Source organism: Bizionia myxarmorum, from assembly GCF_008086205.1.
Classification (GTDB): domain Bacteria; phylum Bacteroidota; class Bacteroidia; order Flavobacteriales; family Flavobacteriaceae; genus Algorimicrobium; species Algorimicrobium myxarmorum.
In genome coordinates this window covers 749,729-807,399 of the sequence record NZ_VSKK01000001.1, presented here as the reverse complement: position 1 = coordinate 807,399, position 57,671 = coordinate 749,729, and the positions used below count along the sequence as shown (strand labels likewise).

Genomic DNA, 57,671 nt, shown 5'->3' with positions numbered 1-57,671 from the left:
TTCGTGAGCACCAAGGCTAATAAAGCGCTAAAAACCATTAAAACAACGGTGGCAATTCTACCAACAGCTACTAATTGTTTTTCTGAAGCATCTTTATTGATTTGCTGTTTGTAATAATCGTTTACTATATAGGATGCTCCCCAATTTAAATGCGTAGAAATAGTACTCATATAAGCCGCTACAAGAGACGCTAGAACCAAACCTAACAAACCGCTTGGCAATTTGGTTAGCATGGCAGAATAGGCCAAATCATGCCCCAATTTATCCTCGGCGACTAATGGGAAGGCTTCATGAATACTCGCTATATCTGGAAACACCACTAAAGAAGCCAATGCCACAATAATCCATGGCCAAGGACGTAAAGCATAATGCATAATATTAAAGAAGAATGTTGCGCCAATAGCATGATTTTCATTTTTTGCGGCTAACATACGTTGGGCAATATAACCGCCACCTCCAGGTTCAGCGCCTGGATACCAAGAACTCCACCATTGCACAGCCAAGGGAATAATTAATAAGGTTATCACCGCCTCCGAATCTGTAAAATCGGGTAAAATATTTAATTTATCGGCTACATTTTCGTGAGCTAATAAAGCTTCCAATCCGCCAACTTCTGGCAAGCCCACTAAATAATAGGCCGCACCTAAAGCACCAGCCATTGCCGTGAAGAATAATATAAAATCGGTGTAAACAACACCTTTGAATCCGCCAACGGCACTAAAAATAACGGTTATAGTTCCGGCATAGATTACGGTTTCCCAAGGTTGCAAACCCAACATAATAGCACCAATTTTAATGGCGGCTAATGTAACGGCCGACATGGCTAGAATATTGAATATAATTCCTAAATAGATAGCGCGAAACCCTCTTAAAAAACGAGCTGCTTTGCCACCGTAGCGTAGTTCATAAAACTCGATATCGGTAGTAACTTCTGATTTTCGCCATAATTTAGCATATACAAAAACGGTGAGTAATCCGGTAAGTAAAAAAGCCCACCAAACCCAGTTTCCAGAAACGCCATTGGTTCTTACAATATCAGTTACTAAATTCGGCGTGTCTGTAGAAAAGGTAGTTGCCACCATTGAAACGCCCAACAACCACCAAGGCATATTTCGACCTGATAAAAAATACTCGGAAGCACTTTTACCTGATTGTTTGGAAACATAAATTCCTATAAAAAGCGTGATTACAAAAAAGACAATAATTAATGAGACATCTAATACGGATAATTCTACCATAAATACTTGTAGTTTTACTTTGGAATAGTTGGTCTAAATTATACTTTTTTAATCACATTGGTAACAATGCCCCAAATAATAAATTGATTATCAGAAGTGATTCGTATAGGCTGATATAATGCATTTTCAGGCTGTAACCAAACACCATCTTTTTCAACACGCAATCGTTTAACCGTGAATTCACCATCTAAAAAGCAAACCGCAATTTTATTATTTATAGGTTCTAGACTTCTATCAATCACTAGCAAGTCATTATCATCCAATCCAGCATCAATCATGCTTTGTCCAGAAACACGTGCGTAAAATGTGGTTTTTTTATTCTTAACCAACATGGAATCCAAAGACAAGCGTTCCTCATGAAAATCTTCAACTGGCGCTGGAAATCCCGCGGAAATACCTGTGTCTAAATAAACAGCTCCAGCATCAGTAGTTAAATCTGGTGTGTAAAACGTTAAACTCTTTGTGGTATTAAGTATCATATTGGGGATGGTATTAAACTTTTGTAATAATTACTATTTATTAAGTAAACGGTTTGAATTTTAAAAGTAATTGATGAACCTTAAACCCGCTCAATTTTATCTGACTAATGTCACTCAATTAATTTATGGGTTTTCTTTATTTTTAATAAAGTTTTAAATAATAGAACCGTATTAATAACAGCAATAAAGCCCATTAGGCCGCATTCCACAAATGCGCCCTTGGAATACGCATTAAACCCACCAATATATCCAAAGGTCATCCAGACTAAGTAAATTACTATTTCTAAATTAATCCTTTTTTTCATTTTTAAAATGGGCATGAATTATTTTGTGAGCTGTAATTTATGAAATTAATCAAATACCAAAACATAGATTCGCTAAAGATAACCGAAATTGTTTTTTACGGCGCGTTTTCCGCGAAAGTAATTCACAAAATTAATCGGGAACATATTCCAAAATATCAGCCGGCTGGCAATCCAAAACTTTACAGATAGCTTCCAACGTAGAAAACCGAATAGCGCGTGCTTTTCCCGTTTTTAATATTGACAGATTAGCTGTAGTAATTCCTATTTGTTCAGCCAGTTCATAGCTTTTCATATCGCGCTTGGCCAATTGAATATCTAAATTTATAAGTATGGCCATAATTATATTGTTAGTTCACTATCGTTTTTGGCGTGTTTGGCAATTTTGAAGGATTCACTTAATACCATAAAAAACAAACCGAGACTCAAAAGTAATAAATACGGACTCACGCCTAAATCTATTACCAATTTGCTATTAAAAACTAATTGCATCATAAACATGAATACCATACTAAACAGACTTAAGCCAATTAAAATCTTGCCGATTGTATTATAGCTTTCTATCACATAGGAATCAAAAGGCTTTTTCCTACGAAAATAGCACAGCGTTTTTCGAAATAGAAAGACAGCAAAGATTAAACCACATGCAATGCCATAGAAAATTACAGTTGCAAACTGTTTTATCCAAATAGGTGCATTGGAATCGAAACCATTTGTTTGCCAAATTTCTAAAATTTCAGGATTGAAAAACATATAAATAATGAATCCAAATCCTAATATCAGAATAGGAATGCAGCTTAAAATCCATATAAAATCAATTATAGTATTTAAAATAATTAGTTTTCTCATGATATAAATTATTGTTTAACAATAACAAATATATAAAAATTATCGAATAACAATAATTTATTTTTAAATTTTGATAATAGCAGCTTCTATTAAATAGTTCATTATTTTTGTTGTTATGGTCGATACATTTAAAACGATTGCGGTATTTCAATATTCTTCGGAAGCAGAAATAATAAAAGGACGTTTGGAAGCGGATGGTATTTCAGTTTTTCTATTAGACAATAATACCATTAATACCAACCCTATTGTAAGCAACGCTATTGGTGGCGTTAAGTTGAAAGTTTATAGCGCGCAAGAAAAGGAAGCCATGGAAATTTTAAACTCCATTTCTAGTTATTCATTAGATAACGAAGGCAAAGCTATTGCATGTCCAAATTGCCATAAAACTCAAGTAGAATTATTTTCAACTATTAAAGATTTGAAATCCTTTTTGGCGTTTTTAGGTGGATTCATCTTTGGAACCTTGCCTTTCCATACCCGATATAATTACCGTTGTGAAGCTTGTAAAACGGAATTTCCTATAGAAAAATAGTAAGAAATATTTTCGAAATTTTCAGAATCTCTACGCTTTTCTGATAACAGCATTATATGCTGATTTTAATTTTTCTATTACAATCTCCATATCGGCTTCATTTAAATGCCCAAACCCCAACCGAATGGCGCAGATATTTTTATTTTGATACAGGATTGTTTTGGGTAAAAATAAATCGAGTTCTTTAGCTTTCTTCGCAAATTCAACTAGTGAAATTCTAGGTTCAAAGCGCAACCAAATCGCTAAACCTCCAGCTGGAATTTCCCATTGAGCCAATTCTTTAAAATGCATGCTTAACAATTGGCATAAATAATCACGTCTCTGTTTATAAACCGTAATATTCTTTTTAATTAAACGATGAATCTCTCCTTCACTAATAAGCTCTGTTAGCATTTGCTTCTGAATTAAATCACCTTGCTTATCCAGTATTTGTAAATAGTTTTTTGCTTCGTTTATGAAATTTTCTGGTGCTACCACAAATCCCACTTGAAAACTTGGAAAAAACGACTGTCCTAATTTCCCCAAATAAATCACCACGCCATGTGCATCGGAACTGGCCATGGCCAACATGGCAGATCCATCAAATTGAAAATCGTAATCGAAATCATCTTCAATGATGGCGAATTCATAATGTTTGGCCAGTTGTAATAATTTCAACCGTCTTTCAGCATTTAGTGTCGCCGTTGTTGGATAATCACGATGAGCACAAACATAAACACAGCGAATACTACGCTTCGTAAAATGCGTACGAATATAATCCACATCAATCCCGTGTTCATCCACAGGAATGGTTATAATATTGGCACCCGCTTGCTGAAATATCATATTGGATTTGTAGTGACTTAAATTTCCCACAATAACCACATCGCCTTGCTTTACCAAAAGTTGCGACACAATATATAAACTCATTTCGGTACTTCGGGTACTCATAATATTATGAGACTTAATATGGAAACCGCGAGTTGCATTTAAGTAATTACTCAAGTGCAAGTTGAAGGTTGTAGCTGATTGCTCATTAGTTTGATTCCATTTTGATATTAAAGTAGCACGTTTCATGGACGCACTATACCAGCGAGAAAACTGATGTGTAGGATGTAAGCGTAAGTCAGGCTGACCATCATTAATCACATATTTACTGATAGAATGCTCTCCTGTGGATGCCAAATTAAAGGATGATTGGAACGGAAAACCTGTTGTATTTGGGTAATCTCTTAACTTTTCTAAACCTTGGGTAGTGGCTTTTATTATTGCCGTTTTTTGTTCAGGTTTTAATACAAAGGTGCCTTTGTTTGGTAATATTTCTACCCAACCTTGAGACGCTAATTCCTCATAAACAGCAACAACCGTATTTCTATTAATAGAAAGCAATTCACCCAATTTCCGACTTCCGGGCAATGCAGTTCCTTCCGTTAAATAGCTTCTCTGAATAGCATTAATAATTTGCTGGGAAATTTGAATATAAATGGCTGTAGCATTTCCTTTTTCAAAATGAATTAATTGCTTTAATAAAATATCAACCGGACTATGCATTGTTTTAAAAGCGGACTAGTTTAGTAATCCGGAAAGTTACGACTTTTGCCATCTTTTAAAACAAGAATTCAATCTATTATGAAATTTAACCCATTTTTTCTTTTACTTACTATTTTTTCATTTTTCGGCCATGCGCAAGAAATACCTCAACAACAAAATTTAGATTCGGTTGTTATCACCTCGAGTCGTATTGATTTACCTTTTAAAGAAAATTCCCGAACTATTACCATTATTACGAGCGCCGACATTAAACAAAGCGCCACAACTAATGTTGCCGATTTATTACAACAAGTTGCTGGTGTTGATGTTCGACGTCGTGGCGCTGATGGCACCCAAGCCGATTTGTACATTCGTGGCGGTAGTTTTGATCAAACCTTGTTGCTTATTGATGGGATGAAATTGGAAGATGCCCAAACGGGCCACCACAGTTTAAATATGGCATTACCTTTAGACGTTATTGAGCGTATTGAAGTGATAAAAGGTCCTGCAGCTCGTGTGTTTGGGCAAAATGCCTTTACTGGTGCTATTAATATTGTGACTAAAAAACAAATTGATAATTCGGTGCAAATGGGCGTTCAAGGCGGATCATTCGGACAAAAAAATGCAGCTGTTACCGTTGGAAGCAATTTCGAAAATTCGTCACATATCATTCATGTGTCTCGGAATTTATCTGATGGGTACCGTTACAATACCGATTATGATAATCAGAGTTATTTTATAAAAAGTATTTTCAATAAAAACAACTTGCCAATTTCATTTATAGCGAATTACCAAGAGCGAAAATTTGGAGCGAATGGCTTTTATGCATCACCATCTGCTAAAGATCAATATGAAGAAACACAAACCAGTTTAGTTGGATTTTCAACGGAAATAACAAAAGAGAAACTCACTTTAAAACCGCGTATTTATTGGAGACGAAACCAAGATATGTATCTGTTTAATCGTGATAATCCAACCGGTTATAGAAATTTACATATTACCAATAAAATTGGTGCGGAAATAAATGCGTCCTACACGTCTACATTAGGAATTACGGGTTTTGGTGTGGATTTATCTCAAACCTATATTTCCAGTAATAATCTAGGAAATCATAATCGTTTTACGACCAATTTATTTTTAGAACACCGTTTTTCTTTATTGAATGATGCGCTTTCAATAACGCCTGGTGTGGCTGTTAGTTATTTCTCGGATTTCAAATTTCATGCCTTTCCAGGTGTAGATGTTGGTTATAAAATTTCTAATGATTTTCAACTTTATGGAAATATTGGTTATACCTATCGGGTACCAACTTACACGGATTTATACTATACAAGTCCCACGGAATTGGGTAACGAAAACCTAGATCCTGAAGAAGCTATTTCAGAAGAATTAGGCCTAAAATTTAGTCGAAATGGCTTAAGAGTTTCCGCTGCATTTTTCAACAGAGATTCTAGAAAATTGATAGATTATGTGAAAGATGTTGAAACTGATCCATGGCAAGCCACTAATATTTCAGAAATGAATACCAGAGGATTTGAAGTTAATACAGATTACGGTTTTTTTGCAGCAAATTTCACTCAAAATATGGGTTTAAGCTATACGTATTTAGATGAAGATTTAAAAGATGTTTCCAGCAACTTTTCACGCTATTCGGTGAATTCCTTAAAGCATCAATTTGTGGCGACTTTTAGAAGTCAATTCTTCAAAAATTTATCACAATCTATCGTATATCGCTATGCTGAGCGTACGCTTGGCGAAAGTTATAACGTATATGACGCCAGCATTAATTATGAATTTAAAGCTTTTGAATTTTCGGTAACGGCGAATAACATTTTTAATGCAGATTATACGGAAACCAATTTAGTTCCGGCACCTAAAGGCTTGGCTCTATTCGGATTAAAATACAGTTTTAAATAAGGCTTCTTAATATACAATTACTTAACTTTGACGTTCTTAAAAGTTTTGAGTATTGACATGGAACCTACAGACAATTCCGCGCGTTAAAACGATAACAAAAGCGGATTTTATAAAGCATTATTTCAAACCACAAAAACCTGTGGTTATTGAACAATTTATAGAAGATTGGCCGGCTTATACCAAATGGAATTTAGACTACATTAAATCTGTGGCAGGTGGTATAACGGTACCGCTTTATGATGATAGACCTGTAGATTTTAAGGATGGTTTTAACCAGCCTCATGCCGAAATGAAAATGAGCGAATACATTGATTTGCTTAAAAAAGAACCGACTAAATACCGTATTTTTCTTTGGAATATTTTAAAAGAAATTCCCCAGCTTCAAAATGATTTCACCTATCCTGATTTTGGGTTAAAACTCATGAAAGGTTTGCCTATGCTATTTTTTGGCGGTCAGGATTCCTATACTTTTATGCATTACGATATAGATTTGGCCAATATTTTTCACTTTCATTTTCAGGGTGAAAAGGAAATTATTTTATTTGACCAGAAACAAAATGAACATCTATATAAAGTGCCGCACGCTTTAATAACAAGAGAGGATATCGATTTTTCAAACCCAGATTTTGAAAAATGGCCTGCTTTAAAAAATGCTGAAGGTTGGAAAACCAAATTGCATCATGGCGAAATTTTATATATGCCTGAAGGTTATTGGCATTATATGAAGTATTTAACGCCAGGTTTTTCCATGAGTTTACGTGCTATTGCTCGAAATCCTAAAAATTTAGGCAAGGCAATTTATAATATTACCATTATGCGTAATTTTGATAATCTGATGCGAAAAATTAAAGGTCAGAAGTGGATTGATTGGAAAAATGAACAAGCGCGAATTCGGATAGAAAAAAAATGAGTTCGCCTAAATAAAACGTTATTCCCTATTCACTTTAATTTATTTAGTACAGCTTTTGAAAATACCCTAAAAACTTCTTGTATTCAGCTACTATAATTCATGGATCAAAATAAAAAGTTATGGATTTTTAATATTAAACAAAGACTGCTATTTACATGGTTTTAAATCTTGATAGATATACGCCCGATAAAATTTCTTTTTTTGTACTTCCTAACACTAAAATCGTCACTCAAACTACGCTCGGACTACCCTCGGAGTTAGGTCGGAGTTAGGTCGGAGTTATACCGAACCCAAAATCGGATTTTTTTGCGAGCTTTTTGTATTAGAATATGGTTGTTTTTTTGAATCAAACATCTATTATTTTAAAAGAGCCACAACTTTTTATTTTGAGCCAAAATCATTTCAAAAAAAAACAACACTATTAGTAATACCTTAATTTTAAGCTTTTCAAAGCAATTCATTGGTAAATTTATTAATATCTTTGCATCCTAAATTTTAAATATTTATACAATGAAAAAATTATTAGTTGTAGTAGCTATATTAACGGTTTCATTTGCAAATGCACAAGCATTTTCTGGTAGTGGTGACCAAAAATTTCAAGTAGGTGCTAACTTTCAGTCTCACGCTACAGGTTTAAACTTAAGCTATGATTATGGTTTAGGTGAAAATATTTCGGTAGGTGTCAGCTCAAGCTATGCTTTAGGAATTTCTAGCGAACTTCAAGATGGTGTAAAAGATCCTTTTGGAAATACGCTTATTGAAAAAGCAGGTTTTGACGACCGTTTCGACTTAAAAGCACGTTTTAATGCGAATATTGGAAACGTTTTAAAAATTGACGAAAATTTTGATTTGTATCCTGGATTAAGTTTCAGTTTAAAGAATTTTGGTGGCCATATTGGTGCGCGTTATTTCTTTACATCTGGATTTGGTATTTATACAGAAGCACAGTTTCCTATTGCCAAATACAATAGTGACGATTTAACACCTGCGGAAGAATTAAACAATCAATTCTCTATGAATTTAGGAGCTACTTTTAATTTATAGATTATAGTTACATAAAATCTCAAAAGCCTTTTATAGTTTATAGAAGGCTTTTTTATGGAATTAATTCTGCCACTTTATCATAAACCAGATGGCTTTCCCAACCGCGATAGAGTAAATAATCGGCTAGTTTTTTGCGCTTTTTCCATTTGTCGGTTTCAGAAATCAGTCTTAATTTCTTTTCGGAAAGGACTTGGAAGGTTTCGTAATAATCTGCTTCTGAAATTTCTTTCATGGCTAAATCGATATTGAATTTACTAATATCACGCTTTTTCAATTCCAATTTCAAGCGCTGACGACCCCATTTTTTGATATTGAATTTCCCTCTTGCATAAGCTTGCGCAAAGCGGGTTTCGTTTAGAAAATTATGTTCAATTAGATGACCAATTACCACATCCGTGGCTTCCGGAATCATGCGCATTTTATACAATTTTTCGGTCACTTCTTTATGGCAACGCTCTTGGTAGGCGCAAAAATTCTCTAAAGTACGTTTGGCTTCTTCAAGCGTATAGGTTTTTACTGTATTCATTGGAAGCAAGATAATAACAATTTGTTAATAATTTAGAAACTGTAACCCCTTGTTTTATAATGGCTTTAATGTATATTTGACTCCCCCATTTCTTCACTTTTAGTAAAAAACGTTTATGAAACAAAATTACATATTGATATGTTTGGGGTTACTATGCTCTTTAATGGGGTTTGGGCAGGCAAATGAAAACTTCACCAACGTTCCAACTAGTTCATCTGGAAGTTATCAGTCTAGAACTTGGACAGGAACAGACGCTGTAACTTGGAATGCCACTTTCGCTAGAACAGACCAAACCTTAACAAATAAAGCAGTTTGTACAAATGGTTCAGGAACTGTAACTTCTCCAATATATACTGGAGGAATGGGTACTTTAACATTTAACTACGTTAGAGCATTTACGGGTGGAGACGCGAGATCTTTAACTGTATGGGTTAACGGAACACAAATAGGAGGAACAACAACAGTAAGTTCGACTTTAAATACAACACAAAATTATTCAGCTACAATAAATGTTGGTGGTTCTGTAAGTTTAGAAATAAGAACTGCAGGAGCTCAAATAAAAATTGATGATATTTCATGGACAGCTTATTCAGCATGTGCACCACCAGCTAATCCAGTGGGTACAATAACAGGAACAACACCTGCTTGCGCTAGCACCACATTAACATATACAGGAACCACAATTCCTGGCACCATAGATTACTGGCAAACTACTGCAACAGGAACCTCAACCGCTAACAATGCAACAGGAACTTTTAATGCAACTGCTACAGGAACATATTATGTAAGAACATTTTTAACAGCTACATCATGTTGGGCGAATGGAACTGCAAGTTATGCTGTTGTTATAAATTCTGCACCAACAATTTCTTCACAGCCTACTAATGCTTCACGAGTGATTCCTGCAACTGCAACTTTCTCTGTAACTGCATCTGGAACGCCAAATCCAACTTACCAATGGCAAGTCTCTACAAATGGGGGTGGTACTTGGGCAAATGTTTCAGGAGGAACTGGAGCAACATCAAACTCATATACAACTGGAGCAACATCTGCTCCAATGAATAATAATCAGTATCGTTGTGTGGTTACAAATACTTGTGGTTCCATAAATTCTAATGCTGGAATATTGAGCTTATCTAATAGTTCACCTAATAATGCTTTGCAATTAAAGGCTTGTATTGCAAATACTCAATCTTCTTTAAGTTGGAATGCGTCTTCTACAGCAGGCGTAACTGGTTATATTGTTTTTGCACAACCCAACACGACTATCCCACAAATGGCAGCTGCTTCGGCAGGAAATGCCTCTGCTTACATTGCAAATGCAGATTATAGTGCAGCAACAACTTACACCACTTTAGGAAAAGCGATATATAAAGGTGCTGGAACTACAGCTACTGTAATTGGTTTAACAAATGCTTCGCAATACACTTTTAAAGTAGTTGCTTACACTGGTGAAACAGGAACAGGCTGGGCTTCTGCTATTAATAATACAAATACTACTTCTACTTATACACAAACCTATACGATTGATGTTCCAGAAGTTAGCAATTTAGCAGCGAGTATTGATCCTACAACATCTACCGTTCAATGGAATGTGGTACCAGATTCTGCTGGTTGTTACGAATATATGGTAGTTGCCAATGCAGGCCCTGTTACTTTAACACCAACTGGAAACGGTTCAACTTATACGGCAAATTCAGTACTTACAGGTGCTAACCAAGTAGTTTATAAGGGAACAGGAAGCAGTATTATTGTTACAGGTTTAACAGATGCCGTTGAATATTGTTACACCGTTTTTGTAAGAGAGGTAAATAGTGGTACACAATGGAGTGATGGTATTTCGGTTTGTCAGACTACAGGTACCGATTACTGTGCAGCTTCGGGAGGAACAAATAACTCGAGGATTAATAATGTTACTTTCAACACCATTAATCAATCTTCTACTTCTACTGCTGGTTATACAGATTATACAGGAGTTACAACAAATGTTAATATTGGAGAAGTTCATAATTTAAGTGTAACAGTAGACTCCAATGGTAATTACACGTCTTATATAATAGCATGGATAGATTGGAATAGAGATGGTGATTTTAGTGATAGTGGTGAAGCATATGAATTAGGTACGGTTACAAATAATGCTAATGGAACCTCATCAGCATCACCGTTTTCAATTACGGTTCCAACTGGTGCTGCCATAGGAAATGTAATAATGCGAGTTTCTGCTAACTCTGAAAATAGTATTATTGGGTATTCAACACCTTGTCAATCATTTACTTATGGTGAAGTGGAAGATTACACGATTATTATAACACAACCTGCTAATGCAGAAATTAATGTAAAAGGAGGAACTATATCTATTGCTAATGGTTTTGATGCACCTTACGGATTAAATAATACCTTGTTTGCAACCACACCGTTAAATACAGATTCTGCGGAAAAAGAATTTACCATAGAAAACATTGGTATTGCAAATTTACTGTTAACAGGTTCGCCAATTATTAAATTAGAAGGTGCAAACCCAACAGATTTTATTGTAACTCAACAAGCAACAACACCAGTTGTAAATGGTACAAACGCAACGTTTAGAATTAAATTTCGACCAACGGTTGCAGGCTTAAGAACTGCAAATGTAAGAATTGAAAGTAATGATTCTGATGAAAATCCTTATATTTTTGCCATTGAAGGTAATGGTAATTGTACCATTTCTCCAGTTGTCACTACTTTTCCAACATCTGGTCCTGCAAATACATTGGTAACTTTTACATCTTCAACAAGCAATCTTACAGGAGCAACTATTACGTTTAATAATATAGCAGTTCCAACTGTTTCTAATACATCAGACACCATAGAAGTATTGATTCCTGCTAATGCTAATGATGGTAATTTTATTATTCAATTAGCAACAGGTTGTAGTGCAACGCAATTTTTTGATGTAATTGATACTGACCTTACTGCTTGTGAAACAGCAGTTGGGGGTGGAAATGCTACCGGTTTAATTATCTATGAATTGTATGATGAAAATGGTGGATCTGGTGGTGTTATTACTATTTATAACAATACAGGAGCTTCTGTAAATTTAAGTACTTATTCAATTCAAAGAGCTGGAGATTATGGAGTTAATTATTCAACTTATGCAAATCTAAGCGGCACTCTTGCTCTAAACGCAGTAGCAATTATTTCTGTATCTAGTTCATCTTGTGGCTACACTTCTACAGGAAATGGAAGTTTTGGTGCTACAGGTTTTAATGCAAATGATGGTTTTAGGTTAATGAATGGATCTACGCTTATTGATGATGTACAAGCACCAAATTATGTAGGATATTATTTAAAAAGAAGAAATACTAATTTTTATCCAAATACAACTTTTACTGCATCCGAATGGACAGCTCAAAGTTTAGCAAAAGATGAGTGCTTAGCTGGTGTTGGTTCTGTGCCTCTTGTTAAAGTACCACCGACGGTTTCCGTATTAAACCCACCAATTTTTGCGTGTACAACAACTATTCAATTATCTGTTACAGGTGCTGAAGGTGTACCTAGCGGTTTTGGACTTACATACCAATGGTATTATCTAGCGCCAAATGCAACCACGTTTGTAGTTGTGCCTAGTACTGCAGATTTTAATAACAATTCTACAAGTGCAACTTTAGATATAAATAACCCAATAGCATATTTAGATTATCAATTTTACTGTCAGGTTAGAGAAAACACTGCAACCTGTTATACTACAAGTAACGCTGTAAAACTAGATGTAATAGCTGCTGTTTGGGATGGCACTGCTTGGTCATCACCTCCTACTTCTAGTAAAATTGCTTATATAAATGCAGATTACAATACGAGCATAAATGTTAATGGAGAAACCAGTTTTGAGGCTTGTCAACTAATTGTTACCTCAGGAAGCTTATTGACTATTTCTGAAGATCATTATGTAGATGTCATTAACAATGTTATAGTGAATGGTGATGGTACATCAGATGGCATTTTAATTGAAGATAAAGGCAGTTTTGTTCAACGTGGCAATGGCATTAATGCAGGAACTTATACTCATAATATAAATGCAAAAACACAAGTTAATAAGCGAACCGCTTTCTTAAATAATTGGTATGAATATACGTATTGGAGCTCACCAGTTGCCAATGAAACTATAGGTAATGGTTTAGCAGAAGCACATCCTACCCGTCGTTATTGGTATAATGGACAAAACTATTTAGATGCCTTCGCTGAAATTAACAATAATAACGGAGCATTTGCTGGCCAAGACGATGTTGATGATAATGGTAACGATTGGCAAAACACAAATAATTCAGATATTATGATTCCTGGTGTTGGTTATGCTGCTATGCATAATCCTGTTGGGTTTATAACTCCTGGTATAAAATATCAATATGAATTTAACGGCTCCTTAAATACTGGTGATTATACAGTTCCTATTTATAGAAATGATGCAGAAATGGATGATAATAACTGGAATTTTATTGGTAATCCGTATGCATCCGCCATAGATGCCGACGAGTTTTTTGATAAAAATGTTTATGATTTTTTAAATCAAGCTGGAACATTGGATGGTGCCATATTTTTATGGTCTCAAAGTACGCCACCTTCTAATACCAGTAATGGTAATGAAAACTTAAATTTCGCCCAAAGTGATTACGCTATTATTAATGGAACTGGCGAAACTGCAGGTGGTGATAATAATAATGACGGTACTGTAGATATTTCAGATAAACCTAAACGATTTATCCCATCTGGACAGGGGTTTTTCGTTTCTTTATCAGATGATGCTGTCACCACTACTGTTTCAGGAACCACTAAATTAGCCAATGTTATTTTTCAAAATAGCATGCGTGTGACAGGCGACAATGACCAGTTTTTTAGACCAGATGGTAGAAATCCCTTCAATAAACTGTGGATTAATATGTGGAGTGATAATGGTGTTCGCAATCAAATTTTAGTGGGTTATGTTGATGGTGCAACCAATGAATTAGATGGTATGTATTACGATGCACCCAAAAATCTTTCCACAGGTGAAAATGCTATGATATATACTGTAGCTGACAATTCAGACAAGAAACTTGCCATACAAGGAAAATCAACCAACAGCTTAAATGAAGACGAAGTTATTTCGTTAGGGTTTTATTCTATCATTTCAGAAGCGACGTTATACTCCATTTCTATTTCATCTGAGGGATCGTTTTTTGAGGAAAATACCGTTTTTCTAAAAGATTACCTTATGAATATTAGTCATAATCTATCTGCTTCAAATTATACCTTTACATCTAATGTTGGTGTTTTCAACAACCGCTTCGAAATCGTTTTTAAAGACAATGCCTTATCCATTAACGAAAACGCACTAAACAATAACAGCCTAACCATTATTGAACTACAGAATGATGATGTGAAATTCAGTATTGGTTCGGGAAATACAACCATAAAATCGGTAGAAATAATTGATTTATTAGGTCGCACGCTTTATAAATTTAAAGGGAACTCACATACAGAAACCTTTAACCTTTCCAACTTAAGTACAGCAACTTATATGGCAAAAGTAACCTTGTCTAATAATCAAGTATTAATTAAGAAAGCCGTTAAAAAATAAGGATTTATTACACCTGTAACGAAATAACTAGTTCTTTAGATATTTTGTTACATGGGTATTATTTTTACTAAACTTGGAATAAATTATAGAAACAGCCTTTTCAACCTGAATAGCTTTTATAAAAAGCTCGAATTATTTTTATTTAAAAACTTCATTAAATATTTGCAAGGATTTAGGCTTTTTAAAATAACCCAAGTGTAATTCAAAATACTGCATCAGCATATTTAAAAAAGCTTGGCGCTGATCAGCATTCAATTTCACCCTATTTAAGGCATCAAAATTGATATCTAAAAGCTGTTTTAAAATAAGGTTGTTTCCCAAAGAAACGGCGTAAATATGTTTCGAATTAGCTTCAAAATATCCAGATTGTAAATTAAAAACACCAACTTCTGTTTGCGTCATATCTGGATAGAATCCTAAATGCTTGGTTAATTTCAAAAGAAATAATAAGTGGAAATTGGCATAACTAGTTTCGGAATCCAACCATTGTAAAGCCGTTTCTAAATAATCAAATAACAAAATATTTTGCTCCTCTTCTTTTAAAACATTGGCCAATACTTCCGCCAAAAACAAGACAATACTACTTTTTATAACGTTAGTATGAAGCGTTTTATAAACGAAACTCGATTTCACTTCTTTGATATAATGCAGAGATTGATTAGGCTTGTAGGTTTCTACTATTTCCAATTGCGAGAGCAGTTGGTAGTAAGCAATAGTGCCAGGACGTCTGCTTTTAAAAGCACCTCGAATTAAATAGCTAGATAAACCTCTGTGTTGGGTGTAACAACTAATTATTAAATCGTTATCACGAAACTTAATCTTTGAGAGCACAATGGCTTTAACGGAAGTAGACATTAGCGCACTACCATTACTTTGAGAACCTTCGTTTCAAAAGTATCCAAATCAGAAAGCATTACAAGATAAACACCTGATTTAACAACTTTATTAGACATGTTATAACCATTCCAATACGCAATACCTCCGTCTATTTCTAAATTATAACCTCCGTAACGCATATTAGTTCTAGACTGCGCTTCAGCTACTAAATTACCTTCAATGTCTGTGATTTTAATATTTACGTTTTCCGAAATATCCTTAATTTTCACTTTCTCTTCGGTGATATTAAATGTAGGACGCACTGGATTAGGATAAACGTAAGCGTTGGCCAAAGTTTGCTGCGTTTCTGAACTACCGGAACCAAAGGAAACCATGCCATTTCGAGTGGCAAAATAGACATTACCGCTAATTTCATCAATGGAAATATCTACCACATCGTTACTTGGCAACGGCGAATTATCTTTGGTGAAATGACGAATAGTTTTTTGACCATCTGATGACAAGTAAAAAACACCCGATCCAATAGCTGAAATCCATTTGTTATTAGCGCCATCTACTTCAATATCTGATATAAATTGCTGGTATAGTAATTCCTTCGCAACACCATCATCTAGTATAATAATGGGTTGAACCTGTGGACTCGTTTCTGTAAAAAAGTTGGACGGATTATAAAGAACACGTAAACCATCACTAGTTCCTATCCACATTTGATTATTTTTATCCATTGCAACAGACGTTACATAAGGCGTTGGCATATTCTGACTTTCATTAACAATGTTCTTAAATTCAGCATTTCCACTTAAATTTAAACCAACAATTCCTGCACTGTAGGAACCGAAAAATACATTTCCAGACCTATCAAAAACAATATCCGAAAACCCTAAATTACTGTATGCCGAACTTATAACTCCCGTAATATTGTATGAATTCCACTGCCCATCTTTAAATCGATTTAATGGTGTATCCACGCGGCCATTCATTAACCATAACGTTCCTTGATCATCATATTTCGGCATTAAGGTTAAACAGAGGTCTGCTGCAAAAGGGAGAATGGTACTATTATTTTCATCGTAAATATCTATTACCTCATCATTTTGAACATCAATTAATCCAGAATAATAGGAACCCACATAGACTTGGTTCGTATTAAAGGGGTTAATGGCGATATGTGATAAGTATAGCGGATTATCCACAACTGCCGCTATAGAATCATAGGGCTTATTAATCCATTTTTCGTTTACATAATGGCTTAAACCGGTATAAGTAATACCACCATCAAAATTATAGGAAGCAGAGTATCCACCAAAAGTACACCACAGATTATTATTTTTTGTTTCCACCGAAAAGACCGTGTTCATTAAAGGTCCATCCGGATGAATTTCATTAAATGTGCTTAAATCGTTTAAGTTTGTTTCTAAAACCCCAAAGCCTGGTTTTCCTAAATTCAGAATGTTTTTTGTTCCAATATAGAGTTGATTATTTTCAAAAATAGTGGCACAAGAAAATTCTGTCGGAAAATCAGGAACTTGATTTACAACGGCTATTTCATTAAAGGAAGCATCATAAATAAATACTTTATTCTTCAGCGTAACTAGTAAATTATTATTGACACTAGTCACAGCATTCGGTATGAAGTCATAAATTAATAACTGGGTAGACACATTATTTGCATCTACTCTAAAAATAGCTTTACTAACGTGAACGGCGTAAAGATTATTATCTACTTCTTGAACAAATGAATAATTTCCGCCACGAACTCGCTGCCATTCTTGATAATCTATTAAATCCGGACTAGAAATTAAAGCTTTTTTTAAACCGTTATTATTAATACAAGCGGCATAAATATAACCATCAAAAACGGCGGTTTGATTCACGCGAATTTGAGCACCACCATCTCCCATAAAATAAGTATCGCCAAACTCTAAATTTTGCAAGTCGTATACGGATATCCCGTAGCTCGTGGAAACATAAACCAAATTATCAACTACATTAAAATGGTTAATACGCTTAATATCTGGTGGAATATTTGGTTTATCTTTAATATCAACAATGGTTAAAATATCATTATCATCTTCAAAATATATCTCCATTAGGCCATTTTCATAACCAATCAAAACCAATCCGTAAATTTCACTATAATAAACAGTGGTGATTTTTTCTCCTGACAAACCGTTAATAGTGGAAAATTGATTTAATTCCCGACTAATAATATCAAAACTAAAAAGTGCATTATCTGAAGCTGCATACACTTTAGTTTCGCCTTTAGAAACACTCTGAATATTTAAAAATGAAAAATGCCCTTTCCAGTTTGCAGAATAATCTTGACTTAAAACTACGTTCGACACTAAAAAAAGTGTTAGCATGAAAAATAGCTTGTACGGGATTCTATTCATTAAAGTTAGGTGTTTTTAAAGCGTATAGTTTAAACCAAAAATACTATAATTTATTGTATTTTTGGTTTTATTAATTAGGCTTATTTAATGTTATTTAGCAGTCCAATATTCTTATTTCTCTTTCTTCCACTTGTTCTGCTTATCTATTTTTTTACGCCCAAAAAGTTTAAAAACCATACTTTACTTGCCTTTAGTCTCTTGTTTTATACCTGGGGTGAAAAGGAGTTAGTGCTTTTAATTCTGTTATCTGCTTTCGTGGATTATAGTAGTGGATTATTGATTCACTATGGAAAAAGGAAACTAGGTTTATACCTTTCCATTATTTTCAACGTCGGTATTCTTCTCTATTTTAAATACGCCAACTTTATATCTGGAAATTTAATTGATGCTTTGGAAGTTCTAAATATGAATTCTGAAAATGCCCTTAAATTTTCTAATATCGCTTTACCTCTTGGGATTAGTTTTTATACATTTCAAACCATGTCTTACACCATTGATGTGTACCGCGGACACGTTAAAGCTTCCAAAAATTTCATTGATTTTGCCACCTATGTCACCTTATTTCCGCAACTTATTGCTGGCCCCATTGTAAGATATGCGGTTATTGAAAAAGAATTGAAAAACAGACAGGTTACAACTTCTCTTTTTTATGAAGGTGTAGAACGTTTTATAATTGGTCTTTCAAAAAAAATGATTATCGCAAATAATTGTGCGCTTTTAGCCGATGGCGTTTTTAATCTACCTCCTACAGAATCGTCCGCAGTTATTGCCTGGTTAGGAATTATAGCTTATAGTTTTCAAATATATTTCGACTTTTCTGGCTATTCCGACATGGCTATTGGATTGGGTAAAATGTTTGGCTTTAACTTTCCTGAAAACTTCAATTACCCATATATTGCTAAATCCATACGGGAATTTTGGCGCCGATGGCACATAACACTTTCCACCTGGTTTAGAGATTATTTATACATTTCATTAGGTGGCAATAGAAAAAGTGTTTGCCGAACTTATATAAATTTAATTTTGGTGTTTTTAATAACGGGTTTATGGCACGGTGCTAGTTGGACCTTTGTGTTTTGGGGACTTTTTCACGGTCTATTTCTAATTATAGAACGTGCTTTAGAAACGAATAACAGAAAGCTACCTTCGGCATTTTCACACATATACGTTATTTTTGTTTTAATCATTTCGTGGGTGTTTTTTAGAAGCGATACCATGGCAGATGCCTTTAATTATATAGCATCCATGTTTAATTTTTCGTTGAGCACGAATTGGGCATTCTTGAATTTCTATTTAACTAAAGAAGTCATTTTTGTACTTATTGCAGCGGTGTTTTTATCTACACCTATTTACAAGAAAATAGTCAGTTACTTTCAATTAAATAAATCTTCATCACTTAATTTTAATATATTTTCATCTTTAAAGTTAGTCGGTCTATTTATGTTGTTAATAATATGTTTCACATATATCGCAACCGATTCTTATAACCCGTTTATCTATTTTAGATTTTAATGAAGAACCAAAAAAACATAGGGTCCGTTATATTTATTATCATCTTTTTGCTGATGCTAATAATGCCCAACGTCATCATGTTTTTTAATTTGGAATCTTCCGAAAACAATGAAAATAGAGAATTCACCTCTTTTCCAGTTTTTAGTTTAAAAAATCCTATTAGTTTTTTAAAAGAATTTAATACGTATTACTCTGAAAATTTCGGATTAAAAACCACATTGGTTAACAATTACATCGATTTTAAATTTCAAGTTTTAGATGAAACTCCCATGCCAACTAAAGTAGTTAAAGGATTGGAAGGCTGGTATTTTTTAGGAAACAGTTATAACAATACTTTTGATAATGCTTTTGGGAATAATAATTTTAAAACATCTCAATTAGAAGAAATAGCACGAAGACTTTTAGAAATTAAGAGCTATTTAAAGTCTCAAAACATTGAATTTTATTTAGTAGTCCCGCCTAATAAAAGTACTATTTACAAGGAATATTTACCTTTTCAGCTCAATAAAAATGAATCTAATTTAGAGGCTTTAAAAAACCACTTAAAAACTGAAGCAAATTTTGAAATTATAGATTTAACCAAAACTTTACTTGCTAAAAAAAATAAGGAACTTGTATACTTAAAAACAGATTCACACTGGAATGAGTATGGCGCATTTCTAGGTTATAAAGAAACCATGCGTATTATTAATCAAGATTTTATTATTGCGTCTAAGGAATTAACGGATTATAACCTCATTATGAAAGTTCGGCGTCAAGGTGATATTGTGAAAATGATAAATCTTTCCGAAGAAGAATCAGCTTTAACTTTCACAAAAAAACACGTAAATCAGGAAGCTAAAGTTCAGAGGGATATCAAACTTTTTATGTATTTTGATTCATTTTCTTATGCCTGGATGCCTTATTTTAATGAGAGTTTTGCTAATATTGAATATTTAAATTATCACAGCATTAGCAAACAACATCTTGCAAATGAAAAACCAGATATAATTATTTTTGAAATTGTAGAACGCAATATAGACATCCTTCTAAAAAATGAAAATCTGTTAGTATATTAATAAAAATGAAATGCAAAATCTCGATTTCCAATTAGGATTGAGAAAGAAGATCAATTCTTTTAGTTTCCATAATTAAACCTATCCTGAAAATAATTCATTTTTTTGATGAATAATTAGCTATTTTTAGTACTTTCAATGCTAAATTAAGTTTGGCTAATTCCACCTATTTTATATATTTGTTGGTAATTTGCTTTAAACACCCGGAAATTAGACTATGTTCAAATTGAAACGATTAACTGCATTCCTTTTCCTTTTTGCAAGTGTGCACGCGGGATTTTCTCAATTGGGTTTCTCCCATGAAATTGGAGCCATTGTAGGTCCTGTACAGTTTCGATCGGATTTCGGTGTTCGAAATGACGAAGGCACCAACTTTGGTAACTCAGGATTCGGAATTGGTATTGTTCACTATATAAATTTCGCCTACAGAGCGGATTGTAATTGCTACTCCACAGACACCTATTTCAATGATCACTTTAAATTACGAAGTGAAATTTCATTCAACAAAACAATTTTAGAACACCATGGTCAATGGGCTGAAGGAACTAAAGAGGATTCAAAAAAACTTCGCGCCCATACTGGTGAAGCCAATAATTTTGATATTGGTATGCAGTTGGAATATTTCCCATTAAGTATTCGTGATTTCCAAGGTTTCGCTTACCGTTTAGCACCTTTTGTCAGTCTTGGTGCACATTATACATCCTTTAACCCGAAAGCATTTACATCTTATGTAGACCCTACCACAGGTGTTGCAGATAACAATATTTTAAATGCGAATAATTTCTGGACGCCTTGGGAACCAGGCTCAATTAATCCAGCTTCGGGCAGTTCATTTTCTCTGGTAACTAGTGTTGGCGTACGTTATAAACTAACAACGCTGTCAGATTTAATGCTAGATTTACGACTTCAAACCTATTTTAGCGATTGGATAGATGGTTTAAATCATCAATTGGAATCCAATAAAAACAATGATTACTTAATTTGGTTAAACGTTGGATACATTTTTTATCTAGATTAAAAACCATGCTTTAATACTATAGAAAAACCCAAGATTTAAAAATCTTGGGTTTTTTATTAAAGCGTAATTTTTATCCGATGGCTTGTTCCAAATCGGCAATTAAATCGTCTATATCTTCAATACCAACACTTAACCGAATTAAGGAATCTACAACGCCGGTTTTCTCACGTTCCTCTTTCGGAATACTGGCATGCGTCATACTTGCTGGATGTCCCGCTAAAGATTCTACGCCACCTAATGATTCTGCCAAAGTGAAAATCTTTAATTTTTCAACCATCTTTATGGCTTCTTCGTAATTATTCCCTTTGGTTGTAAAAGATATCATACCACCAAAATCACTCATTTGCGCTATGGCAATAGCATGATTTGGATGGTCTTCAAAACCTGGCCAATACACCTTTTCAATTTTAGGATGTTTGGCTAAATAATGTGCAATATTCCGACCATTTTCGCAATGTCGTTGCATTCTAATATGTAAGGTTTTAATACCTCTTAAAACTAAAAAACTATCCTGCGGACCACAAACGGCGCCACTTGCATTTTGTATGAAATATAATTTTTTAGCCAATTCTTTATCTTTTACAGCCAAAACACCCAAAACTACATCGCTATGTCCACCAAGATATTTAGTAGCAGAATGCATCACAATATCGGCACCCAAATCTAAAGGCCTTTGTAAATAAGGCGTTGCAAAGGTGTTATCTACCGCTAATAATAAATTGTGCTTTTTAGCAATGGATGCACACGCTTTTAAATCGATAATATTCATCATCGGATTGGTAGGTGTTTCAACCCAAATTAATTTAGTGTTGGCATTGATAAATTTCTCAATATTAGCAGCATTCTCCATATCTACAAAATGAAATTTAATACCAAACCTCTCAAATATTTTGGTAAATAAACGGTAAGATCCGCCATATAAATCATTCGTAGAAATCACCTCATCACCTGAATTTAATAATTTAATAACCGCATCAATAGCAGCTAATCCAGAACCGAAAGCCATTCCATAATTTCCGTTTTCAAGACTAGCCACAGCATTTTCTAGCGCACTTCTTGTTGGGTTTTTACTTCTAGAATATTCAAAACCTTTATGTCCTCCAGGCGTACTTTGGGCGTATGTAGTTGTTTGGTAAATGGGTTGCATAACCGCTCCGTATGCTGGATCCAGTTCTTGACCTCCATGAATTGCTTTTGTGTTAAATTTCATAGGTATCTGTATTTTTTATAAAATGAAATAGCATTTTTAACTGTTTCTCAAAATATTAAAATAAGAAAAATGAAGATAAAATTATACAATGTTTTCACAAAGTTAGGGTTTAGTAGGCTGTATTCAAATGCAATAATTACCTTTAGTAATTAATTAAGGCCTATCAACTTATGCGACGCATCCTTCTACTTTTATCCATTGTTTTTGTTGTTTTTTCTTGTGAAGAAGAAGAAACTAAAATCACCTTTTCCGAAAAAAAAATAACAACGGCACAAAATAAAATTGTCGAAATTAATATTCCCATTGCCAAAGGAAATGAAACCGTAGCAAATAATATCAATTCTTCTATTGAAGCAGCCGTTATAAATAGTATAAATTTTGATCCGGATGCGCCTTCGAAAAAGCAATCCATTTCTGAAAGCATTGATAGTTTCAATTCAGAATATACGGCATTCAAAACCGATTTCCCTGAAAGTGCTATGGAATGGGAAGCACAAATTGATGGTGAAATCATGTATCAGTCTGAAGCGGTTATTTCAGTGGCGCTTACCACCTATTCAAATACTGGTGGCGCTCATGGTAATCTAATTATTTCATTTTTAAATTTTGATGCCTTAACGGGTCAATCTTTAAAAAACGATCAATTGTTTAATGATACCAAATCCTTTAAGAGTATAGCAAATACCTATTTTAATGAGAAAATTGCAGGTAAAGAAGAATTCTACTTCGAGCCTGAAAATTTTGTACTACCTCAAAATATTGGCTTTAATGATACAGGTGTTGTGCTCCTCTATAATAATTATGAAATTGCACCATATGTAACGGGATTAACGGAGTTCACTATTCCTTTTGATGAATTGGTGCCCTACTTAAATTTCATGTAAATTCTTTTCCATTCAAAATTTATAAAGTCCATTTAATCATTTGCTTTTAGTTTTATAAGCCCTTAATTTGCGAGCTGTTTGCTAAATCATCCATTTTTACTATGAAAAAAGTTTACTTCTTAAAAACCTGCAGTACGTGTACGCGAATTATTAAAGACATCAAATGGCCCGCTGGTTTTGAATTCCAAGATATTAAACAAGACGCTATAACAGTTAAACAGGTTGAAGAAATGCAGGCGCTTTCAGGTAGTTATGAAGCACTTTTCAGTAAACGCGCCAAACTTTATAAAGAAATGGATTTGAAAAATGCTGACTTGAAGGAAGCCGATTTCAAACATTATATTTTAGAGCATTACACCTTTTTAAGCCGTCCTGTAATACTTTTTAATGATCAGATTTTCATAGGAAATTCTAAAGCAACTATTGAAAAATTAAAAGCCGCTTTAATTCAATAATATCAGAATTTACGCGCTTATTACCGTATTTATGTTGCAGGGGTTTATTTGATGATTAAAAAACCAAAATTAGAGACTTAAATGCACTGGTTTTTTACCGCCAACTCGTGTATCTTCTTTCGTTAGTTCTTTGTAGTTTTTAGTCTTCGGAAATGTTTTAGTGGTCGCTAATAATTCGGCTGGAAGACCAACTAATTTGCGTGTTTTCAAATCCATCCAAGCGCCTAACATTTCACAATGCGCTATATTTTCACCTTTATGGTTATAGAAATTATGATCAAATTTAAAAAAAGTACCATCTTCACTTAAACCTGAAACTTCCAAACTCACCGTTAAAGGTTTGCCCATAAACACTTCTTTAAAATAATACATGTGTTCATAAAAAACCACCGGACCAATATTAAAATGCGCTAATTCCTTCAAAGTAAAGCCCTTTTCCATTAAAAAAGCCATTCGTGTATGACTCATAAAATTGGTATAGGCACTATTGGCCAAATGGTGATTAGCATCCACATCACTCCAGCGAATTTCGAATTGTTTGGTGTACATTTTTCTTAAAATTTAAGTGGCAAAATTACACAAATCTAATTGGCATACATAATATGCGCTTACAGTTTTCTAAACCTCTAGTTTTAATTACCTTTGTGCAACTTTATTTTAGAAATATGATACATTCAATGACTGGTTATGGGAAATCTGTTTTGCAGTTACCAACCAAAAAAGTGACGATTGAAGTGAAATCGTTAAACAGTAAAAACCTCGATTTGAATGCCCGAATGCCTTCAATTTATAGAGAAAAAGAATTAAGCTTACGTAAACTAATTGGAATTCAATTAGAACGCGGAAAAATTGATTTCTCTATTTATGTTGAAATGACTGGGGAAGAAACATCCACACAAATTAATAAAGCAGCGGTAAAACAATACATCAAGCAGCTTAAAGAAATTGTGGATGGTGATGAAACCGAACTTCTAAAAATGGCTGTTCGTTTCCCAGATGCTTTAAATACCGAGCGCGAAGAAATTGATGAAACTGAATGGGAAACTATTTTAGCTGAAGTAAAAGTCGCTTTAAAAAATATTGATACCTACCGTTTGGATGAAGGCCAAGTCCTAGAAGCCGATTTTAGAGAACGTGTTAAAATTATTGAAAGCATTTTAGAGGAAATTATTGCCATGGACCCAGAACGCATTGAAGGTGTTCGCGAACGTTTGCGCAAAGGTGTTGAAGAACTTAAAGAAAAGGTAGACGAAAACAGATTCGAGCAAGAATTGGTTTTCTACATTGAAAAATTTGATATCACCGAAGAAAAAGTGCGTTTAAAGAACCATTTGGATTATTTTATAAAAGCTTTAGATTCTGATGATTCCAACGGTAAAAAACTAGGATTTATTGGTCAAGAATTAGGCCGTGAAATCAATACCATTGGTTCCAAAAGTAATTATGCACCGATGCAAAAATTAGTGGTGCAGATGAAAGATGAGCTAGAAAAAATTAAAGAGCAATTATTAAACGTTTTATAAACGTTTTACAAAAACAAGCATATTGACACAACCAAACAACACGTCTAAAGGAAAACTCATTGTGTTTTCAGCACCGTCAGGATCTGGAAAAACAACGATTGTACGCCATCTTTTAGGACTTGACAACTTAAATTTAGAGTTTTCTATTTCAGCAACATCACGTGAAAAACGCGGTGATGAAATAGACGCCAAAGATTATTATTTTTTATCAGCCAAGGAGTTTAAAAATAAAATTAAAAACGAAGAATTTCTAGAATGGGAAGAAGTATATCGGGATAATTTTTATGGCACTTTAAAAACGGAAGTAGAACGCATTTGGTCTCATGGCAAACACGTTATTTTTGATATAGACGTGTCTGGTGGTTTACGCATAAAGCGAAAATTTCCAGAGGAAACTTTAGCCGTATTTGTAAAACCGCCCAGTATTGATGAACTGAAAATCCGATTGAAAAAGCGGAAAACGGAAAGCGACGATAAAATTAACATGCGTATTGCCAAAGCATCCGCTGAATTGGCCACAGCGCCACTTTTTGATGTCATCATTGAAAATGATAATTTAGATAAAGCACTTGCGGAGGCAGAAGATTTGATTTCTAACTTCTTAAAATCCTAGTTAAAAACCATGAAAATAGGCTTATATTTTGGAACCTTTAATCCTATTCACATTGGGCATCTTATAATTGCCAATCATTTAGCAGAATCTAGTGATTTGGATCAAATTTGGTTAGTTGTAACGCCACAAAGCCCCTTTAAAAAGAAACAATCTTTACTTGATAATTACCAGCGTTTGGAAATGGTTTTTCGTGCCACGGAAGATTATGACAAACTGCAACCAAGCGACATTGAATTTTCATTACCGCAACCAAATTATACGGTAAATACCTTGGCGCATTTACAGGAAAAATATCCAACGCACACATTTTCATTAATTATGGGTGAAGACAATTTGAAAAGTTTTCATAAGTGGAAAAACTACCACGTTATTTTAGACCATCATGATATTTATGTGTACCCTAGAATTTCTGAAGGCCAGGTTAAAACCCAGTTTGATGGTCATAAACGCATTCACCACATTAATGCGCCCATAATGGAATTATCTTCAACATTTATAAGACAATCCATTAAAGACGGTATTAATGTAAAACCGATGCTTCCCGCATCGGTTTGGCAATATATTGATGACATGCATTTTTATAAATAGTAAGTCTTATAAAACAGGCACTTCAATTAATTTTATAACATTTTCATACATTTTAATGTCACTTTGAATGCTCTTATTATTAGCGTTCAACGTATCTTCAAACAGATTTTGATAATAAACAACACCTTCTAATAAATTACTTTTAAAGGCTTGCCATTTTTTGATGTGCTTCGCGGTTAAATCATCTGTAAACGTGGCAATATCCTGGGTTAAATAATCCACATACATTTTTAATTCCTTTACAAACATATTGGGTCTGTAGGTTTCAGCAAGCACAGAAGCTTTTCCATAAATATGCTGAATCATTTGCGTTAAAGAAACTTCCTTATCAAAATAGGCCAAATTAGGTCCAGGACAAATAACAACACCTTGCTGCTGGCCTTTTATAGGAATATCATTTTCAAGATATGAAGCGTTTGCTAAACCGACGCAAAGACAGGCTTTTTCAGTGATTTTATTTTTGGACATTTCATAGATAGCTGTTGGCATCGCTTCCTTTTTCGCGTCTAATTCTTCCAATTTTACATCTTGATATTTTTTTGACGCTGTACAAATTCCTTCTGGACCAAATTCTTTACTCAAAGCTAAAAACTTTTTCGGACAAGAACTTCCAGCTTTATTATTGTCAATACGGTTTTGTTTAAAAAACTCATTAGACGTGCCTCTAATAGTATTAAAAGGCACACCTAATGGTGAAATACCACTCAAATACAAATCAGTTTCTTTAGCTTTTGCTAATAGCGCTCTGGTTTCGATATCAACAGAGGTCGCTTCCGGAACCAGTAAAAAAGGCGTACCCCAACCTACTGAATCCACTTGGTAATTATTAATTAGAAAATCATGTTCAGCTGCCGTTCCAACGCCACCTTGAACCGTGATTTTTATTTCTAAAGGTTGTTCTGGAACAAACTCTTGCTTATCCGTTAATGCTTTTACATAAACCGCATGTGTATCCGCTATTAATTCTGGTTTTTTAGTTTTAAACTCTTCTAAAATGGGCCCTAATAAAAAACCTTCTGTAGCAAAGGCATGTCCACCACAGTTTAAACCGGATTCAATACGGTATTCTGAAACCCAAAGCCCTTTTTTAGCTAGAAATTTTCCTTGGATTATAGCCGAACGGAAATCGCTCACCTTTAAAATAATTTTCTTCTTTAAGTTATTTTTAGCATCTGGATAAAAGTCTTTAAAATTTTCGAAATAACTGTATAATCTAGGATTCATACCTGCTGAAAGCACAACGGACGACTGTAAAGTACTATTAGCAAAACCACGAAGTGAGGCATGGGCATCATTATATTCTATGGGTAATTGCTCCGATTTGATAAAATTATCCTTATCAATTTTGGTCATGATATTAACATCAATTTCGCCAGCAGACAAGTGCGCATCTATATAATTTTTAATGCTTTCTTTAAAAAGCAAGCCTTCATCTAGAAGATGTGAAAGCCCTTCTTTTATAGTAGATTTATTAGGAAGCATGCTTATAAAATTTTCTAAAGCAGATTTGCTTTCAGATATTTCTTCCTTAAATTTTACAAACTTATCTTTAACAATGGTATCTACTAAATTCAAATAAGCGGTGATACGTTTAGCGCGATAATCGTCTACTTTTTGTGTGATTTCCTGATAAGGAATGCTAAATTTCTCACTGTAAAATGCATTCATTTTTTCTAAAAGATCATCATCAATAATAGAAATTACAGACGAAATGCCATATTGGGCTACGCGAATTGGGCTGTCTATGGTGTAAGCCAAGCCCATAACAGGAATATGAAAACTATGTGTTTGTTTGGAGGCTATCATGTTGTTTTTTTATATTTAAGCCTCAAAATTCATGAAATAGAAACGTTTAAAAGGTGACAATTGTCATGACCTATTGTATTTCATTCTGCTACTTTTGGTGGTTAACTTTGATTGAGATCTTATAATATTCTAAAAGATTCCGTTAGTTTTGTAGTTAGAATTTATAAAATGAAAACGTATCATTTCTCTTCAACTCATTCCGTATACCAAGCCATTTTGGTTTCTTGTATGATTTTGACAATAGGCATAGCTCTTGTTCCTAACTTTGACGCTATTTGGGAAAAAATTTTAAACATAAGCATAACCGTAATTCTTGTTGTTGGTATTATTCTATATCAAAGAAAACGTACTTTTAGTATCGATTTTGAGGAAACTGGCATTTATATGAATTATACGTTTACCAAACATAAAATAGAAATACCCTATGAAGATTTATTAGAATTGACATATATGTCATTTCCAAAAATGCGTCATATGATTCGGATTACATTTCTAATAAAAAATCGAACTAACAAGCTGCAATTTTCGGCTAGTTCACTTACAGATAGTTATATTGAATTTGTAAAAAACATGAAACATAAAAATGAAAATTTAAAACTGAATGTGCTTCCATCAGACCACATAATGAATCATAAAATACAAGAGATTTACGGTTTTAAATATAGAAAATTCATAAAAAAAACCTTGTGAAATCATGGTAATTAGGAAAGCCAAACCAGAGGATTATAGAGCTATCGCATCCTGCATGCTAGTAGCTATGCAGGACATTGTATTTAAATTTATTGGTGAAAATTCTCCAGAAAAAGCAAGACAGTTTTTAGAGTATATAATCCGTGAAAAAGCCAATCAGTATTCTTATGAAAATTGTTGGGTTGCGGAAAACGAAAGTGGAATTCTTGCTGCTGCGACAGTTTATGATGGCGGGCAATTAGCAGAATTAAGAACTCCCGTAGCTAAAGCCATTAAAAACCTATTTAATAGAGATTTTAAGCCCGAAGATGAAACCCAAGCTGGCGAATTTTATATTGATTGCGTTGGCGTGAATCCCGACCAACAAGGTAAAGGTATTGGTTCTCAAATATTTAAGTTCTTAATTGATGAGTATGTTATAAAACGCCAGAAAACATTGGGGCTATTAGTAGAAAAAGAAAACCCAAATGCCAAAAGATTGTATTTAAAGTTAGGTTTTGCAGTGGTGGGCGAAAAAATGCTGACAGGAAAAAAATTGGATCATCTTCAATTCAAAAAATAACCATTTTTTTATATCTGGTAGTTCGCGAATTAAAAGTAACTATCAAATTAACTTTTATTTTCTAAATTAGTCTCTAATCTATCCGAAAATTATAAATGGACAAGAACACGACAATTCATGGCAAAGATTGAAAGAAACGATATACACATCATTAGTCGGCATAGCAATTGGTCCGAATCAGAAATAAAAGCCCGATTGCAAAGGGATGTTTATCATGATAAAGAGGCTTGGCAGAAATTTTTAAATCTGCTTTTTATCAGTTTAGGGGTTGGTTTTACAACGGCAGGTATTCTGTTTTTCTTTGCCTATAACTGGGCGGATCTTCACAAATTTGCGAAACTAGGTTTAATTGAAGGATTAATTATTGCTATTACAGCGGTTATTCTGTTTTCAAAATGGCAACTTAATGTTAAAAACATTTTGCTAACAGGCGCTTCTATGATTGTTGGCGTTTTGTTTGCTGTTTTTGGACAAATTTACCAAACGGGCGCTAATGCTTACGATTTTTTTCTGGGTTGGACTTTGTTCATATTCCTATGGGTTGTGGTTTCTAATTTTGCACCCTTGTGGCTTATTTTTATAATCCTTATTAATACCACCGTTATATTATATATTGAGCAAGTAGCGCAAAACTGGCCAGAAATAATCCCGTTTACCTTGCTATTTGGCATTAATACCGTGTTTTTATTTATAGCTTTAATAGGTGAAAAACTATCAGCAGACATTAATCCGCCAACATGGTTTACAAATATCCTGGCGCTAGCCGCTGCTTCATTCGGCACCATAGCCATTTGTTATGGGATTTTTGACGACTATCAAGCAAGCTTCTTAATACTAGTAATAGCAACCGCACTGCTGTATGCTTATGGTATTTATTATGGCATACAAACAAAAAGCATCTTCTACCTTTCCATAATTCCCTTTAGTTTAATTGTAATTGGTTCGGCATTACTAATTAGTTGGTCTGATGATGGTGGCATGTTTTTCGTAATTAGTTTGTTTATAATTTTAAGCGTCACATTTCTTATTGCTAATTTAATAAAGCTTCAAAAAAGATGGGTAAACTAGAAGAAAAAAAGGACTTATTACAGCATATTTCGGCGATGGAAGGCGACGCTTTCACTTTTGACGAGCAGGCTATTTTAAAAGAATACGAACATCAGAATAATAATAAATCCAATTTGGCCATTAAGTTACTTTCCATTTTCGGTGGAATTCTAGCTATGCTAGCATTTCTAGGATTTTTCTTGATTACAGGAATCTATGATTCGGAAATGGGCTTATTAATTTTCGGAATTATATTCATAGCTGCCGCTTTTTTTCTAGACAAAGCTTTCAACCGACTCGTTACTGATACGTTTAGCATTTCTCTTTATATAATTGGTTTGGTGCTGTTTGGTTTTGGATTATCAGAAATGGGCATTCATGAAAATTCCATTCTTATCATCATCGCTGTCATGGCTCTAGGTTCGCTTTTCATTACGCAAAGCTATGTATTATCCTTTATCTCCATAATGGTATTTAACGGGTGCCTAATTAGCTTAATTCTATTTAATTCCTATTATCACCTCATTCATCTTTATATAGCTGGAAACACGGTTTTATTAACCTACGTATTTTTAAACGAAGCCAAAATAATTTCATGGCATAAAATAGCTTCCAAATTATATAATCCAATCCGCATTGGACTTATATTTGCTTTGTTAGCTGGACTTATGGCTATTGGAAAACGGTATTTAATTCCCTTATCTCCAGGAGATTTTTGGTTATCATCCATAATCATGATTCTGGCTGTCCTGTTTATAGTTCATCATATTATAGAAATCAATAACGTAACAGCTCTTAAAAGTAAAATTTTTATTTATAGTATAAGTTGCTTAATTCTGCTTTTAACGCTATACGCACCGGCTATTTCGGGAGCTTTGATAATTATTCTGTTGAGTTTTTTAGTCAATTATAAAACGGGTTTCGTTATTGGGATTGTTGCTTTTATCTATTTTGTTTCACAGTATTATTATGATTTAAGTTTCACACTACTCACCAAATCGCTTATTTTAATAGCCACGGGAATCTTATTTCTAGCATTTTATATATTCATAACCAAAAAGATAAGCGCTCATGAAAAAGTATAAATGGCTCCTGATTTTAGGAAATCTTCTTGTTTTATTATTTCTTTTCAATGCGTCCGTATATAAAAAAGAAACGTTGCTCAAAGATGGAAAGCTGATTCTTTTAGAATTGGCACCAGTTGATCCCCGTTCTTTAATGCAAGGCGATTATATGGATTTGCGCTACGACATTTCCAATACGGTCGTTTATGATGAAATTTCAAAAAGAGGATTTTGTGTTGTGAAATTAGACGAAAACGGCATTGCCAAAAAAAACCGATTTCAAGACAATAAAACACCGCTTAAAGCCGATGAATATTTAATAGCTTATAATTCAAATTCAGGATGGGGTATCAATATTGGTGCAGAATCCTACTTTTTTCAGGAGGGCGATGCCGAAAAATATGAAGTCGCCAAATACGGTGGCATTAAAGTGGATGAAGACGGCAACAGTGTGCTGATTGGTTTATATGATGAAAATCGAAAAATGATTAATTAAAAAAAAACGTATGAAAAATATCAGAAAAAATATAGTGGTGATTTTAGTTTGCTCGGGAATTGTTTTCTCTTGTGCAAATACAAAAAATGATGATAATCCCTCAAAAACAGACATTTCAATATGTGAAAATGCTATAGAAGGCAAACTATTAAACATGACGGGTTTGGATGGTTGTGGGTGGATGATTGAACTTGAGGATGGCAATAAATTAGAACCTATAAACTTAAATAGTTTTAACATCTCGATGGTGGAAGGCAAAAAAGTAAATCTTAACTATACCGAAGTAAATGACAGAGCTGGCATTTGTATGGCTGGAAAAATAGTAGAATTAACCTGTTTGTTAGAAAGTTTAGATAAGTAGATTTTCAATACAGAAACTTTTATTCATCAACTTACATTTAAAACCCGTTTGATGATTCCTTTTTCTATGCACTTTTTTTCAAGTTAATATTCCTATTATTTGAATCAAAGCAATTTGTATATAGTGAATAAATTTAAGCCTAATTTAAAATTTAACGATATGGCAACCGATAAAGAAAATCCGAAAACGGAACACGAAAAAGATTTGCACCAAAACGCAACAGATGAAAAAGGTGCTCAAAAAAAGGACCATTATAACCAATATGGTAAACAAGATGATGAGCGGGTAGAACGCAAAGTCAAAAAGTAATTATTTATACACATACTATTACGGGATTAATAGTTGATTTTTAAAAATGACAAAGCCTTTACTAAAATGTAAAGGCTTTTGTTATTATAAGGAGATAATACGAAATCTAAATTATAAGGTAATGGTTTTAAATCCGCTTTCCTGCAAACCAAACATATAAACAAAACCATCAGGTGAAAATTGGATAGAATTGTGGAAGTCTCCGTTCTTTAGTTCAAAGTGATTCATTGCCGCTTCGCAAACAACAAGCCGAATTCCTACTTTTTCACTAGTTTCAATAAAAGATTTCAGACTTTCATCTTTAGCCAAGTCTTTAACCACAGGACCAATTAAGACTATTTCAAAATCCATTTTAGGGTTATTGGCTTTAAATCCTTTCCCGGTCATTACAGCTGCTTGAAAATACCGTGCATTCGAAACCAATAATGCATATTTCCCATCCTTTTTTATGGAATTTTCAATGGCTTCAACACTTAAAGATTGCGCCGTGGTTTTGGTGTAAAAAACAGATCCTACAAAAACAAAAAGAATCATTAAAAACTTATTTCTCATACTTTCTTTATTTAAAAATTATATTAAAATTTATATGGCGTGATGCATATCACAATGGCAAAGATAGACTATGAGTTAAGGTTTCATTGTAACTTAAGTTACTGTGTAGCGTTTACAATTATAACTTTATTTAGAGAAAGGATGGATTGCGGGATCGGATAAATTTGCTGATTGTAAAGAACTAAAAATGTTAAGAATTTTAAGGACCTTTTAGAAGCTGTTGAATAACATTTCCTAGAAATGTTGCACCTAGCTAAAAAACAAAAGCCCTTACATTTCTGTAAAGGCTTTCCCTGTTTGGCTCCTCCTCTTAGGCTCGAACTAAGGACCCTCTGATTAACAGTCAGATGCTCTAACCAACTGAGCTAAGGAGGAGTGTTGTCGCTTTTGCGAGCGCAAATATATGTTATATTTTAGATATTACAAAACAAGATGAAAAGATTTTAAAGAAAATTTCATCTTTAAATTATCATTCAAAAATTGCCTTATAAATATCGTTTCCATTTGCGAACAAGACCAGACCTATAAGTAATATGAAGCCAACGAGTTGCGCGTACTCCATGAACTTATCGCCAGGTTTTCTGCCGGAAATCATCTCATATAATAAAAACATTACATGACCTCCATCTAGAGCCGGAATTGGCAATAAATTTAAAACGCCTAACATAATTGATAGGAATGCGGTTATAGCCCAGAATGCTTTCCAGTTCCAAGTTGGTGGAAACATATTACCAATAGCGGCGAAACCTCCTACTTGAGCCGCACCTTTTTTAGTGAATATATATTTAAACTGCCCTAAATAATCCTTAATCGTCCAGTAACCTAATGAAGCACCTTCTGTAATACTTTCTCCAAATGTGTAATCTCTATGGTTAAATTTTATATAATCTGGATCTGTTGTTTTAGAAACAACACCCATCATAAAATCAGGATCAGGTGTCAACTTTAAAGTCTTATTTACACCATCGCGCTCTACAACAAGATCTATAGCATCAGCACCTTTATTTTTTAGCAAATAGGATAAATCTGACAGATAATTAACTTCAGTACCGTTAATATAGAGCACTTTATCACTCACTAAAAGTCCGGCTTTATCAGCTGGAGAATCTGGCACAATAGAATCTAATTCAAAAGGCATACGCGGCGTCATAGCAGGCAAATCGCCCGCTTCAAACAATTGCGTTCCTATATCTTCAGGAATTGTCAACGTTTCTTTAGCGCCTGAAAGTCTTTCAACTTCTATCTCTTTTATATTTCTGAATAATAAATGAGAGGTTATAGCGGTTACGTCTTGATATGGCTTACCATCTACGGAGACAATTTTATCCCCTTGCTGGAAACCATATTGTTCCATGGTTTTTGTTACACCGAAACCATATTTCACATCATCTTTAGATGCAAAATCAGTTCCCCAGACAAACAAAATCATCATGTAAATAAGAAAACCTAAAATAAAGTTTACCGTTACACCACCAAGCATAATTATAAGACGTTGCCATGTTGGTTTAGATCTAAACTCCCAAGGTTGTGGCGGTAGCGCCATTTGCTCCTTATCCATGCTTTCATCAATCATACCAGCAATTTTTACATAACCGCCTAATGGTAACCAACCGATTCCGTAAACGGTATCGCCAATTTTTTTCTTGAATAATGAAAACTTAACATCAAAGAACAAATAGAACTTTTCTACACGGGCTCCAAATATCTTTGATGGAATGAAATGGCCTAATTCATGCAGAACAATAAGAATAGACAGACTTAAAAATAGTTGTGCTGCCTTTATTAAAATTACAATCATATGAGTTTCTTCTTTTTATAGCGCACAAAAGTAGTGTTTTAACACCATTAAGAAAACTATAAGCGGTTTATTGCTATTTTTTTAACACGGTTTTGTTGATAAAGCCGCTGCTGGTTTCAAACTTTACAAATAATATGCCAGATGCGTAGGAAGAAAGATCTAAACTAGAATTCCATAATTGCGTATCTAAAAGTTGACCTAACGCATTATATATTTTCACCTGATTAACCTGCAAGCTATCCGGTTTATCAAGATAAACAATATTGCTTGTAGGGTTTGGATATAAGGTTACACTAGCATTCAAATAAGAAGTATCTGTAGATAAGGTTACCGAGTTATTCCGAGATATTAAATCGCTTTCAGGATCAAAAACAACATCTACAACCGTGAAATTTACCGTTTTTATGAAATCTTCATTATTAATTGTATTCGTTAAAACAACATCTTGAATTTCACCATTAGTTCCAATAAGTCGAATAGGCACTGGTGCTTCAAAAAAGGAAACCGATGCATGACTTTGAGATTGGTTTACATTCAGAAATACAGTTGATGCTGAAGGTTGATTCCACGAAACCGTATATATCGGATACCCTTGATTATAAATCCAATCATTAAAAAATTCCGTTAAATCTTCACCCGTTGCTGTTTCAACAACATTTATAAAATCGTTTGTTTTGGCATAACCGTATGTGTGATTAGGATGGTTTAAATACGTTCTCATGGCTTGAAAAAATGACAGGTCTCCAAGTTTCTTCCGAAGCATATGCACAACCATCGCCCCTTTATTATAACTTAAACGACTACTGAAAATTCTATTAACGCTCGTTGTATCTGAATCTGTTAAATAAACGGCACCACCAGGTTGTGATGTAATATTGTTAACTAACTGTTCTTTAAATGCAATAAAATCCGAATTTCCGTCTGTGTTTTCTGTAAACAATCCTGGTAAATACGTGGCAAAACCTTCACTTAACCATATATCTTTCCAGCTACCTGCCGTTACCTTATTGCCAAACCACTGATGTGCTAGTTCATGAGCTACCAAGTTTTCACCAAAACTTCCCATAAAAGAAACCGTGGAATGTTCCATACCGCCGCCCCAACCAAATTGGGCATGACCATATTTTTCATTGGCAAAGGGATAGGTATCAAAAAGATTGGAATAAATAGTAATCATATCTACCGTAATCGGTGTTCTAGCTTGCGCATACCCTAGATTTTCAGGATACACGTAATTAACCACATCAAATGGTGTCCCATTATTAGCAACTTCATGAGAGTAAACGGTATAATTGGTCGCCGCAATAGCCACCAAATAAGCAGGAATAGGATATTTATGCTTAAACCGTGTGGTTTTAGAATTTCCGGAGATGGTCTGCCCAATTTCCAGTCCGTTGGAAACGGATACATAATCTTCATTATTAGATGTAAGTCGTGGTGTTGTTATATATACATCTATAGAATCTATTTTATCAATTAAATCCTGTTTGCACGGCCACCAACCTTTAGCACCATAAGGTTCCGAAAGTGTCCAAATTACGGGACTTCCACTGTGTGAACTTTGTTCAAAAGAACCAAAACCCGAACTTTCAGGATTTCCTGAATAGCTTATGGTTAGCGAATCTAAAACACCCGCTGACTGAATTTGATTTAAAGTAATAACCACCTCATCTGAAGCATTATGCGTAAACGTTAAAGAATTTCCGCGTTGTGTGACTTGAGAAACCGTCATATTATCCGTTAGCTCAAAGGTAATTTGAGACAAATCTTCCTTGGCTTCATAATAGGTGGTAACATCACCTGAAATAAACGCAACAGCCGGATTAACCGTTAAATCCAATCTGTGATATTTTATATCGTAATTACCAGTGTTCATACTAAAACGCTGATTCATCTTTTTCATGGCCATTTTGGCTTCAGCTTCCTGAATTTTATTAAAGGATTTCAAGTAATCTTGAGCAAAAAATGGGGTAGAAATTAAAAATAGTAAAAGTGCTAAATAGGCTTTCATAGAGTTTTTTTATGCTAAAAAATATTGCTTGTTAAAATTACCACTTTAATCTGTATTCTATCGTAATTTCGCAGCAGAATTGTTTCATAAAATCTTATTGTTATGTTGTCATTTTTTAAAGACTACAAGTATTTTGCCATCGTTTTTCTGATTATTGCTATAATTATTATGACTATTATTTATAATGTTTTAAACGTAGAAAAACCTTTGCCCATTTATCAACCTTCTATGGTAAATTTTGAATTGGTAGACAGCACCATTCAATACAAAAAGAAATATCATAAGATTGCCGATTTCAGCTTAACCAATCAAAATGGTAAAACAATTACACAGGAAGATTATAAGAACAAAATTTATGTAGCCGATTTCTTCTTTACAACCTGCCAAACTATTTGTCCGATTATGACAGACCATATGGTTTATATTCAGAAGGAATTAGAAGATGAACCTGAAATTTTACTGCTTTCTCATACCGTAACACCTGAAATAGATTCAGTTGCCCAATTAAAAAAATACGCTTTAGAAAAAGGTGTGGATGATTCCCGTTGGAACCTTGTTACAGGCGATAGAAAACAAATTTACGACTTGGCTCGAAAAAGTTATTTAGCCGTAAAAGACGTTGGAAGTGCGGATCCGTATGATATGATTCATACGGAGAATTTCATGCTTATTGATAAGAAAAGCCAAATTCGTGGTTTTTATGATGGTACTAAACTTGAGGATATTGAACGTTTAATATCTGATATTCGGAAATTAAAAAAAGATTCTGAATAGTTTTTAATTCAACTATTTTTTTAACGGCGCTTTTTACAGTAATTTCGCTTCTTTAAATTCAATCTAAATAAGCTTGCAAGTAACTTTAGCAGATATTAAACGTGGTGAAATTGGGATTATAGTCGATGTATCGTCTATACATATCCCCTTGAAGCTATTGGAAATGGGTTGTCTTCCTGGCAATAGCGTGGAATTGGTTCAAATGGCACCTTTTGCGGATCCAATGTATTTAAATATAAATGGAAGTCATTTAGCCATTCGGAAAGAAACCGCACTTCACATTCAAATAGAAATTGCTAGATGAGCAAACAAATCAACGTTGCCTTAATTGGAAATCCCAATACCGGAAAAACTTCTGTTTTCAATGCTTTAACAGGTTTAAACCAAAAAGTGGGAAATTATCCAGGCATTACGGTTGAAAAAAAAGAAGGAATTTGCAAATTACCACGTGGCGTAAAAGCTCATATCATTGATTTACCTGGAACTTATAGTTTAAATGCGTCTTCTTTAGATGAGAATGTTGTTATAGAATTACTTCTCAATAAAAACGATAAAGATTTTCCTGATGTTGCCGTTGTTGTTTGCGACGTGGAAAATATAAAGCGAAATTTATTACTTTTCACACAGATTAAAGATCTTAAAATCCCCACTATCCTCGCTATCAATATGGCAGATAGAATGGCTTATAAAGGAATCAGTTTAGATATTCCCCACCTTGAAGAACATCTGAACACCAAGGTTGTACTCATTAGCACTCGAAAAAAAACAGGAATTCCTGAACTTAAAGAGGTCATTGCCGCTTATAAAGAGTTATCAATTGAGCCTTGTTTAAATGCCTCTGAAATTGATAAAGACTACTTTGCAAATTTACAAAAAGCATTCCCCAATCAGTTGTTGTATAAACTGTGGTTAGTTATAACGCAGGATGTTAACTTCGGAAAAATGGACAGAAATACCATTGATGCCGTTGCCGATTTTAAAACCAAATCCAATATAGATTTAAAGCGTTTACAGCAAAAAGAAACTATAAAACGGTATCAGTTTATTAATAATGTGCTTAAAGAAGGGCAAGCCATTGATTTAAGTACAGCTAAAGATTTACGCATTAGGCTAGACCGAATTCTAACCCATAAAGTTTGGGGTTATGTTATTTTCGGACTAATTCTATTAACCATATTTCAAGCCATTTATGATTGGTCCAGCATCCCCATGGATTTTATTGATAGTTCTTTTGCGTCATTAAGTGAATGGACTAAAACCACCATGCCGTCTGGCACCTTAACCAATTTAATTTCTGAAGGGATTATCCCTGGAATTGGCGGAATCGTTATTTTTATTCCGCAAATTGCCTTTTTATTTCTGTTTATTTCGGTTTTAGAAGAAAGTGGTTATATGAGTCGTGTGGTCTTTTTAATGGATCGGGTGATGAGGAAATTTGGATTAAGCGGAAAAAGTGTGGTACCCTTAATTTCTGGTACAGCTTGTGCCATTCCAGCTATTATGGCAACCCGAAATATTGAAAGTTGGAAAGAGCGTTTAATAACCATTCTAGTGACACCTTTTACTACCTGTTCGGCCAGATTACCAGTTTATCTAATTATTATTTCTTTGGTAATTCCGGAAGGTCGCTTTCTTGGTTTAAGTTTTCAGGCTTTAACCTTAATGCTCTTGTATTTATTAGGATTTGCAGCAGCCGTTGGCTCCGCTTGGCTTTTAAATAAAATTCTTAAGATAAAAAGTAAGACATTTTTTGTGGTAGAAATGCCTAATTATAAATTACCACTTCTAAAAAATGTCGCTATTACGGTTCTTGAAAAAACCAAAGCTTTTGTGTTTGGTGCCGGTAAAATAATCTTGGCTATATCCATTGTTTTGTGGTTTTTAGCGTCTTATGGTCCGGGTGATGATTTTAATAATGCGGAAGCCATTGTTACTGAAAAATACACCAATGCCGATATCACAGAAACGGATTTAGATCATCACATTGACTCTTATAAACTCGAACATTCTTATATAGGTATCACAGGTCGTGCTATTGAGCCAGCTATTCGCCCATTGGGTTATGATTGGAAAATAGGTATTGCCCTGGTGAGTTCATTTGCGGCACGTGAAGTTTTTGTAGGCACGTTAGCAACCATTTATAATGTAGGCAGCGATGAAGAGGAAACCATTAAAAACCGAATGGCTGGTGAAGTCAACCCTGTTTTAGGCGGACCATTATTTAACTTTGCTTCTGGAATTTCACTACTTTTATTTTATGCATTTGCTATGCAATGCATGAGTACACTAGCTATTGTGAAAAAAGAAACGAACAGCTGGAAATGGCCGGTTTGGCAATTATTTATTATGACGGCTCTTGCCTATATATCGGCATTAATTGCCTTCCAATTATTAAAGTAAATTTATCATATTATGGGTCCAATTATTCAAAATATCATAGCGTTTACGGTATTGGCTTTAGCCATATTATTCCTGATTAGGAAGTTTATATGGAATCCGAAGAAAAAGAATTCTAAAAATTGTGGTGGTGATGATGGTTGTGGATGCCACTAATTAGCATCCGTATATTGCAGATAATACTCTTTTGTCGCTATTTTCTTTTCAGCTGTTGGAAAAGGCATCACATTATATAAGCAAAGCGTTAAACCATTTTCTAAAGTCAAAACTTTACGTTCTTTATCTGTATAGTTGGTGGGCGGGATTTTAAAAGTTTCAGAAGATATAATGGTGTCGTTTTTAGAAACAGTTACTGTAAAAACAACTTCGCCAGCCCAAATACAGGTTACACCAATAGGACATCTGGAATCTGAAAGGAGTTCAGAAAATTTCACAGAATAATCGCCGAATAAAACGCTCTGCTGATAAAACAGTTTTTTCAGAATTATAGGCGCAGTTGCAGCTTCATTTTCTTGAGCAAATCCTATAAAACTAACGAGTAACAATACGAATACAAGACTTTTTTTCATTTTAATTAATTTAAGGAAGGCCTATTATTAAAGTTTTTTGAGATATAAATTTTTAGCAACACTTTGTGAAACTGTTAGTAATTTACCATTTGCTTTGATGTTGATGGATTTATCAAAAGGCTCGATATGCATTACTTCAATAATAGAACCTAAACTGATGTTATTATTATTTAAATACTGTAAAAATTCAGACGAACTATCATTCACACCCACACAACTATAACGCAAATTTACTTGAGCTTGCGATAATAATGTTTTTTCAACATAGGTTATTTCGCCATCTTTATTCGGAATCGGATCGCCATGTGGATCATGGGTTGGATGACCTAAAAATATATCCAACTCATCTATTAATTTTTGCGACTTAATATGCTCTAATTGCTCGGCTAATTCGTGCACCTCATCCCAAGTAAAGTTTAATTTTTCCACCAAAAACACTTCCCAAAGTCTGTGTTTCCTGATAATATTTATAGCAATCCTTTTTCCGGTTTCGGTTAATGTCACCCCTTTATACTTTTTATAATTGGCATAATCTTTCTCCGATAATTTCCGAATCATATCCGTGGCGGAAGATGCCTTGGTATTCATGGCTTCAGCTAATGCATTCGTATTGACATTCTCCGCACCTTGCTTACTTAAATGGTAAATAGCTTTAATATAATTTTCTTCTGTTAACGTAATCATAATCACATTTTATATAACAAATATACATTATTAAAATTCTTAAATATATTTTTAGACTAATCTAAATAATTATTTATCTTTGTGTAAAAATAATTTAAAATGAGACTAATAATTTTGGCCTTTTTATGCAGCGCAGCCAGCTTTGCACAAACTACTCATAACATTAAAGGAACTGTAAGTTCGGAAGGCGAATCCCTCCCTTATGCCAGTGTTTATATCCAGGGTACCACATCAGGAACTACCACAAATGATAATGGAATTTACAGCATAAATAAAATAGCTCCCGGCGATTATATCTTAATCGCTTCTTTCACGGGACATACTACAGTAAGTAAAAAAATTAGTATTGGAAGTAAAGATATTTCGGTGAACTTTAATTTAGATAGCGGCGAATCTCTGGATGAAGTTGTAATTACTGGAACTTTAAAAGCAGTTTCTAGGTTGGAAAGTCCTGTTCCTGTAGAAATTTACACAGCCACATTCTTTAAGAAAAACCCAACACCTAATATTTTTGAAGCACTTCAAAACGTGAATGGTGTGAGACCACAGCTTAACTGTAATATTTGTAATACAGGCGATATTCACATTAACGGTTTGGAAGGTCCTTATACACTGGTCTTAATTGATGGAATGCCCATTGTTAGTGGCTTATCTACCGTTTATGGTTTATCAGGAATTCCAAATTCTTTAATTGAACAGGTTGAAATTGTAAAAGGACCCGCATCGTCTTTATATGGCAGTGAAGCCGTTGGTGGATTAATTAATATTATAACCAAACTACCCGAAAACGCACCGACATTTTTTGTGGATACCAATATTAATTCTTGGGGCGAATGGAATTTAGATGCCGGTTTTAAAGCTAAAGTAGGTGAAAAAGCTACCCTTTTATTCGGTACTAATTATTTCAAATATGATAATCCCATTGATAACAATAACGACAACTTTACCGATGTCACCTTGCAAGATCGCATTTCAATATTTCAAAAATGGAGCTTTAAACGCAAGGATAATAGGAAATTCTCCCTAGCAGCTCGTTATTTTTATGAAGATCGTTGGGGCGGTGAAATGAATTGGAATAAAAGTTACCGCGGCGGTGATGACGTATATGCAGAAAGCATTTACACCTCCCGTTATGAATTAATTGGTGAATATCAATTGCCAGTTGCCGAAGATATCACGTTTCAATTTTCATATTCGGATCACGACCAGAATTCCGTTTATGGCGACATGCCTTATTTAGCCCAACAGCGCATTGGATTTGGGCAGTTTATTTGGGATAAACAAATTAGAAATCATGACTTTTTAGTTGGTGCGGCGGTGCGTTACAATTATTATAATGACAATACCACAGCCACTTTAAATGCGGATGAAGTTACCATTCCGTCATTATTTATTCAAGATGAAATTGATTTTGACGAAAAACAAAGCTTATTATTAGGACTTCGGTATGACTATGATGAGCGCCATGGAAATATTTTCACGCCGCGTTTAGCATATCGATTTAAACCAACGGATAGCGATATTATTCGCTTAAATGCAGGAACCGGTTTCCGCGTGGTAAACCTATTTACCGAAGAACACGCTGCTTTAACAGGCGCCAGAGATGTTATTATTGAAGAAGAACTGAAGCCTGAACAATCTTATAATATCACCTTAAACTATTTAAAAAAATTATATACCAAAAGCGGGATGCAATTTACATTTGATACTTCAGCATGGTATACCTATTTCACCAATGCCATTATTCCTGATTATGACACCAATCCCAACCAGATTATTTATTCAAATTTAGATGGTTCATCATCATCAAAAGGTATTAGTTTAAGTGTAGATGCCGTTTTCGGAAGAGGCATTTCGGCTTCAATAGGCGCTACTTGGCAAGATGTTTCACAAAAAGAAAATGGCGTGGTTACCAAACAAATATTAACTGAAAATTTTTCCGGAGTTTGGTCTCTCTCCTATAAACATTACCCAACGCATTTATCAGTGGATTATACAGGAAATATATTCGGACCCATGCGTTTACCTTTGTTAGGTGAATTGGATCCTAGAGATGAATATTCGCCAGTTTGGAGTATTCAAAATATTCAATTAACCTATGACGGTTTTAAAAACTTTGAACTTTATGGCGGTGTTAAAAACATATTGGATTGGACACCAAACAAAGGAAATCCGTTTATTATTGCGCGAGCAAATGATCCTTTTGATAAAAATGTACAGTTTGACCCCAATGGAAATGTCATGGCTACTGTAGACAATCCATATGCCCTAACATTCGACCCATCCTATGTTTACGGACCAAATCAAGGTATTCGGTTCTTCTTTGGTGTTCGCTATAAATTCCACTAAAATTCGCATTTATTTAGTACCTTCGCAACTATAATTTAGACTTATGAAAAAAATAATTCTCGTTTTATTAATCACCGCATTCGCTTGGAGTTGTAAAAATTCAAAAGAAACCAATGGCAAACTACAAGTTGTTACAACAACAACGATGATAACTGACTTGGTGGAGAATATTGGCAGCGACTATATAGACGTAAATGGTTTAATGGGCAGTGGCGTAGATCCGCATTTATATAAAGCCAGTGAAGGCGATGTGAACAAATTAGCCCAAGCTGATGTTATTTTTTATGGCGGCTTGCACCTAGAAGGTAAATTAGTAGAGGTTTTTGAAAAAATGGCAAGTCAGAATATCAACACAATTGCTGTTTCAGATGCTTTAGACGTGAAAACATTAATTGGATCCGAATATTTCGCATCCAATTACGATCCGCATATTTGGTTTGATGTTCATAATTGGGAGATTATAACCCAGTTTGTTGTTGAAAAATTAACAGAAGCCAACCCCGAACACCAAGCCGTATTTGAAAAAAATGGTGCAGATTATTTAGAAAAATTAAAAGTATTAAATGAAAACATTAAGTCTGTTATTAGCACACTTCCTGCGGAAAAACGCATTCTAGTTACCGCTCATGATGCCTTTAGTTATTTTGGTCAAGCTTACGGTTTTGAAGTAATTGGACTTCAAGGATTATCAACCGCAACGGAAGCTGGCGTTCAAGATGTACAAAATTTAGCTACCTTTATCATAGACAAGCAAGTAAAATCCATTTTTATAGAAAGTTCGGTTCCTAAAAGAACTATTGAAGCACTTCAAGCATCCGTAAAATCTAAAGGATTTGATGTTCAAATTGGTGGAACTTTGTATTCTGATGCTTTGGGCAATGCGGGTACGGATGAAGGTACTTACATCGGTATGTTTACGTACAATGTGAATACCATTGTGAAGGCGCTTAGATAAAATTCCTACAAAGGCAGGAATCTCATCATCGTTTAAAACCAACCAAGTGGAGAGGTAGTACGCGAAAACTAATTAAATTTAGTACTTTAATATAATAAGAAAATATGGCCGTTAAATGCAATTTTTGGATCAAATAAACGGATAAACAAATACTATTAAATATCTGTAGCTATTCCTGCCATCCGCTGTATCTTTTTTGAAAAAAAAATCAAAAAAGGATGCCGCTACTATCAGGGCTAAAGTAGTAACTAAGGCCTGTAAAAAGTCGGCATTGGTTTTTATCCGCCATTAAGGTCTATTGATGAAAACAAGAAAAATATAAAAGTAATTATTAAACCCAATAAATGTGAACGAACATAAAACTCAAACCGAGAAGCCCGTAATGGCCGTTCAAGTAGACGATTTAACCGTTGCCTACAATTACAAACCTGTACTTTGGGATATCGATTTAGAAATACCCGAAGGCGTTCTTATGGCCATTGTTGGTCCTAACGGGGCTGGAAAATCAACACTTATAAAAGCAATTTTAGGAATTCTTAAACCGCTTGCAGGAAGTGTTTCTATTTATGGCAAACCTTACGACAAGCAACGTGATTTAGTGGCTTATGTTCCACAAAAAGGAAGTGTGGATTGGGATTTCCCTACTACAGCATTGGATGTAGTTATGATGGGAACTTACGGAAGTCTCGGCTGGATTAAACGTCCAGGCCAGAAAGAGAAAAAAGCCTCTTTGGAGGCTTTGGAAAAAGTAGGCATGTTGGCATTTAAAAACAGACAGATTAGTCAGCTTTCTGGTGGACAACAACAACGAATTTTCCTAGCACGCGCCTTGGTTCAAGATGCGGCTATTTACTTTATGGATGAGCCCTTTCAAGGCGTAGATGCGACGACAGAAATTGCCATTATCAACATTTTAAAAGCCTTACGAAAAGCCAATAAAACCGTTATTGTTGTCCATCACGATTTACAAACCGTTCCTGAATATTTTGATTGGGTAACTTTTTTAAATGTAAAAAAAATTGCCACAGGACCTGTTAAAGATATTTTTAACGATGATAACTTGACGAAAACTTATGGTATTAATTATAAAGTCAGTATTCAGAAATAGAATTCCTGCGAAGGCAGGAAATCGAATATTCAGAGATAAGAAAAAACTTGTTGAATTATCTAAAATGATAACCAGTCTCCAAAAAAATCTTAAAAATAAAACTAACCTCTAAAAACTACCCACTATAAACTTTCTAGAATACATAGAACTCCTAATCAACGATTACACCTTGCGGACTATTACGCTAGGCACTGCCATTCTAGGCGCTGTAACGGGTATGCTCGGTAGTTTTGCGGTTTTGCGAAAACAAAGTCTATTAGGCGATGCCATTTCGCATGCCGCCTTACCAGGAATTGCGATCGCTTTCTTAATTACGGGAGCCAAAGACAGTAATACCTTACTAATAGGCGCATTGGTGAGTGGCTTAATTGGAACCTTCTGGATTCGGGGTATCGTATCAAAAACGCATTTAAAATCGGATACCGCTTTAGGCTTAATATTATCCCTGTTTTTCGGATTTGGAATGTTATTATTAACCTTTATTCAAAAGCAACCAAACGCCAATCAAGCGGGATTGGATAAATATTTATTTGGTCAAGCCGCCACTTTGGTGGAAAGTGATGTGTGGTTGATGGCTATTGTAACCGGTCTTTGCCTCATCGTTTTATTGCTCTTTTGGAAAGAATTTAAAATATTATTATTCGATAAAGATTACGCACACACAATCGGTTTTAATACCAAAGCTATTGATATTCTCATCACCACATTTATTGTTTTAGCTATAGTTCTCGGATTGCAAACTGTAGGTGTTGTTTTAATGAGCGCCATGCTTTTAGCCCCTGCAGCTGCCGCAAGACAATGGACGAATAGTTTAGCGACTATGGTTTTTCTAGCGGCTATTTTCGGTGCTTTTTCAGGTGTTTTTGGAACAGCCATTAGCGCCAGTCAAAATAACTTATCTACCGGGCCGGTCATTGTTTTAGTAGCTTCGGTTTTTGTTTTATTTTCATTTCTGTTTTCGCCAAGTCGTGGTTTGCTGTTTAGACAAATCCGATTTATAAAAAATAGACGCGATTTAGAACTTCATAAAACCCTATCCTTTATGTTTCATATTGCCGAAACACATGACGATATTTCCCATCCACACACCATTAAAATCTTAAATAATTTTCAAGGATATACACGTGGAACACTTAAAAAATTAGTGGATAAAAACTATGTAACCTTAGATGGAAACATGTGGAGCTTAACACCGGAAGGTTTTGAAATAGCGTCCAATTTGTACAACCAACAAACAAATAAACATGAGTAGTGCGCAACTAGAAATACAGCTTATTGCCAGTTTGGTTGCTTTGGCTTGCGCCATTCCTGGGACATTTTTGGTTTTACGAAAAATGGCCATGATTAGTGATGCCATTAGTCACTCCATATTACCTGGTTTAGTAGTTGGATTCTTTATTACCCAAGATCTCAACTCGCCATTACTGATACTTCTAGCAGCATTAACAGGTGTTATTACGGTTATTTTAGTGGAACAAATTCAGAAAACAGGTTTGGTTAAGGAAGATACTGCCATCGGACTCGTTTTTCCAGCCTTATTTAGTATTGGTGTTATTTTAATTGCAAAAAATGCCAACGATGTCCATTTGGATGTTGATGCCGTTTTATTAGGTGAATTGGCTTTCGCACCCTTTGACAGACTCACTATTTCTGGTGTGGATGTAGGCCCAAAATCTTTATGGGTAATCGGAACCATTCTTCTTATTACCATTGGATTGCTAATGGCATTTTTTAAAGAACTAAAATTAAGCACGTTTGATGCCGGACTTGCCGCTTCTTTAGGGTTTTCACCTGTCGCTATTCATTATGGATTAATGACGGTTTCATCCATAACTACCGTTGGAGCCTTTGATGCCGTTGGCGCTATTTTAGTAGTAGCACTTATGATTGCTCCCGCAGCAGCAGCCTATTTATTAACAACCGATTTAAAGAAAATGCTCGGATTAGCGATGTTTTTCGGCGTGTTTAGCGCTATTTCTGGTTATTGGCTGGCACATTGGTTGGATGCTTCCATTGCCGGCTCTATAACTACTATGCTAGGTCTTTTGTTTTTAGTAATTTATTTATTTGCACCTAGTAAAGGTTTAATTGCCGTGATGTACCGAGAGAAACAACAGAAAATAGAAGTATCACTAATCACTTTTTTACTGCATTTAAAAAATCATTCGGAAGCTAGTGAACGTCATATTAATCACTTGTCAGAGCATATAAATTGGCAAAAAATTCGGGCCAAAACGGTTTTAGATTTAGCTCAAAAAAACAACATGATTACCATTGACAAAAATCAATTGGTTTCCTTAACGGATAAAGGCGATACCTTCACCTCATTAGCAATAGATTATATTATTACCAATGAAGATGCGCAAATTGAAGATATGAAAGATGATTTCTTTCTGTTTAGAGGCTAATTTGACCTTATTCCTTTTCCAATGTTCTCCCAACCAGCCATGCTACGTCCGATTTAAAAATCCGTAACGTTGTAGGTACTTCGGTATTTGAAATATCTCGAGGTGATTTAGTGTCAAATTGTGCTTGCGTAGTATTCAAATTTAAAGTGAATTTAGAATCGAAATCTGTGTCTGTCGTTGAAAAGTGAATGATTTTCTTTTTCAATTCCCAAGACCCTTTTCCGTACGTATAGTCTTCAGGCGGATGTCCACCATCTAATTTTTTAAAGGTCTGGATTTCAAAACTACCATCTGCAAGCAAGATTATAGTTTCTCCAGTTGAGCCATTAGACCCATTAAACGTATAGTTATAAGTGCCGCTAACGGCTTCGACTTGCGAAAAAGCGATTGTTTGAAAAATGATTAAGGCAAAGAAAATCAGTTGTTTCATAATAAGTTTATTTAGAACAAATGGTTCTCAATAATTGTACCACGAAGCAAAAATTATTAAAACCCAACTTCCTTCTGCAATTGCTCATAAGCACCTTGCACTTGTCTGAATTTTTCCTCAGCGCCTTTTTGGTGTTCTTTTCCTAAATGAAGCACGCGATCTGGATGATATTTTTTAGCCATTTTACGATATGCAGCTTTAATTTCAGTTACCGTTGCCGATTTTTCAATCTCTAAAATAGTATAGGCATTAGCACTGCTGCTATAAAACATGGCCTTAATGCTTTCATAATCTATAGAACGAATGCCTAAATAACCGGAAATAGTATAAATTTGTTGAACTTCCACATCGGAAACATGACCATCCGCTTTAGCAATTCCGAAGAGAAAATGCAATAATTGTAAGCGAGACGCATGATCCATCATTTGCTTAATCTGCAAGCAAACCTGCTGAACAGGAATTTCTTGCTTATTTATATTTTTAAATAACTGAAACGCATGATTTGCACGTTCCTTTCCGTACATATGAGCAAATTGCTGACGCACAAAATCCAATTCACGTTGGTCTTGCTTCCCATCAGCTTTAATAACAATGGACGCTAGCACCAATAAACTGACCTCAAAATCGCCAGAACTTGTTTGTGGCCGAGAGCTTCGTGTTTGATAGCCACCACGTTGCTGACTTTGTTTGAAAACAGACTCCAAATCGGTTCTATCAGAAAAGGCATCTACTAAACCACCTAAAGCCATTCCAATTATGGCGCCAATGGGACCTCCAAAAGACCAACCTAAAGCAGCTCCTATCCATTTTGAAATATTCATCTAATTCTATTTTATTTTTATAAATCTAGCTTAAGGCGCAAAACCGGTTTAAATTCGCTATTAAAGGCGATTTAGAGATTAGAACACCAAAATTTTTCCGTAAATATACTATTTGTTAGTAGATTGCTTACCGCATTTGTTACACAATTGGTATCTTTGTAGTTATTAATTATTAATCGTATAAAACAGAATATATATGTATCCAGCAGAATTAGTAAAACCAATGCGTGAAGATTTAACGAAAGTTGGTTTTGAAGAATTACATACTGCCGAGGCTGTTGATGCAGCTTTAGCTAAAAAAGGAACGACATTACTTGTAATAAATTCCGTTTGTGGTTGCGCTGCAGCAAATGCACGTCCAGGAGCACGAATGAGTTTAGCCAATGACAAACGTCCAGACCAAATTGTAACCGTATTTGCTGGTGTAGATAAGGATGCCGTTGATAAAGCACGTGAGCACATGGTTCCATTTCCTCCTAGCTCTCCTTGTATGGCTTTATTTAAAGATGGCGAATTAGTCCATATGCTTGAACGCCATCATATTGAAGGTCGTCCAGCAGAAATAATTTCTGAAAATTTAATGGACGCTTACAATAAAAACTGTTAAGCCCAATTGTAATTTAGGTTATAACCAGAAAAAACCACGACATAATCGTGGTTTTTTTGTGTTTTACTGCCTATTAATTTTAATTTTGTAGCATAATTTGCTTTCACCATGGAAAAATTTTTTGCTTATATACTCACTAGCCTTTTCGCGGTTTCCTTTTTGTTAACGCTTATTATATTTCACCCCATACAATGGTTCTGCTTTAATGTTTTTGGTTATAAAGCTCATAAATTTAGTGTAGACTGGCTGCAGTTTTTCATTATGCGTTCTACCAATATATTAGGAACGCGCTACACATTTATAGATAATCAACATATACCAATGGGCGTCCCTTTAATTATTGTGGCAAACCATCAAAGTATGTATGATATTTCGCCTATTACGTGGCACATGCGAAAACACCACCCTAAATTTATTAGCAAAAAAGAATTGGGCAAAGGGATTCCTAGTGTTTCTTACAATTTACGTCATGGTGGATCCGTTTTAATAGACAGAAAAAATCCGAGACAAGCCTTTCCGGCCCTTATGAAATTTGGCGAATATATTGAAGAAACCAAACATGCAGCTGTAATTTTCCCAGAAGGCACGCGGAGTAAAAACGGTGTACCTAAACCATTTCAAACAAAAGGTTTGGAAATTTTGTTCAAAAAAATTCCGTCAGCCATCATTGTTCCTATCACAATTAACAATTCTTGGAAGTTGTTAAAATATGGTAAATTTCCAATGGGAATAGGAAATCATATGACATTAACGGTTCATAAACCTCTAGAATTAGCTATCTTTGATGATAAAGCGGAGCTTATTGCGCAAATTGAAACCACAATTACTTCGTCTATAATACCTTAAAAATCTAAAATTTATTTTTTATGTCTTTAAAAAACGTACGCTTGGAAGTTATGCAGCATCTTGAAAAAGATGTGGATTCCCTTATTGAGAAATATTTGATTCCTATTGATAGCATTTGGCAGCCAACCGATTTCTTACCAAATTCCGAAGGTGAAAACTTTCTGGAAGAGGTTAAGGAAATTCGTGAGCTTTCTAAAGAATTACCTTATGATTTCTGGGTAGTTTTAGTAGGCGATATGATTACGGAAGAAGCTTTGCCAACTTATGAATCCTGGTTAATGGATGTGGAAGGTGTAGATCAAGTAGGCCGCAATTCATGGGGAAAATGGGTTCGTCATTGGACGGCTGAAGAAAACCGTCATGGGGATGTGCTAAATAAATATTTGTATTTATCTGGCCGTGTGAACATGAAAGAAATTGAAATTACCACGCAACACCTTATAGCCGATGGTTTTGATATTGGAACCGACCGCGATCCTTATAAAAACTTTTTATATACCAGTTTTCAAGAGTTAGCAACCTATATTTCACATAACCGTGTGGCTAAAATGGCCAAGGATAGAGGCAATAAACAGCTTTCTAAAATGTGTAAAATAATTTCAGGTGATGAAATGCGTCACCATCACGCCTATTGTGAATTTGTTGAACGTATTTTTGCTGTAGACCCCAACCAAATGATGGTGGCTTTTCAACAAATGATGAAGTTGAAAATCACCATGCCAGCTCATTTTTTAAGAGAATCTGGACATAGAATGGGAACTGCTTTTGAAGAATTTTCAAACACAGCACAACGCATCGGCGTTTACACGTCTGCTGATTATGTAGGTATTTTAGATAAATTATTGGTCCGTTGGGATATTGATAAAATGACCAATCTTTCTGATGAAGCTGAAAAAGCAAGAGATTATCTCATGAAGTTACCGTCACGTTTAACGCGTTTATCGGAACGAATGAAAGTACCTCAAGATTCCTACCAGTTTAAATGGGTGGAACCGGCTACTTTAAAATAAAAAAAACAGATTAATTCATATAATTCCTTTCAGTACGCTGAAGGGAATTCTTATTTCTACCCACTTATGACTCATCAAGAAACCATAAATAACACCATTGATTTTGTAAAAAAAGAACTGAAAAATGCCGAAGGTGGGCACGATTGGTTTCATATTGAGCGCGTTTATAAAAATGCTTTGCTCATTTCAAAAAAGGAAAACGTGGATGCTTTGGTAGTAGCTTTGGGTGCTTTACTTCATGATATTGCTGATAGTAAGTTCCATAATGGCGATGAAACCATTGGCCCCAAAAAAGCGCGAGAATTTCTTTTAAAACAAAACGTCGATTCTGAACGTATGGAGCATGTGGTACAAATTATTGAGAATATTTCATATAGTTCAGAATTAAATCCTAACAAATCCTTCAAGTCGGCAGAGTTGGATGTGGTACAAGATGCGGACCGGTTAGATGCTTTAGGCGCTATTGGTATTGCAAGAACCTTTAATTACGGTGGTTTTAAAAATCGGGTGCTTTACGATCCAGAAATAAAACCAGATTTGAATATGGACACCGAAACTTATAAAAAAACAGATTCCCCAACCATCAATCATTTCTATGAAAAGCTGTTGTTGCTAAAAGATAAAATGAATACAAAGACCGGAAAACAAATTGCGGAACAACGCCATCAATTTCTAGAACAGTTTTTGGAGCAGTTTTATGGGGAGTGGGAAGGAAAACGATAAATTTTAATTCATAGTTACTCTAGTTGCGTCTGATTTTTGACACGAATTTCACGAATTTTCACAAATAAGTCAGACTGTGAATCTGATTTTTAATTTACCTGTGGCACTTCAAATTCGTAATTTTTCAATTCAATAAAAGCGTCATTAATTAGCACAAAAAAACCTGAAAGCGAATTAAGCTTTCAGGTTTATAATTACGTGTTTTAAAGTTCTATTTTCCTGGGAAATTAGCTTTGCGCTTTTCTAAAAACGCGGTGGTTCCTTCTTTAAAATCGTCGGTTCCAAAGCAATTTCCAAACTCTTCAATTTCTACATCATAACCATTAATGCCATCTTTAAAATTGGAATTTATGGCACGAATAGCGCCTTTAATTGCAACGGTAGAGTTACGCATAATTTTACCCGCAATTTTTTCAGCAAGCGGCATAAGTTCTTCTTCAGTTGTTACGTGGTTAACTAAACCATATTCCAAGGCTTGATTCGCATCAATCATACCCGCTGTCATAACCATTTCCATGGCACGACCTTTACCAACTAATTGTGGTAAACGTTGTGTACCGCCATAACCTGGAATAACGCCTAAAGACACTTCTGGAAGTCCCATTTTAGCGTTATCACTCGCTATTCTAAAATGACAAGCCATTGCTAATTCCAAACCGCCACCTAATGCAAAACCATTAACGGCTGCAATAACAGGTGTATCTAAATTTTCAATATAATTAAAAAGTAAATCCTGACCTTTGGCTGCTAATTTTCCGCCATTATATTCATCAAAATCGGCGAACTCACTAATATCAGCACCCGCAACAAACGCTTTTTCACCGCTTCCAGTAATAATAATTACTTTGGTTTCAGAATCAGTATTAGCTGCTTTAAAAGCATCATGTAATTCTTGAATGGTTTCTTTATTTAAAGCATTTAACTTTTTTGGCCTGTTTATGGTAATAGTAGTTAAACCATTTTTCGTTTCTGAAAGGATATTGGTATATGACATATATGGTGATTTTTAAAAAGCCTTCGAAAAACGACTGCTTTCAATTAATAAATTTTTTATTCTTTAGGAATAGTCACGGTAAATGTGGTTCCTTCATGTAATTGAGATGTAAAGGTAATATTTCCATTATAGGTTTCCACAATATTTTTAACCATTCCCAAACCTAATCCCATACCGCTAGACTTGGTAGTAAATTTAGGTTCGAAAATTTTTGCTGTATTTTCTTCCGAAATACCCTTGCCGTTATCTGTAACGCTAATAATAACAAATTCGCCATCTTCACGAACCTCAACGACCACTTTTGGAGTCTTAATCCCATTATCTGGAATGGCTTGAATAGCATTTTTAACCAAATTGGTAACCACACGAATTAATTGCGTTCTATCAAATTTGGCTATCACTTCTTTCTTGTCGGCAATAAAAACAATATAATCTTCATTAAAAATATCTAAAGCTAACTTCACAATGGACACCACATTTAATTGTTCATTTTGCTGTGCTGGCATTTCCGCAAAGTTTGAAAACGCCGAAGCAATAGAACTCATGGTATCAATTTGTTGGATTAAGGTGGCACTATATTCATCCACTTTATGAATAATATTTGGGTCTTGAGGATCAAATTTTCTCTGAAAACTTTGCACACTCAAACGCATAGGCGTTAACGGATTTTTAATTTCATGAGCCACTTGTTTCGCCATTTCGCGCCAAGCTTGTTCCCGTTCACTAGTTGCTAATTTAACCGCACTAGCTTCAAGCTCATCAATCATGCTATTATAAGCATTTACTAAAATGGCAATTTCCTCGCTCGTGGAACCAATATCAATTTTTTTATTACTGGTTGCAAAGCGCGTTTCATTCATTTTATCACTAATCTGTTTGATAGATTTCGAAATATATTTTGAAAGTAAATAAGCCAAACCAACAGCAATTATCAACATGATAAAATAGGCATAACCCAGTCGTGCTAAAAAATTGCGAAGCTCGATATTTAAAAAATCATCATTTTCCAAATAGTGTAAATTCAATATGGCCAAAGGCTTAAATCGCTTATCTGTAATTATCGAATAGGATGATAAATAATTTTCACCATTTTGATCAGTTTTCCGCACATATCGCCTATCTAAAGAATGCGAAATGGCATTTAAAACCGGTGCATCCAAACATTGGGATAATGAATCCACATTAAAACTCGCTTTGGATGATTTTAGCAAACCACCATCTAAATCATATAGATTTATTTCCATATTATGAATGGTTGCTATTTCATAAATAGCATCTTTAAATATAAGCGGAATTTTTTCTGGTGTAACTTCGTAGGTTGTTGCTTTAATAGTGTAATCAATATTCGATCGAATATTTTCCTCCTTACGGTCCAAACGTTCTTTATGATAGGCTTTAGCTTCTTCGTTATATTGAAAAATAGTAACGGCTGCTATCAGTATGGATGCTAATAACACCAATAGAATCATGGCGAAGAAGATGCGCAGGCGTAAAGAAAACTTGGCTAATTTCATGAAATACAATATCGTGCTTGAAAGGTAACAAGAATTAAGCCAATTTACTTATGCATTGGGATTTTTGCGTCTTATATTTTTATAAATCCTAAATCCTAGCATGAGCAAAATACCTAAGACAAAAATTCCAATAACGCCAAAAACCCAATTAATGGCACTTTTCAGAATCACTAAAAACACCACGGCAAATAAGATAAACGTGGCGCCTTCATTCCAAAGCCGCATAAAGTTTGAAGTTTTCCGAACGTCGTCTTTTTGAAGTTGTTTGTAAAATTGATGCGTTTTTAACTGATATATAATTAATAATAAAACGAATAATAACTTAACATGCATCCATGGCTGTTGCAACCAATTAGGTTGTAATATGAGTAACCAAACCGCGAAAACGGTTGCTAAAATGGCCGATGGCCACGTAATGATATTCCAAAGTCGTTTGGCCATTAATTTTAATTGTATACCTAAAATTTCCTTATCTGGTGAAGGTTTATGAAAGGCTTCAATTTGATATACAAAAAGTCTCGGAATATAAAATAAGCCCGCGAACCAGGTGATAACAAAGATAAGATGTAAGGATTTTATGTAATTGTAATATTCCACACAGATAAAATTAGGTGTTAATTTCAGTTATAGATGGCAAAAGATTCTTTTTTATTTCTCTTCTCAAGAAAAAACCTGTTACGATGGTTGATAAAACATCAGCAATAGGAAAGGAAACCCACACACCTATTTCGCCAAAATAGGTTGGTAAAATAAGAATTAAAGGAATAAAGAAAAATCCCTGCCGCGTTAAGGTTAGCAATAAAGCAGGCGTTGCTTTGCCTACTGCTTGAAAATAGGCCGCGCCAATAAGTTGGAGCGCAATAATAGGCGTTGCTGCAAAAACCCATCGCATAGCGCTTGGCGTTTGTTTAAGTACTTCCACATCGGATGTAAATAATCGGGTAATAGCTTCAGGAAACAGCATTAACATAAGAAAAATTAATGTGGCCAATCCTGCTGCGTATTTGATAGCTGTATTAATGGTTTCTCGAACACGTTCATATTTATGGGCACCATAATTATAACCGGCAATGGGTAAAAATCCTTGAGTAACACCAAAAACGGGGAATAAGGCAAACATCAACATTCGCCCTACAATAGCATAAGCTGTTACAGACGTTTCGCCACCCAAATCGTATAGAATATTGTTCATAAACAAGTAGGTAACACTTACAACAGCTTGTCTAGCCAAAGTAACAAATCCTAATGAGCTGATTTCAGTAACGATGGATCTATTTAGTCCTAAATGGGATAAATTCAGTTTCAATTCCGAATGTTTCGATAGAAAAAACCAGACAATAAAAGCTAGACATAAAAAATAAGAACCGGTTGTAGCCCATGCTGCACCTGCCATTCCATAATCTAAAACATTTATGAATAAATAATCTAGCACTAAATTCCCAACGGATGGAATTAGCATAGCGTACATGGCAAACTTGGGTTTCCCTTCGGCTCTAATTACCGTATTCCCCATCATGCCTAAAGCTAGAACAGGAACACCATACAGTACAATTTTATAGTAAATTTTAGCCGGTTCAAAAATGGCACCTTGACCACCAAAAGCAGGAATAATAGCATCCACGTAATACAATCCAAAAAACACCATGGCAAAGGTTAGTAAAACCGTAAGCGTGATTTGATTACCAAAAGTTTTTAAAGCTTTTTTGTCATTATTGGCACCTAAAGCACGGGAAATAATGGAAGATCCTCCAATACCAATACTCATACCTAAAGCGGCAATAAAAAAGGAAACAGGCAAG

The 57,671-nt window shown here is 34.6% G+C and carries 55 protein-coding genes and 1 tRNA gene (2 of these 56 running past the window's edge); 33 read left to right on the top strand and 23 right to left on the bottom strand.

What is annotated here, in order from left to right; all coding sequences use genetic code 11:
- From ES674_RS03655 to ES674_RS03640, 4 genes are all read right to left on the bottom strand, one after another.
- Positions 1–1,238, bottom strand: the 5' portion of a protein-coding gene (locus ES674_RS03655) for a sodium:solute symporter family protein (protein ID WP_148402619.1). 574 nt of this gene lie to the left of the window's left edge; 1,238 of the gene's 1,812 nt are visible here — the first part of the coding sequence; it begins with the start codon at positions 1,236–1,238; the stop codon falls past the left edge of the window.
- 38 nt (positions 1,239–1,276) lie between these two features.
- On the bottom strand, positions 1,277–1,717 hold the full coding sequence (locus tag ES674_RS03650) for a LexA family protein (protein WP_148402618.1): 441 nt from the start codon (positions 1,715–1,717) through the stop codon (positions 1,277–1,279).
- Between the two features lie 435 nt (positions 1,718–2,152).
- Entirely contained in the window at positions 2,153–2,359 is a 207-nt protein-coding gene (locus ES674_RS03645; RefSeq protein WP_148402617.1) for a helix-turn-helix domain-containing protein, read from the bottom strand.
- Positions 2,360–2,361: 2 nt separating this feature from the next.
- A complete protein-coding gene (locus ES674_RS03640; protein ID WP_148402616.1) occupies positions 2,362–2,868 on the bottom strand; it encodes a DUF2975 domain-containing protein in 507 nt (168 codons plus the stop codon).
- Positions 2,869–2,983: 115 nt separating this feature from the next.
- Between ES674_RS03640 and ES674_RS03635 the strand changes: the two genes are divergently transcribed.
- A complete protein-coding gene (locus ES674_RS03635; protein WP_148402615.1) occupies positions 2,984–3,400 on the top strand; it encodes a putative signal transducing protein in 417 nt (138 codons plus the stop codon).
- A gap of 30 nt (positions 3,401–3,430) precedes the next feature.
- Here the strand turns inward: ES674_RS03635 and ES674_RS03630 are convergent, their stop codons facing one another.
- Positions 3,431–4,930: an aminotransferase-like domain-containing protein gene (locus tag ES674_RS03630; RefSeq protein ID WP_148402614.1), complete on the bottom strand. Its 1,500-nt coding sequence runs from the start codon at positions 4,928–4,930 to the stop codon at positions 3,431–3,433.
- A gap of 78 nt (positions 4,931–5,008) precedes the next feature.
- Here ES674_RS03630 and ES674_RS03625 point away from each other — a divergent pair, with 78 nt between their 5' ends.
- From ES674_RS03625 to ES674_RS03615, 3 genes are all read left to right on the top strand, one after another.
- Positions 5,009–6,826 carry a TonB-dependent receptor plug domain-containing protein gene (locus ES674_RS03625; protein ID WP_148402613.1) on the top strand — a complete coding sequence of 606 codons (1,818 nt, stop codon included), beginning with the start codon at positions 5,009–5,011 and terminating at the stop codon, positions 6,824–6,826.
- Between the two features lie 52 nt (positions 6,827–6,878).
- Positions 6,879–7,736: a cupin-like domain-containing protein gene (locus ES674_RS03620; protein WP_148402612.1), complete on the top strand. Its 858-nt coding sequence runs from the start codon at positions 6,879–6,881 to the stop codon at positions 7,734–7,736.
- Between the two features lie 510 nt (positions 7,737–8,246).
- Positions 8,247–8,780, top strand: coding sequence for a DUF6646 family protein (locus ES674_RS03615; RefSeq protein ID WP_148402611.1), 534 nt, complete (start codon positions 8,247–8,249; stop codon positions 8,778–8,780).
- 52 nt (positions 8,781–8,832) lie between these two features.
- Here the strand turns inward: ES674_RS03615 and ES674_RS03610 are convergent, their stop codons facing one another.
- Complete coding sequence (locus ES674_RS03610; RefSeq protein WP_148402610.1) at positions 8,833–9,306, bottom strand: regulatory protein RecX; 474 nt, start codon at positions 9,304–9,306, stop codon at positions 8,833–8,835.
- Positions 9,307–9,421: 115 nt separating this feature from the next.
- Here ES674_RS03610 and ES674_RS03605 point away from each other — a divergent pair, with 115 nt between their 5' ends.
- Entirely contained in the window at positions 9,422–14,899 is a 5,478-nt protein-coding gene (locus tag ES674_RS03605) for a GEVED domain-containing protein (RefSeq protein WP_148402609.1), read from the top strand.
- Between the two features lie 138 nt (positions 14,900–15,037).
- Here ES674_RS03605 and recO read toward each other — a convergent pair whose 3' ends face one another.
- Both recO and porZ read right to left on the bottom strand, forming a co-directional pair.
- Positions 15,038–15,754: a DNA repair protein RecO gene (recO, locus tag ES674_RS03600; protein WP_148402608.1), complete on the bottom strand. Its 717-nt coding sequence runs from the start codon at positions 15,752–15,754 to the stop codon at positions 15,038–15,040.
- Complete coding sequence (porZ, locus tag ES674_RS15810) at positions 15,754–18,129, bottom strand: type IX secretion system anionic LPS delivery protein PorZ (protein WP_148402607.1); 2,376 nt, start codon at positions 18,127–18,129, stop codon at positions 15,754–15,756. The genes recO and porZ overlap by 1 nt, the downstream gene beginning before the upstream one ends.
- Positions 18,130–18,357: 228 nt before the next feature.
- Between porZ and ES674_RS03590 the strand changes: the two genes are divergently transcribed.
- From ES674_RS03590 to ES674_RS03580, 3 genes are all read left to right on the top strand, one after another.
- Entirely contained in the window at positions 18,358–19,641 is a 1,284-nt protein-coding gene (locus tag ES674_RS03590; RefSeq protein ID WP_246125967.1) for an MBOAT family O-acyltransferase, read from the top strand.
- 77 nt (positions 19,642–19,718) lie between these two features.
- Positions 19,719–20,699 (top strand): alginate O-acetyltransferase AlgX-related protein, encoded by a 981-nt coding sequence (locus ES674_RS03585; protein ID WP_211359265.1) that lies wholly within the window; start codon positions 19,719–19,721, stop codon positions 20,697–20,699.
- 214 nt (positions 20,700–20,913) lie between these two features.
- Entirely contained in the window at positions 20,914–21,714 is an 801-nt protein-coding gene (locus ES674_RS03580) for a THC0290_0291 family protein (RefSeq protein WP_148402604.1), read from the top strand.
- A 70-nt stretch (positions 21,715–21,784) separates the two neighbouring features.
- On the opposite strand, the gene ES674_RS03575 is transcribed toward ES674_RS03580, so the two are convergent.
- Positions 21,785–22,924: a cystathionine gamma-synthase gene (locus ES674_RS03575; RefSeq protein WP_148402603.1), complete on the bottom strand. Its 1,140-nt coding sequence runs from the start codon at positions 22,922–22,924 to the stop codon at positions 21,785–21,787.
- A 170-nt stretch (positions 22,925–23,094) separates the two neighbouring features.
- Here ES674_RS03575 and ES674_RS03570 point away from each other — a divergent pair, with 170 nt between their 5' ends.
- Together ES674_RS03570 and ES674_RS03565 are read left to right on the top strand one after the other, a co-directional pair.
- Positions 23,095–23,808, top strand: coding sequence for a DUF3298 and DUF4163 domain-containing protein (locus ES674_RS03570; protein ID WP_148402602.1), 714 nt, complete (start codon positions 23,095–23,097; stop codon positions 23,806–23,808).
- A gap of 101 nt (positions 23,809–23,909) precedes the next feature.
- Positions 23,910–24,263, top strand: a complete 354-nt coding sequence (locus ES674_RS03565) for an arsenate reductase family protein (protein WP_148402601.1) — start codon at positions 23,910–23,912, stop codon at positions 24,261–24,263.
- A 69-nt stretch (positions 24,264–24,332) separates the two neighbouring features.
- Here ES674_RS03565 and ES674_RS03560 read toward each other — a convergent pair whose 3' ends face one another.
- Positions 24,333–24,812 (bottom strand): acyl-CoA thioesterase, encoded by a 480-nt coding sequence (locus ES674_RS03560; RefSeq protein WP_148402600.1) that lies wholly within the window; start codon positions 24,810–24,812, stop codon positions 24,333–24,335.
- A gap of 116 nt (positions 24,813–24,928) precedes the next feature.
- On the opposite strand from ES674_RS03560, the gene ES674_RS03555 reads away from it, so the two are divergent.
- From ES674_RS03555 to nadD, 3 genes are read left to right on the top strand one after another with little or no spacing between them, the layout of a single operon-like run.
- Positions 24,929–25,786: a YicC/YloC family endoribonuclease gene (locus ES674_RS03555; RefSeq protein WP_148402599.1), complete on the top strand. Its 858-nt coding sequence runs from the start codon at positions 24,929–24,931 to the stop codon at positions 25,784–25,786.
- 22 nt (positions 25,787–25,808) lie between these two features.
- Complete coding sequence (gene gmk, locus ES674_RS03550; protein ID WP_148402598.1) at positions 25,809–26,399, top strand: guanylate kinase; 591 nt, start codon at positions 25,809–25,811, stop codon at positions 26,397–26,399.
- 9 nt (positions 26,400–26,408) lie between these two features.
- Positions 26,409–26,987 (top strand): nicotinate (nicotinamide) nucleotide adenylyltransferase, encoded by a 579-nt coding sequence (gene nadD, locus ES674_RS03545; protein WP_148402597.1) that lies wholly within the window; start codon positions 26,409–26,411, stop codon positions 26,985–26,987.
- A gap of 6 nt (positions 26,988–26,993) precedes the next feature.
- Here the strand turns inward: nadD and ES674_RS03540 are convergent, their stop codons facing one another.
- Positions 26,994–28,793: a hypothetical protein gene (locus ES674_RS03540; RefSeq protein WP_246125965.1), complete on the bottom strand. Its 1,800-nt coding sequence runs from the start codon at positions 28,791–28,793 to the stop codon at positions 26,994–26,996.
- Between the two features lie 168 nt (positions 28,794–28,961).
- Here ES674_RS03540 and ES674_RS03535 point away from each other — a divergent pair, with 168 nt between their 5' ends.
- The 7 genes from ES674_RS03535 to ES674_RS15375 all read left to right on the top strand — a co-directional run bounded on the left by ES674_RS03535 (position 28,962) and on the right by ES674_RS15375 (position 33,322).
- Positions 28,962–29,483, top strand: coding sequence for a hypothetical protein (locus tag ES674_RS03535; RefSeq protein WP_148402596.1), 522 nt, complete (start codon positions 28,962–28,964; stop codon positions 29,481–29,483).
- A gap of 4 nt (positions 29,484–29,487) precedes the next feature.
- Complete coding sequence (locus ES674_RS03530) at positions 29,488–30,045, top strand: GNAT family N-acetyltransferase (protein WP_148402595.1); 558 nt, start codon at positions 29,488–29,490, stop codon at positions 30,043–30,045.
- A 117-nt stretch (positions 30,046–30,162) separates the two neighbouring features.
- Positions 30,163–31,113: a DUF2157 domain-containing protein gene (locus ES674_RS03525; RefSeq protein WP_148402594.1), complete on the top strand. Its 951-nt coding sequence runs from the start codon at positions 30,163–30,165 to the stop codon at positions 31,111–31,113.
- Entirely contained in the window at positions 31,101–32,177 is a 1,077-nt protein-coding gene (locus ES674_RS03520; protein ID WP_148402593.1) for a DUF4401 domain-containing protein, read from the top strand. The genes ES674_RS03525 and ES674_RS03520 overlap by 13 nt, the downstream gene beginning before the upstream one ends.
- On the top strand, positions 32,164–32,652 hold the full coding sequence (locus ES674_RS03515; RefSeq protein ID WP_148402592.1) for a GDYXXLXY domain-containing protein: 489 nt from the start codon (positions 32,164–32,166) through the stop codon (positions 32,650–32,652). Before ES674_RS03520 ends, ES674_RS03515 begins: the two co-directional genes overlap by 14 nt.
- Before the next feature lie 10 nt (positions 32,653–32,662).
- The gene (locus tag ES674_RS03510; protein WP_148402591.1) at positions 32,663–33,013 is read left to right on the top strand and encodes a hypothetical protein; all 351 of its coding nucleotides are present in this window, start codon (positions 32,663–32,665) and stop codon (positions 33,011–33,013) included.
- Between the two features lie 159 nt (positions 33,014–33,172).
- The gene (locus ES674_RS15375; RefSeq protein WP_170233955.1) at positions 33,173–33,322 is read left to right on the top strand and encodes a hypothetical protein; all 150 of its coding nucleotides are present in this window, start codon (positions 33,173–33,175) and stop codon (positions 33,320–33,322) included.
- A 111-nt stretch (positions 33,323–33,433) separates the two neighbouring features.
- Here the strand turns inward: ES674_RS15375 and ES674_RS03505 are convergent, their stop codons facing one another.
- From ES674_RS03505 to ES674_RS03490, 4 genes are all read right to left on the bottom strand, one after another.
- Positions 33,434–33,874 carry a DsrE family protein gene (locus ES674_RS03505; RefSeq protein WP_148402590.1) on the bottom strand — a complete coding sequence of 147 codons (441 nt, stop codon included), beginning with the start codon at positions 33,872–33,874 and terminating at the stop codon, positions 33,434–33,436.
- Between the two features lie 298 nt (positions 33,875–34,172).
- Positions 34,173–34,249, bottom strand: a tRNA-Asn gene (locus tag ES674_RS03500).
- A 94-nt stretch (positions 34,250–34,343) separates the two neighbouring features.
- On the bottom strand, positions 34,344–35,672 hold the full coding sequence (gene rseP / locus ES674_RS03495) for an RIP metalloprotease RseP (protein WP_148402589.1): 1,329 nt from the start codon (positions 35,670–35,672) through the stop codon (positions 34,344–34,346).
- Positions 35,673–35,745: 73 nt separating this feature from the next.
- Positions 35,746–37,683 (bottom strand): M1 family aminopeptidase, encoded by a 1,938-nt coding sequence (locus ES674_RS03490; RefSeq protein WP_148402588.1) that lies wholly within the window; start codon positions 37,681–37,683, stop codon positions 35,746–35,748.
- A 102-nt stretch (positions 37,684–37,785) separates the two neighbouring features.
- Between ES674_RS03490 and ES674_RS03485 the strand changes: the two genes are divergently transcribed.
- From ES674_RS03485 to ES674_RS03470, 4 genes are all read left to right on the top strand, one after another.
- On the top strand, positions 37,786–38,457 hold the full coding sequence (locus ES674_RS03485) for an SCO family protein (RefSeq protein ID WP_148402587.1): 672 nt from the start codon (positions 37,786–37,788) through the stop codon (positions 38,455–38,457).
- A 73-nt stretch (positions 38,458–38,530) separates the two neighbouring features.
- The gene (locus tag ES674_RS03480; protein WP_148402586.1) at positions 38,531–38,761 is read left to right on the top strand and encodes a FeoA family protein; all 231 of its coding nucleotides are present in this window, start codon (positions 38,531–38,533) and stop codon (positions 38,759–38,761) included.
- Positions 38,758–40,857, top strand: coding sequence for a ferrous iron transport protein B (gene feoB, locus ES674_RS03475; RefSeq protein WP_148402585.1), 2,100 nt, complete (start codon positions 38,758–38,760; stop codon positions 40,855–40,857). The genes ES674_RS03480 and feoB overlap by 4 nt, the downstream gene beginning before the upstream one ends.
- A gap of 12 nt (positions 40,858–40,869) precedes the next feature.
- Positions 40,870–41,010 (top strand): FeoB-associated Cys-rich membrane protein, encoded by a 141-nt coding sequence (locus tag ES674_RS03470; RefSeq protein ID WP_148402584.1) that lies wholly within the window; start codon positions 40,870–40,872, stop codon positions 41,008–41,010.
- Here the strand turns inward: ES674_RS03470 and ES674_RS03465 are convergent.
- Positions 41,007–41,423, bottom strand: coding sequence for a hypothetical protein (locus ES674_RS03465; protein ID WP_148402583.1), 417 nt, complete (start codon positions 41,421–41,423; stop codon positions 41,007–41,009). The two genes, ES674_RS03470 and ES674_RS03465, sit on opposite strands and share 4 nt — an antisense overlap.
- 27 nt (positions 41,424–41,450) lie before the next feature.
- Positions 41,451–42,107 carry a metal-dependent transcriptional regulator gene (locus ES674_RS03460; RefSeq protein ID WP_148402582.1) on the bottom strand — a complete coding sequence of 219 codons (657 nt, stop codon included), beginning with the start codon at positions 42,105–42,107 and terminating at the stop codon, positions 41,451–41,453.
- A 99-nt stretch (positions 42,108–42,206) separates the two neighbouring features.
- Between ES674_RS03460 and ES674_RS03455 the strand changes: the two genes are divergently transcribed.
- The 5 genes from ES674_RS03455 (at position 42,207) to ES674_RS03435 (ending at position 48,927) form a co-directional block, all read left to right on the top strand.
- Positions 42,207–44,456 carry a TonB-dependent receptor gene (locus tag ES674_RS03455; RefSeq protein ID WP_148402581.1) on the top strand — a complete coding sequence of 750 codons (2,250 nt, stop codon included), beginning with the start codon at positions 42,207–42,209 and terminating at the stop codon, positions 44,454–44,456.
- Between the two features lie 43 nt (positions 44,457–44,499).
- Positions 44,500–45,411 carry a metal ABC transporter solute-binding protein, Zn/Mn family gene (locus tag ES674_RS03450; RefSeq protein WP_148402580.1) on the top strand — a complete coding sequence of 304 codons (912 nt, stop codon included), beginning with the start codon at positions 44,500–44,502 and terminating at the stop codon, positions 45,409–45,411.
- A gap of 382 nt (positions 45,412–45,793) precedes the next feature.
- On the top strand, positions 45,794–46,519 hold the full coding sequence (locus tag ES674_RS03445) for a metal ABC transporter ATP-binding protein (protein WP_148403629.1): 726 nt from the start codon (positions 45,794–45,796) through the stop codon (positions 46,517–46,519).
- A 169-nt stretch (positions 46,520–46,688) separates the two neighbouring features.
- The gene (locus ES674_RS03440) at positions 46,689–47,771 is read left to right on the top strand and encodes a metal ABC transporter permease (RefSeq protein WP_262712256.1); all 1,083 of its coding nucleotides are present in this window, start codon (positions 46,689–46,691) and stop codon (positions 47,769–47,771) included.
- Entirely contained in the window at positions 47,764–48,927 is a 1,164-nt protein-coding gene (locus tag ES674_RS03435) for a metal ABC transporter permease (protein ID WP_148402578.1), read from the top strand. The genes ES674_RS03440 and ES674_RS03435 overlap by 8 nt, the downstream gene beginning before the upstream one ends.
- Positions 48,928–48,934: 7 nt before the next feature.
- On the opposite strand, the gene ES674_RS03430 is transcribed toward ES674_RS03435, so the two are convergent.
- Both ES674_RS03430 and ES674_RS03425 read right to left on the bottom strand, forming a co-directional pair.
- On the bottom strand, positions 48,935–49,357 hold the full coding sequence (locus tag ES674_RS03430) for a hypothetical protein (RefSeq protein ID WP_148402577.1): 423 nt from the start codon (positions 49,355–49,357) through the stop codon (positions 48,935–48,937).
- A 56-nt stretch (positions 49,358–49,413) separates the two neighbouring features.
- The gene (locus tag ES674_RS03425; protein WP_148402576.1) at positions 49,414–50,178 is read right to left on the bottom strand and encodes a TerB family tellurite resistance protein; all 765 of its coding nucleotides are present in this window, start codon (positions 50,176–50,178) and stop codon (positions 49,414–49,416) included.
- A 196-nt stretch (positions 50,179–50,374) separates the two neighbouring features.
- On the opposite strand from ES674_RS03425, the gene ES674_RS03420 reads away from it, so the two are divergent.
- The 4 genes from ES674_RS03420 (at position 50,375) to ES674_RS03405 (ending at position 53,364) form a co-directional block, all read left to right on the top strand.
- Positions 50,375–50,785 carry a BrxA/BrxB family bacilliredoxin gene (locus ES674_RS03420; protein ID WP_148402575.1) on the top strand — a complete coding sequence of 137 codons (411 nt, stop codon included), beginning with the start codon at positions 50,375–50,377 and terminating at the stop codon, positions 50,783–50,785.
- Positions 50,786–50,893: 108 nt separating this feature from the next.
- Positions 50,894–51,631: a lysophospholipid acyltransferase family protein gene (locus ES674_RS03415; protein WP_148402574.1), complete on the top strand. Its 738-nt coding sequence runs from the start codon at positions 50,894–50,896 to the stop codon at positions 51,629–51,631.
- Between the two features lie 20 nt (positions 51,632–51,651).
- Positions 51,652–52,641 (top strand): acyl-ACP desaturase, encoded by a 990-nt coding sequence (locus ES674_RS03410; protein ID WP_148402573.1) that lies wholly within the window; start codon positions 51,652–51,654, stop codon positions 52,639–52,641.
- Between the two features lie 66 nt (positions 52,642–52,707).
- A complete protein-coding gene (locus ES674_RS03405; RefSeq protein ID WP_148402572.1) occupies positions 52,708–53,364 on the top strand; it encodes an HD domain-containing protein in 657 nt (218 codons plus the stop codon).
- A 211-nt stretch (positions 53,365–53,575) separates the two neighbouring features.
- On the opposite strand, the gene ES674_RS03400 is transcribed toward ES674_RS03405, so the two are convergent.
- The 4 genes in view from ES674_RS03400 to ES674_RS03385 are tightly spaced (at most 56 nt apart) and all read right to left on the bottom strand, a layout consistent with a single transcriptional unit that may run on beyond the window.
- The gene (locus ES674_RS03400) at positions 53,576–54,358 is read right to left on the bottom strand and encodes an enoyl-CoA hydratase/isomerase family protein (protein ID WP_148402571.1); all 783 of its coding nucleotides are present in this window, start codon (positions 54,356–54,358) and stop codon (positions 53,576–53,578) included.
- 56 nt (positions 54,359–54,414) lie between these two features.
- Entirely contained in the window at positions 54,415–55,872 is a 1,458-nt protein-coding gene (locus ES674_RS03395) for a sensor histidine kinase (protein WP_170233954.1), read from the bottom strand.
- A gap of 48 nt (positions 55,873–55,920) precedes the next feature.
- Positions 55,921–56,469, bottom strand: a complete 549-nt coding sequence (locus tag ES674_RS03390) for a CopD family protein (protein ID WP_148402570.1) — start codon at positions 56,467–56,469, stop codon at positions 55,921–55,923.
- A gap of 10 nt (positions 56,470–56,479) precedes the next feature.
- Positions 56,480–57,671, bottom strand: the 3' portion of a protein-coding gene (locus ES674_RS03385) for an MATE family efflux transporter (protein WP_148402569.1). Its footprint extends 173 nt past the window's final position; 1,192 of the gene's 1,365 nt are visible here — the last part of the coding sequence; its start codon lies beyond the right edge, outside the window; its stop codon occupies positions 56,480–56,482.

What these genes read in the sequence shown, in the direction of transcription:
- ES674_RS03415 (WP_148402574.1), top strand. Translation starts at nt 50,894, where the DNA reads ATGGAAAAATTTTTTGCTTATATACTCACTAGCCTTTTCGCGGTTTCC.
- ES674_RS03410 (WP_148402573.1), top strand. Translation starts at nt 51,652, where the DNA reads ATGTCTTTAAAAAACGTACGCTTGGAAGTTATGCAGCATCTTGAAAAA.
- ES674_RS03585 (WP_211359265.1), top strand. Translation starts at nt 19,719, where the DNA reads ATGTTTTTTAATTTGGAATCTTCCGAAAACAATGAAAATAGAGAATTC.
- ES674_RS03535 (WP_148402596.1), top strand. Translation starts at nt 28,962, where the DNA reads ATGAAAACGTATCATTTCTCTTCAACTCATTCCGTATACCAAGCCATT.
- ES674_RS03490 (WP_148402588.1), bottom strand. Translation starts at nt 37,683, where the DNA reads ATGAAAGCCTATTTAGCACTTTTACTATTTTTAATTTCTACCCCATTT.
- ES674_RS03640 (WP_148402616.1), bottom strand. Translation starts at nt 2,868, where the DNA reads ATGAGAAAACTAATTATTTTAAATACTATAATTGATTTTATATGGATT.
- ES674_RS03570 (WP_148402602.1), top strand. Translation starts at nt 23,095, where the DNA reads ATGCGACGCATCCTTCTACTTTTATCCATTGTTTTTGTTGTTTTTTCT.
- ES674_RS03425 (WP_148402576.1), bottom strand. Translation starts at nt 50,178, where the DNA reads ATGAATATTTCAAAATGGATAGGAGCTGCTTTAGGTTGGTCTTTTGGA.
- ES674_RS03530 (WP_148402595.1), top strand. Translation starts at nt 29,488, where the DNA reads ATGGTAATTAGGAAAGCCAAACCAGAGGATTATAGAGCTATCGCATCC.
- ES674_RS03485 (WP_148402587.1), top strand. Translation starts at nt 37,786, where the DNA reads ATGTTGTCATTTTTTAAAGACTACAAGTATTTTGCCATCGTTTTTCTG.
- nadD (WP_148402597.1), top strand. Translation starts at nt 26,409, where the DNA reads ATGAAAATAGGCTTATATTTTGGAACCTTTAATCCTATTCACATTGGG.
- ES674_RS03575 (WP_148402603.1), bottom strand. Translation starts at nt 22,924, where the DNA reads ATGAAATTTAACACAAAAGCAATTCATGGAGGTCAAGAACTGGATCCA.
- ES674_RS03405 (WP_148402572.1), top strand. Translation starts at nt 52,708, where the DNA reads ATGACTCATCAAGAAACCATAAATAACACCATTGATTTTGTAAAAAAA.
- ES674_RS03520 (WP_148402593.1), top strand. Translation starts at nt 31,101, where the DNA reads ATGGGTAAACTAGAAGAAAAAAAGGACTTATTACAGCATATTTCGGCG.
- rseP (WP_148402589.1), bottom strand. Translation starts at nt 35,672, where the DNA reads ATGATTGTAATTTTAATAAAGGCAGCACAACTATTTTTAAGTCTGTCT.
- ES674_RS03615 (WP_148402611.1), top strand. Translation starts at nt 8,247, where the DNA reads ATGAAAAAATTATTAGTTGTAGTAGCTATATTAACGGTTTCATTTGCA.
- ES674_RS03465 (WP_148402583.1), bottom strand. Translation starts at nt 41,423, where the DNA reads ATGAAAAAAAGTCTTGTATTCGTATTGTTACTCGTTAGTTTTATAGGA.
- porZ (WP_148402607.1), bottom strand. Translation starts at nt 18,129, where the DNA reads ATGAATAGAATCCCGTACAAGCTATTTTTCATGCTAACACTTTTTTTA.
- ES674_RS03605 (WP_148402609.1), top strand. Translation starts at nt 9,422, where the DNA reads ATGAAACAAAATTACATATTGATATGTTTGGGGTTACTATGCTCTTTA.
- ES674_RS03430 (WP_148402577.1), bottom strand. Translation starts at nt 49,357, where the DNA reads ATGAAACAACTGATTTTCTTTGCCTTAATCATTTTTCAAACAATCGCT.
- ES674_RS03435 (WP_148402578.1), top strand. Translation starts at nt 47,764, where the DNA reads ATGAGTAGTGCGCAACTAGAAATACAGCTTATTGCCAGTTTGGTTGCT.
- ES674_RS03650 (WP_148402618.1), bottom strand. Translation starts at nt 1,717, where the DNA reads ATGATACTTAATACCACAAAGAGTTTAACGTTTTACACACCAGATTTA.
- ES674_RS03395 (WP_170233954.1), bottom strand. Translation starts at nt 55,872, where the DNA reads ATGAAATTAGCCAAGTTTTCTTTACGCCTGCGCATCTTCTTCGCCATG.
- ES674_RS03445 (WP_148403629.1), top strand. Translation starts at nt 45,794, where the DNA reads ATGGCCGTTCAAGTAGACGATTTAACCGTTGCCTACAATTACAAACCT.
- ES674_RS03565 (WP_148402601.1), top strand. Translation starts at nt 23,910, where the DNA reads ATGAAAAAAGTTTACTTCTTAAAAACCTGCAGTACGTGTACGCGAATT.
- ES674_RS03450 (WP_148402580.1), top strand. Translation starts at nt 44,500, where the DNA reads ATGAAAAAAATAATTCTCGTTTTATTAATCACCGCATTCGCTTGGAGT.
- ES674_RS03560 (WP_148402600.1), bottom strand. Translation starts at nt 24,812, where the DNA reads ATGTACACCAAACAATTCGAAATTCGCTGGAGTGATGTGGATGCTAAT.
- ES674_RS03645 (WP_148402617.1), bottom strand. Translation starts at nt 2,359, where the DNA reads ATGGCCATACTTATAAATTTAGATATTCAATTGGCCAAGCGCGATATG.
- ES674_RS03625 (WP_148402613.1), top strand. Translation starts at nt 5,009, where the DNA reads ATGAAATTTAACCCATTTTTTCTTTTACTTACTATTTTTTCATTTTTC.
- ES674_RS03455 (WP_148402581.1), top strand. Translation starts at nt 42,207, where the DNA reads ATGAGACTAATAATTTTGGCCTTTTTATGCAGCGCAGCCAGCTTTGCA.
- ES674_RS03635 (WP_148402615.1), top strand. Translation starts at nt 2,984, where the DNA reads ATGGTCGATACATTTAAAACGATTGCGGTATTTCAATATTCTTCGGAA.
- ES674_RS03505 (WP_148402590.1), bottom strand. Translation starts at nt 33,874, where the DNA reads ATGAGAAATAAGTTTTTAATGATTCTTTTTGTTTTTGTAGGATCTGTT.
- ES674_RS03420 (WP_148402575.1), top strand. Translation starts at nt 50,375, where the DNA reads ATGTATCCAGCAGAATTAGTAAAACCAATGCGTGAAGATTTAACGAAA.
- ES674_RS03400 (WP_148402571.1), bottom strand. Translation starts at nt 54,358, where the DNA reads ATGTCATATACCAATATCCTTTCAGAAACGAAAAATGGTTTAACTACT.
- recO (WP_148402608.1), bottom strand. Translation starts at nt 15,754, where the DNA reads ATGTCTACTTCCGTTAAAGCCATTGTGCTCTCAAAGATTAAGTTTCGT.
- ES674_RS03525 (WP_148402594.1), top strand. Translation starts at nt 30,163, where the DNA reads ATGGCAAAGATTGAAAGAAACGATATACACATCATTAGTCGGCATAGC.
- ES674_RS03470 (WP_148402584.1), top strand. Translation starts at nt 40,870, where the DNA reads ATGGGTCCAATTATTCAAAATATCATAGCGTTTACGGTATTGGCTTTA.
- ES674_RS15375 (WP_170233955.1), top strand. Translation starts at nt 33,173, where the DNA reads ATGGCAACCGATAAAGAAAATCCGAAAACGGAACACGAAAAAGATTTG.
- ES674_RS03460 (WP_148402582.1), bottom strand. Translation starts at nt 42,107, where the DNA reads ATGATTACGTTAACAGAAGAAAATTATATTAAAGCTATTTACCATTTA.
- ES674_RS03630 (WP_148402614.1), bottom strand. Translation starts at nt 4,930, where the DNA reads ATGCATAGTCCGGTTGATATTTTATTAAAGCAATTAATTCATTTTGAA.
- ES674_RS03555 (WP_148402599.1), top strand. Translation starts at nt 24,929, where the DNA reads ATGATACATTCAATGACTGGTTATGGGAAATCTGTTTTGCAGTTACCA.
- ES674_RS03510 (WP_148402591.1), top strand. Translation starts at nt 32,663, where the DNA reads ATGAAAAATATCAGAAAAAATATAGTGGTGATTTTAGTTTGCTCGGGA.
- ES674_RS03580 (WP_148402604.1), top strand. Translation starts at nt 20,914, where the DNA reads ATGTTCAAATTGAAACGATTAACTGCATTCCTTTTCCTTTTTGCAAGT.
- ES674_RS03515 (WP_148402592.1), top strand. Translation starts at nt 32,164, where the DNA reads ATGAAAAAGTATAAATGGCTCCTGATTTTAGGAAATCTTCTTGTTTTA.
- feoB (WP_148402585.1), top strand. Translation starts at nt 38,758, where the DNA reads ATGAGCAAACAAATCAACGTTGCCTTAATTGGAAATCCCAATACCGGA.
- ES674_RS03610 (WP_148402610.1), bottom strand. Translation starts at nt 9,306, where the DNA reads ATGAATACAGTAAAAACCTATACGCTTGAAGAAGCCAAACGTACTTTA.
- ES674_RS03540 (WP_246125965.1), bottom strand. Translation starts at nt 28,793, where the DNA reads ATGATAGCCTCCAAACAAACACATAGTTTTCATATTCCTGTTATGGGC.